This window comes from Micromonospora sp. NPDC003944, assembly GCF_053605225.1.
Map to the genome: position 1 here is coordinate 1 of NZ_JBSGIV010000036.1, position 57,061 is coordinate 57,061.

The 57,061-nt window shown below is 72.1% G+C and carries 55 protein-coding genes and 1 pseudogene (1 of these 56 cut by a window edge); 27 read left to right on the forward strand and 29 right to left on the reverse strand.

The genetic code is table 11. The features are described from left to right. Positions 1–180 (reverse strand): annotated as a pseudogene (locus ACWER9_RS18840) (hypothetical protein); the annotation flags it as partial. Between the two features lie 93 nt (positions 181–273). Between ACWER9_RS18840 and ACWER9_RS18845 the strand changes: the two are divergent. Both ACWER9_RS18845 and ACWER9_RS18850 read left to right on the forward strand, forming a co-directional pair. After that, a complete protein-coding gene (locus tag ACWER9_RS18845; protein ID WP_452303049.1) occupies positions 274–1,143 on the forward strand; it encodes a DUF4397 domain-containing protein in 870 nt (289 codons plus the stop codon). Next, positions 1,140–1,817, forward strand: a complete 678-nt coding sequence (locus ACWER9_RS18850) for a class F sortase (protein ID WP_452303050.1) — start codon at positions 1,140–1,142, stop codon at positions 1,815–1,817. The genes ACWER9_RS18845 and ACWER9_RS18850 overlap by 4 nt, the downstream gene beginning before the upstream one ends. Before the next feature lie 29 nt (positions 1,818–1,846). Here ACWER9_RS18850 and ACWER9_RS18855 read toward each other — a convergent pair whose 3' ends face one another. The 5 genes from ACWER9_RS18855 to ACWER9_RS18875 all read right to left on the reverse strand — a co-directional run bounded on the left by ACWER9_RS18855 (position 1,847) and on the right by ACWER9_RS18875 (position 5,428). Then, positions 1,847–2,197, reverse strand: a complete 351-nt coding sequence (locus tag ACWER9_RS18855; protein ID WP_452303051.1) for a DUF2203 family protein — start codon at positions 2,195–2,197, stop codon at positions 1,847–1,849. 69 nt (positions 2,198–2,266) lie between these two features. Continuing rightward, on the reverse strand, positions 2,267–3,085 hold the full coding sequence (proC, locus tag ACWER9_RS18860) for a pyrroline-5-carboxylate reductase (RefSeq protein ID WP_238661521.1): 819 nt from the start codon (positions 3,083–3,085) through the stop codon (positions 2,267–2,269). Positions 3,086–3,157: 72 nt separating this feature from the next. Further along, a complete protein-coding gene (locus ACWER9_RS18865) occupies positions 3,158–4,186 on the reverse strand; it encodes a 6-phosphofructokinase (RefSeq protein WP_145779688.1) in 1,029 nt (342 codons plus the stop codon). 162 nt (positions 4,187–4,348) lie between these two features. Next, the gene (locus tag ACWER9_RS18870; protein ID WP_452303052.1) at positions 4,349–4,852 is read right to left on the reverse strand and encodes a pyridoxamine 5'-phosphate oxidase family protein; all 504 of its coding nucleotides are present in this window, start codon (positions 4,850–4,852) and stop codon (positions 4,349–4,351) included. 78 nt (positions 4,853–4,930) lie between these two features. Beyond that, positions 4,931–5,428 carry a polyadenylate-specific 3'-exoribonuclease AS gene (locus tag ACWER9_RS18875; RefSeq protein ID WP_452303099.1) on the reverse strand — a complete coding sequence of 166 codons (498 nt, stop codon included), beginning with the start codon at positions 5,426–5,428 and terminating at the stop codon, positions 4,931–4,933. Positions 5,429–5,699: 271 nt separating this feature from the next. Between ACWER9_RS18875 and ACWER9_RS18880 the strand changes: the two genes are divergently transcribed. Beyond that, positions 5,700–6,392, forward strand: a complete 693-nt coding sequence (locus ACWER9_RS18880) for a Crp/Fnr family transcriptional regulator (protein ID WP_091407574.1) — start codon at positions 5,700–5,702, stop codon at positions 6,390–6,392. Between the two features lie 176 nt (positions 6,393–6,568). Here ACWER9_RS18880 and ACWER9_RS18885 read toward each other — a convergent pair whose 3' ends face one another. Beyond that, positions 6,569–6,826, reverse strand: a complete 258-nt coding sequence (locus ACWER9_RS18885; protein WP_452303053.1) for a hypothetical protein — start codon at positions 6,824–6,826, stop codon at positions 6,569–6,571. 131 nt (positions 6,827–6,957) lie between these two features. On the opposite strand from ACWER9_RS18885, the gene ACWER9_RS18890 reads away from it, so the two are divergent. Beyond that, the gene (locus ACWER9_RS18890; RefSeq protein ID WP_452303100.1) at positions 6,958–10,455 is read left to right on the forward strand and encodes an AAA family ATPase; all 3,498 of its coding nucleotides are present in this window, start codon (positions 6,958–6,960) and stop codon (positions 10,453–10,455) included. Positions 10,456–10,481: 26 nt separating this feature from the next. Here the strand turns inward: ACWER9_RS18890 and ACWER9_RS18895 are convergent, their stop codons facing one another. Then, positions 10,482–11,174, reverse strand: coding sequence for a lysophospholipid acyltransferase family protein (locus tag ACWER9_RS18895; RefSeq protein WP_452303054.1), 693 nt, complete (start codon positions 11,172–11,174; stop codon positions 10,482–10,484). A 393-nt stretch (positions 11,175–11,567) separates the two neighbouring features. On the opposite strand from ACWER9_RS18895, the gene ACWER9_RS18900 reads away from it, so the two are divergent. Continuing rightward, entirely contained in the window at positions 11,568–12,419 is an 852-nt protein-coding gene (locus ACWER9_RS18900; protein ID WP_452303055.1) for a DUF308 domain-containing protein, read from the forward strand. A 158-nt stretch (positions 12,420–12,577) separates the two neighbouring features. Next, positions 12,578–14,074, forward strand: coding sequence for an alpha,alpha-trehalose-phosphate synthase (UDP-forming) (locus ACWER9_RS18905; protein WP_452303056.1), 1,497 nt, complete (start codon positions 12,578–12,580; stop codon positions 14,072–14,074). 18 nt (positions 14,075–14,092) lie between these two features. Here ACWER9_RS18905 and ACWER9_RS18910 read toward each other — a convergent pair whose 3' ends face one another. From ACWER9_RS18910 to ACWER9_RS18935, 6 genes are all read right to left on the reverse strand, one after another. After that, a complete protein-coding gene (locus ACWER9_RS18910) occupies positions 14,093–14,887 on the reverse strand; it encodes an alpha/beta hydrolase (protein WP_452303101.1) in 795 nt (264 codons plus the stop codon). 49 nt (positions 14,888–14,936) lie between these two features. After that, complete coding sequence (locus tag ACWER9_RS18915; RefSeq protein WP_452303057.1) at positions 14,937–16,343, reverse strand: flavin-containing monooxygenase; 1,407 nt, start codon at positions 16,341–16,343, stop codon at positions 14,937–14,939. A 116-nt stretch (positions 16,344–16,459) separates the two neighbouring features. Then, positions 16,460–17,152 carry an endonuclease/exonuclease/phosphatase family protein gene (locus ACWER9_RS18920; protein WP_452303058.1) on the reverse strand — a complete coding sequence of 231 codons (693 nt, stop codon included), beginning with the start codon at positions 17,150–17,152 and terminating at the stop codon, positions 16,460–16,462. Positions 17,153–17,164: 12 nt separating this feature from the next. Continuing rightward, entirely contained in the window at positions 17,165–18,112 is a 948-nt protein-coding gene (locus ACWER9_RS18925; protein WP_452303059.1) for an ROK family glucokinase, read from the reverse strand. A gap of 77 nt (positions 18,113–18,189) precedes the next feature. After that, positions 18,190–18,894 carry a hypothetical protein gene (locus ACWER9_RS18930; protein WP_452303060.1) on the reverse strand — a complete coding sequence of 235 codons (705 nt, stop codon included), beginning with the start codon at positions 18,892–18,894 and terminating at the stop codon, positions 18,190–18,192. 31 nt (positions 18,895–18,925) lie between these two features. Then, positions 18,926–19,381 carry an SRPBCC family protein gene (locus tag ACWER9_RS18935; RefSeq protein ID WP_452303061.1) on the reverse strand — a complete coding sequence of 152 codons (456 nt, stop codon included), beginning with the start codon at positions 19,379–19,381 and terminating at the stop codon, positions 18,926–18,928. 119 nt (positions 19,382–19,500) lie between these two features. Here ACWER9_RS18935 and ACWER9_RS18940 point away from each other — a divergent pair, with 119 nt between their 5' ends. The 7 genes from ACWER9_RS18940 (at position 19,501) to ACWER9_RS18970 (ending at position 28,041) form a co-directional block, all read left to right on the forward strand. After that, positions 19,501–21,315: an AMP-dependent synthetase/ligase gene (locus ACWER9_RS18940; protein WP_452303062.1), complete on the forward strand. Its 1,815-nt coding sequence runs from the start codon at positions 19,501–19,503 to the stop codon at positions 21,313–21,315. A 14-nt stretch (positions 21,316–21,329) separates the two neighbouring features. Continuing rightward, complete coding sequence (locus tag ACWER9_RS18945) at positions 21,330–23,021, forward strand: sensor histidine kinase (protein WP_452303063.1); 1,692 nt, start codon at positions 21,330–21,332, stop codon at positions 23,019–23,021. 7 nt (positions 23,022–23,028) lie between these two features. Beyond that, positions 23,029–23,697 carry a response regulator transcription factor gene (locus ACWER9_RS18950; RefSeq protein ID WP_030337723.1) on the forward strand — a complete coding sequence of 223 codons (669 nt, stop codon included), beginning with the start codon at positions 23,029–23,031 and terminating at the stop codon, positions 23,695–23,697. A gap of 192 nt (positions 23,698–23,889) precedes the next feature. After that, the gene (locus tag ACWER9_RS18955) at positions 23,890–24,699 is read left to right on the forward strand and encodes an SAM-dependent methyltransferase (protein ID WP_452303064.1); all 810 of its coding nucleotides are present in this window, start codon (positions 23,890–23,892) and stop codon (positions 24,697–24,699) included. 79 nt (positions 24,700–24,778) lie between these two features. Then, on the forward strand, positions 24,779–26,437 hold the full coding sequence (locus tag ACWER9_RS18960; RefSeq protein WP_452303102.1) for a putative bifunctional diguanylate cyclase/phosphodiesterase: 1,659 nt from the start codon (positions 24,779–24,781) through the stop codon (positions 26,435–26,437). Between the two features lie 336 nt (positions 26,438–26,773). Then, entirely contained in the window at positions 26,774–27,358 is a 585-nt protein-coding gene (locus ACWER9_RS18965; protein ID WP_452303065.1) for a TetR/AcrR family transcriptional regulator, read from the forward strand. 20 nt (positions 27,359–27,378) lie between these two features. Next, entirely contained in the window at positions 27,379–28,041 is a 663-nt protein-coding gene (locus ACWER9_RS18970) for a lysophospholipid acyltransferase family protein (RefSeq protein WP_452303066.1), read from the forward strand. A gap of 13 nt (positions 28,042–28,054) precedes the next feature. Here the strand turns inward: ACWER9_RS18970 and ACWER9_RS18975 are convergent, their stop codons facing one another. From ACWER9_RS18975 to ACWER9_RS18985, 3 genes are all read right to left on the reverse strand, one after another. Continuing rightward, positions 28,055–29,179 (reverse strand): glycosyltransferase family 4 protein, encoded by a 1,125-nt coding sequence (locus tag ACWER9_RS18975; RefSeq protein WP_452303067.1) that lies wholly within the window; start codon positions 29,177–29,179, stop codon positions 28,055–28,057. Next, positions 29,176–30,435 carry a M48 family metalloprotease gene (locus ACWER9_RS18980; RefSeq protein WP_452303068.1) on the reverse strand — a complete coding sequence of 420 codons (1,260 nt, stop codon included), beginning with the start codon at positions 30,433–30,435 and terminating at the stop codon, positions 29,176–29,178. Before ACWER9_RS18980 ends, ACWER9_RS18975 begins: the two co-directional genes overlap by 4 nt. A gap of 102 nt (positions 30,436–30,537) precedes the next feature. Continuing rightward, positions 30,538–30,756, reverse strand: coding sequence for a hypothetical protein (locus ACWER9_RS18985; protein WP_357358307.1), 219 nt, complete (start codon positions 30,754–30,756; stop codon positions 30,538–30,540). A 316-nt stretch (positions 30,757–31,072) separates the two neighbouring features. On the opposite strand from ACWER9_RS18985, the gene ACWER9_RS18990 reads away from it, so the two are divergent. Then, the gene (locus ACWER9_RS18990; RefSeq protein WP_452303069.1) at positions 31,073–31,507 is read left to right on the forward strand and encodes a hypothetical protein; all 435 of its coding nucleotides are present in this window, start codon (positions 31,073–31,075) and stop codon (positions 31,505–31,507) included. A 75-nt stretch (positions 31,508–31,582) separates the two neighbouring features. Here ACWER9_RS18990 and ACWER9_RS18995 read toward each other — a convergent pair whose 3' ends face one another. Continuing rightward, positions 31,583–32,302, reverse strand: a complete 720-nt coding sequence (locus tag ACWER9_RS18995) for a DinB family protein (protein WP_452303070.1) — start codon at positions 32,300–32,302, stop codon at positions 31,583–31,585. A gap of 163 nt (positions 32,303–32,465) precedes the next feature. Further along, complete coding sequence (locus ACWER9_RS19000) at positions 32,466–33,917, reverse strand: NYN domain-containing protein (RefSeq protein ID WP_452303071.1); 1,452 nt, start codon at positions 33,915–33,917, stop codon at positions 32,466–32,468. 127 nt (positions 33,918–34,044) lie between these two features. Between ACWER9_RS19000 and ACWER9_RS19005 the strand changes: the two genes are divergently transcribed. The 5 genes from ACWER9_RS19005 to ACWER9_RS19025 all read left to right on the forward strand — a co-directional run bounded on the left by ACWER9_RS19005 (position 34,045) and on the right by ACWER9_RS19025 (position 39,549). Further along, positions 34,045–35,799, forward strand: coding sequence for a DEDD exonuclease domain-containing protein (locus tag ACWER9_RS19005; RefSeq protein WP_452303072.1), 1,755 nt, complete (start codon positions 34,045–34,047; stop codon positions 35,797–35,799). A 128-nt stretch (positions 35,800–35,927) separates the two neighbouring features. Beyond that, positions 35,928–37,721, forward strand: coding sequence for a RelA/SpoT family protein (locus ACWER9_RS19010; protein WP_452303103.1), 1,794 nt, complete (start codon positions 35,928–35,930; stop codon positions 37,719–37,721). Positions 37,722–37,773: 52 nt separating this feature from the next. Further along, a complete protein-coding gene (locus ACWER9_RS19015) occupies positions 37,774–38,316 on the forward strand; it encodes an NUDIX hydrolase (RefSeq protein ID WP_452303073.1) in 543 nt (180 codons plus the stop codon). Continuing rightward, positions 38,313–39,182, forward strand: coding sequence for a nucleotidyltransferase family protein (locus tag ACWER9_RS19020; protein ID WP_452303074.1), 870 nt, complete (start codon positions 38,313–38,315; stop codon positions 39,180–39,182). The genes ACWER9_RS19015 and ACWER9_RS19020 overlap by 4 nt, the downstream gene beginning before the upstream one ends. A 79-nt stretch (positions 39,183–39,261) precedes the next feature. After that, entirely contained in the window at positions 39,262–39,549 is a 288-nt protein-coding gene (locus ACWER9_RS19025; RefSeq protein ID WP_074313163.1) for an Lrp/AsnC family transcriptional regulator, read from the forward strand. A 93-nt stretch (positions 39,550–39,642) separates the two neighbouring features. On the opposite strand, the gene ACWER9_RS19030 is transcribed toward ACWER9_RS19025, so the two are convergent. From ACWER9_RS19030 to ctaE, 5 genes are all read right to left on the reverse strand, one after another. Then, positions 39,643–40,332, reverse strand: a complete 690-nt coding sequence (locus tag ACWER9_RS19030; RefSeq protein WP_452303075.1) for a DUF4142 domain-containing protein — start codon at positions 40,330–40,332, stop codon at positions 39,643–39,645. A 193-nt stretch (positions 40,333–40,525) separates the two neighbouring features. Continuing rightward, complete coding sequence (qcrB, locus tag ACWER9_RS19035; protein WP_452303076.1) at positions 40,526–42,157, reverse strand: cytochrome bc1 complex cytochrome b subunit; 1,632 nt, start codon at positions 42,155–42,157, stop codon at positions 40,526–40,528. Next, complete coding sequence (gene qcrA / locus ACWER9_RS19040) at positions 42,154–43,248, reverse strand: cytochrome bc1 complex Rieske iron-sulfur subunit (RefSeq protein ID WP_452303077.1); 1,095 nt, start codon at positions 43,246–43,248, stop codon at positions 42,154–42,156. The genes qcrB and qcrA overlap by 4 nt, the downstream gene beginning before the upstream one ends. A gap of 64 nt (positions 43,249–43,312) precedes the next feature. Continuing rightward, entirely contained in the window at positions 43,313–44,149 is an 837-nt protein-coding gene (gene qcrC / locus ACWER9_RS19045) for a cytochrome bc1 complex diheme cytochrome c subunit (protein WP_452303078.1), read from the reverse strand. 68 nt (positions 44,150–44,217) lie between these two features. Next, a complete protein-coding gene (gene ctaE / locus ACWER9_RS19050) occupies positions 44,218–44,817 on the reverse strand; it encodes an aa3-type cytochrome oxidase subunit III (protein ID WP_452303079.1) in 600 nt (199 codons plus the stop codon). A 108-nt stretch (positions 44,818–44,925) separates the two neighbouring features. On the opposite strand from ctaE, the gene ACWER9_RS19055 reads away from it, so the two are divergent. From ACWER9_RS19055 to ACWER9_RS19070, 4 genes are all read left to right on the forward strand, one after another. After that, a complete protein-coding gene (locus ACWER9_RS19055) occupies positions 44,926–45,846 on the forward strand; it encodes a cytochrome c oxidase assembly protein (protein ID WP_452303080.1) in 921 nt (306 codons plus the stop codon). Positions 45,847–46,033: 187 nt separating this feature from the next. Next, complete coding sequence (locus ACWER9_RS19060; protein WP_387176555.1) at positions 46,034–46,429, forward strand: helix-turn-helix domain-containing protein; 396 nt, start codon at positions 46,034–46,036, stop codon at positions 46,427–46,429. Positions 46,430–46,519: 90 nt separating this feature from the next. Then, complete coding sequence (gene trpD, locus ACWER9_RS19065) at positions 46,520–47,566, forward strand: anthranilate phosphoribosyltransferase (protein ID WP_452303081.1); 1,047 nt, start codon at positions 46,520–46,522, stop codon at positions 47,564–47,566. A gap of 293 nt (positions 47,567–47,859) precedes the next feature. Further along, positions 47,860–48,066, forward strand: a complete 207-nt coding sequence (locus ACWER9_RS19070; protein ID WP_452303082.1) for a hypothetical protein — start codon at positions 47,860–47,862, stop codon at positions 48,064–48,066. A gap of 92 nt (positions 48,067–48,158) precedes the next feature. Here the strand turns inward: ACWER9_RS19070 and ACWER9_RS19075 are convergent, their stop codons facing one another. Together ACWER9_RS19075 and ctaC are read right to left on the reverse strand one after the other, a co-directional pair. Continuing rightward, entirely contained in the window at positions 48,159–48,584 is a 426-nt protein-coding gene (locus ACWER9_RS19075; protein WP_196925324.1) for a cytochrome c oxidase subunit 4, read from the reverse strand. Positions 48,585–48,593: 9 nt separating this feature from the next. Further along, a complete protein-coding gene (gene ctaC / locus ACWER9_RS19080; protein WP_452303083.1) occupies positions 48,594–49,565 on the reverse strand; it encodes an aa3-type cytochrome oxidase subunit II in 972 nt (323 codons plus the stop codon). A 289-nt stretch (positions 49,566–49,854) separates the two neighbouring features. Here ctaC and ACWER9_RS19085 point away from each other — a divergent pair, with 289 nt between their 5' ends. Then, positions 49,855–51,006: a cysteine desulfurase family protein gene (locus ACWER9_RS19085; protein ID WP_452303084.1), complete on the forward strand. Its 1,152-nt coding sequence runs from the start codon at positions 49,855–49,857 to the stop codon at positions 51,004–51,006. After that, positions 51,003–51,236 (forward strand): sulfurtransferase TusA family protein, encoded by a 234-nt coding sequence (locus tag ACWER9_RS19090; RefSeq protein ID WP_452303085.1) that lies wholly within the window; start codon positions 51,003–51,005, stop codon positions 51,234–51,236. Before ACWER9_RS19085 ends, ACWER9_RS19090 begins: the two co-directional genes overlap by 4 nt. 166 nt (positions 51,237–51,402) lie before the next feature. On the opposite strand, the gene ACWER9_RS19095 is transcribed toward ACWER9_RS19090, so the two are convergent. The 3 genes from ACWER9_RS19095 to ACWER9_RS19105 form a co-directional block, all read right to left on the reverse strand. Then, the gene (locus tag ACWER9_RS19095; protein WP_452303086.1) at positions 51,403–52,383 is read right to left on the reverse strand and encodes a carbohydrate kinase family protein; all 981 of its coding nucleotides are present in this window, start codon (positions 52,381–52,383) and stop codon (positions 51,403–51,405) included. 184 nt (positions 52,384–52,567) lie between these two features. Then, the gene (gene erpA / locus ACWER9_RS19100) at positions 52,568–52,936 is read right to left on the reverse strand and encodes an iron-sulfur cluster insertion protein ErpA (RefSeq protein WP_007463211.1); all 369 of its coding nucleotides are present in this window, start codon (positions 52,934–52,936) and stop codon (positions 52,568–52,570) included. 169 nt (positions 52,937–53,105) lie between these two features. After that, positions 53,106–54,245, reverse strand: a complete 1,140-nt coding sequence (locus ACWER9_RS19105; RefSeq protein ID WP_452303087.1) for a glycerate kinase family protein — start codon at positions 54,243–54,245, stop codon at positions 53,106–53,108. Positions 54,246–54,313: 68 nt separating this feature from the next. On the opposite strand from ACWER9_RS19105, the gene nadA reads away from it, so the two are divergent. Both nadA and murA read left to right on the forward strand, forming a co-directional pair. Further along, positions 54,314–55,513: a quinolinate synthase NadA gene (gene nadA, locus ACWER9_RS19110; RefSeq protein WP_452303088.1), complete on the forward strand. Its 1,200-nt coding sequence runs from the start codon at positions 54,314–54,316 to the stop codon at positions 55,511–55,513. Between the two features lie 212 nt (positions 55,514–55,725). Continuing rightward, positions 55,726–57,061 carry the 5' portion of a UDP-N-acetylglucosamine 1-carboxyvinyltransferase gene (gene murA, locus ACWER9_RS19115; RefSeq protein WP_030337972.1) on the forward strand. Its footprint extends 20 nt past the window's final position, so only the first 1,336 of its 1,356 coding nucleotides appear in the window; the start codon lies at positions 55,726–55,728; its stop codon lies beyond the right edge, outside the window.

Here is a 57,061-nt window from a genome sequence, read left to right on the forward strand (position 1 = left end):
CAGAAGCGGCGGAGCAGGGTGGTTGCCCTTGGAGATGACCGCGGCCCGCTCGGGCAGGCCGGCCTTCTTCGTGGCGGCGATGATGGCCTTGACGTTGGCGGTCTGCTCGTCGGTGAGCGCGGGGGCGCGGGGGCGCAGGCCGGGCGCGGGGGCGCAGGGGTACGGCGGGGTGAGCGACAAAACATCGCCGTGGCAACTTGCGTCGTAGTCCTGTTCACGGGACCCTGTTCCCTGGGTTGCCGCCCGCTCACCGAACGTGCCCCCGGAGGCGACATGCACACGTTCCGTACCGTGCCCCGCCGGCTGTTGGCCGGCTCCGGCGCGCTCCTGCTCGGCACCGCCCTCGCCACCGCCGCCATTCCGATTCCGGCGAGCGCCGCGACCGGCGCGGACACCGTCGGATACGTCCGGCTCGCGCACCTCTCCCCGGACACGCCGGCGGTGGACGTCTACCTGGCCGCGCCGGGCACGGCGAAGCCGCAGGTCTTCCCCGGGGTCGGTTACGGCGTGGTCTCCGACTACCTCGAACTCGCGCCGGGCCGGTACGCGGTGGCCATGCGCGAGGCCGGCGCCCCCGCCAGCGACCCCCCGGTGCTGACCACCGAGGTCGCGGTGACCAGCGGCGACGCCTACACGGTGGCAGGCGTCGGCCGGCACGCCGACCTCGGTCTGCGGGTGCTCAACGACGATCTCAGCGCCCCCACCGACGGCCGCGCCAAGGTGCGGGTCGTGCAGGCTTCCGTGCGTACCCCGGTGCTCGACGTGGCCGCCGCCGACGGCCCGGTGATCGCCGACGGGGTGCAGTTCGCCACCACGACCGACTACCAGCAGGTCGAGCCGGGGAGTTGGCGGCTGAAGCTCACGGGTGCCGGCGGTCCGAGCGCCGACGCCGAGGTGCGGCTCACCGGCGGCGCGGTCTACTCACTGCTGGTGCTCGACGCGAGGCAGGGCGGGCTCACCGCCGAGCTGCGTCGCGACGCCGAGGGCGGCACCGTCGTCCCGGCCGGCGGGGTGGACACCGGCGCTGGTGGCACCGCCGGGGCGGGCCTCGACGCGTACCCCCTGGTGGCCGGCGGTCTGGCCGCGGCGGCCGGCGCGGTGGCCCTGCTGCTCTGGCGTCGGCGGCGGCGCACCACCTGGTGAGCGCCGGGCCGGATCTGTCGATCCGGCGGCACCGGGACCGCCGGGTGCCGCTGGCCGCGCTTGTCGCGGCCGGCGCGGCGGTCTGCCTGGCCGCCGGCACCGGGGTCGGGCTCGCCACCACCGGCCCACCGCCGCCGGGGGCGAGCTGGCACCCCGGCTGCGGCGACGACTGCCCGGCGGTGGCCGCCGCGCCCGCGCCACACGGTCCACCCACGCGGGTACGCGTAACGCGCATCGGCGTCGACTCACCGCTCACCGTGCTGGGTCTGGACCGCGCGGGTGCGCTTGTTCCGCCGACCGACTTCGACACCGCCGGCTGGTACGGCGGCGGTCCGGCCCCGGGCGACACCGGCCCGGCCGTCCTCGCCGGGCATCTGGACTCGCGACGCGGCCCGGCGGTCTTCGCCCGGCTCGGCGAGCTACGGCCCGGCGACCTCGTGGAGGTGTGGCGCGGCGGGCAGCGGTTGTCGTTCCGGGTGACCGGGTCGCTGCGGACCCGCAAGGCCCAGTTTCCGACGGCCGTGGTCTACGGGCCGACGCCCGGCGCGGAGCTGCGCCTGGTCACCTGCGGGGGCGACTTCGACCGGCGGCGGGGTCACTACGTCGACAACGTGGTGGTGTTCGCGGTGACCGCGACCCCCGGCCCGGTCCTGCCGTCGTCCGCAGCAGGCTGAGCCGCGCGCGGGGCGTGGGGGCGTGGGTGTCAGAGGGGGCGGCGGCCGGCGAAGCCGCACTCGGCCCGGTGGTACCAGCGCACGTCGGAGTCGCCCTCCAACCAGCACCAGAGCACGGCGCGGCCGGCCCGCTCGCCGGGGAAGTCCAGCAGCACCGGGGCGATGCCCTTGACCTGGATGTCGTGCTGGTGCAACTCGTCGACGACGGCGTGCAGCCGGGCCTCCAGCGCCTTGACCTCAGCCAGGCCGCCGAGCGCGCTCACGCCGTGGTCGGCCAGGTCGACGCGCAACTCGGCCAGGTCGGCCCGGACCCGGACCAACTCGTCGACGCGCGGCTGCAGAGTGGCCACCAGGTGCCGGGCCTGGGCGAGTGTGAACACCGGGCCAGTATGCGGCACGCTCGGCTCCGCGACGTGCCCGGACCGTTCCGGTGCGCTGCCCGCAAACGCTCAGTCGGCCTGTGCCGCCAGCTCGCGGGCGCGATCGCGGGCGGCCTCCAGCGCGGCGAGCAGCGCCGCGCGGACGCCGTGCTTCTCCAACTCACGGATCGCGGAGATGGTGGTGCCGGCCGGCGAGGTGACCGCCTCGCGCAGCTTGACCGGGTGCTCGCCGGAGTCGCGCAGCATCACCGCCGACCCGATCGCGGTCTGCACGATCAACTCGTGCGCCACCTGGCGGGGTAGCCCGAGCAGGATCCCCGCGTCGATCATGGCTTCGACCAGGAGGTAGAAGTAGGCCGGGCCGGAGCCGGAGAGCGCGGTGACCGCGTCCTGCTGCGACTCGGGCACCCGGATCGTCTGGCCGAGCGGCTTGAACATCTCCTCGGCCAAGGTCAGGTGCGCCCCGGTGGCGTACGCGCCGGCGGAGATCGCGGTCATCGCCTCGTCGACCAGGGCCGGGGTGTTTGTCATCACCCGCACCACCGGGGTGCCGTCGGGCAGCCGGCGGCTGAAGAAGCTTGTGGGCAGACCGGCGCAGAGCGAGATGACGAGCTTGTCGGCCGGCACCTTGGGGCCGATCTCGTCGAGCAGCGCGGCGGCGTCCTGCGGTTTCACCGAGACCGCGAGCACCGCCGCCTCGTCCACCGCGGTCAGGTTGTCGACCACCCGTACGCCGTAGCGGGCGGTCAGCTCCTCGGCGCGGGCGGGTCGGCGGGCGGTGGCCAGCAGCCGGTCGACCGGCCACCCTGAGCGCAGGAGCCCGGAGAGCATCAGCTCACCGATCTTGCCCGCGCCGATCACCGCGACCGTGTGCACTCCGGCGGACATGTCGGCCCGTACCCCCTCGCCTTGGGTCGCGACGCGGCGGACCCGCAGGCCCGCCGCGCCGCCGACGATCGATCAGCTGCCGAAGAAGACCTCGGCCTCGGCGTACCGCTCCAGCGGCACGGTCTTCAGCTCGCGGGTCGCGTCCGCGAGGGGCACCCGGACGATGTCGGTGCTCTGCATCGCGACCATCTTGCCCCAGTCACCGTCGTTGACGGCGTCGATGGCCTGCAGGCCCAGGCGGGTGGCGAGCACCCGGTCGAAGGCGGTCGGGGTGCCGCCGCGCTGGATGTGGCCCAGCACCACGGTGCGGGCCTCCTTGCCGGTCTTGGCCTCCAGCTGCTCGGCGAGCCACTGGCCGATGCCGCCAAGGCGGACGTGGCCGAACGAGTCGAGCTCCTGGTTGGCGAGGACCATCTGGCCGTCGAGCGGCTGGGCGCCCTCGGCGACCACGACGATCGGGGCGTACTGGTGCTGGAAGCGCTTCTCGACGTAGCCGGCCACCTGGTCGACGTCGAACTGACGCTCGGGCAGCAGGATCACGTTGGCGCCACCGGCGAGGCCGGCGTGCAGGGCGATCCAGCCGGCGTGCCGGCCCATCACCTCGACGACCAGGGTGCGGTGGTGGCTCTCCGCGGTGGTGTGGAGGCGGTCGATGGCCTCCATCGCGATGTTGACCGCGGTGTCGAAGCCGAAGGTGTAGTCGGTGGCGCCGAGGTCGTTGTCGATCGTCTTCGGCACGCCGACGACCTGCACGCCAAGCTCGTAGAGCTTGGTGGCCACGCCGAGGGTGTCCTCGCCGCCGATCGCGATCAGCGCGTCCACGCCCTGCTCGGCGAGGTTGTCCTTGATCCGCTCGACGCCGTTCTCGATCTTGAACGGGTTGGTCCGGGACGAGCCGAGGATGGTGCCGCCGCGGGGCAGGATGCCGCGGACGTCGGCGATCCCCAGGGGCCGGGACAGACCCTCGAGCGGGCCCTTCCAGCCGTCCCGGAAGCCCACGAACTCGTGACCGTAAGTGGCGACGCCCTTGCGGACCACCGCCCGGATGACCGCGTTGAGACCGGGGCAGTCCCCGCCGCCGGTGAGCACGCCGATACGCATGATCCGCTCATCCTCCTGGAGCATCAGGTAAAGCCCGATATGCCCCAGGATATGTGTCAGGTCAGACCATCGGCGCCGTTGCCGGCCCGGGGCGGGCCGTCACTGCGCACTGTAGTCGGCCCGCCGGTGCGGCGACAGCGCGCCCCGGGCACCCACCCCCGGTCAGTAGGTCACCTCGTGGTTCTCGCCGACGTTCGGTGGCCGGCCGGTGACCGCCGCCTTCGCGTAGCCGAGCAGGTTCACCACCGTGCTGCTCGGCGAGTCCCAGTACTCGGCGGAGCTGGTGTGCACCTTGATCAACGTGAGCCCCGGGGTGTCCAGCCCGTCGGGGAACCACGCCTTGAGCAACGGGCTCCACAACTCGTCGGCGCGGGCCCGGTCGAACCCCTCGGTGGCGGTGCCGGAGATCGACACCCAGGCATTGTGCTTCTGGTCCGAGAAGGCGACGTTGACCTCCGGGTTCACCCGGATCTGGCGGACCTTGGCCGAGTCGGCGGAGGCGAAGAACCAGAGGTCACCGTCGAACTCGGCCTCCTGGAGCCCCATCGGTCGACTCACCTGCCGCCCGTCCAGAGCGGTCGTGGTGAGCATGCAGATCCGCGCGGCCCGGGCCAGCTCGGTGACCCGGGCGCGCGCCTGCGCTGCGCTGGTCGGCTGGTGACTCATGGCAATCCCCCTCGGCTCGGCTGATCGAACCGTTGCCCGGGACAGAACCGGTCAAACCTACGATGGCGTGCCCGCCACTCAGCGGGCCGTCATCGCCCGCCAGCGGGCCAGGTTGTGCCGGGCGTCGACGAGCGCGTCGTGCCGGGCCGCGTCCGCGTCCGGCAGGGTCGGCCTACCACTGTCGTCCCAGAGCTGCCGCAGCTCCTTGGTGAAGCGGGGAATCTCCCGGGGCAGCGCCGGCATCGCACCCCAGAGCTGGGCGAGCACCACGTGGTCGTACGCGGCGAACCACGCCCACAGCTCCAACTGCTCCCCCGGCCGGTCCCGGATCGGCTCGACCAGGAAGTCGTACAGATCGTCGCGGATGCGCTCACGCGAGCGCCAGGACCGGTCCGCCGGCGAGGGCAGCTTGTCCAGCACGTTGCGCCGGACCCAGGGCACGGCGCGGGAGTCGTCGAACTCGGTGGAGACCGCGTAGAACTCGCGGCCGTACTCGTCGACGACACCGATCGAGACGAGGTCGACGGTCGTGCCGTCCTCGATGAACTCGCAGTCGTAGAAGTAGCGGTAGACCATTCCGGGCATCTTCGCCCACCGCCCTCCGGCGGCGCCCGGCGGGGCCCGATCGGAGGTGGGCCGAGCCGTGGCGACACCTCGTGAACGGCACATCGCAGCCCGTGACGGTCACGGAAGTGCTTCGAGGGGTGTACAGCAAGCGACCGGACCGTCATGATCTGATGTGTACCGCTACCGGACGCCGAATCGGTGTCAGTTCACCTTGTCGGGGCCCATCAGGTTCGCCCGGTGAGCGAGTTGTGTGGTCCATGACCGGGGGAGGGGTTGGGTCGTGGAGGTTCGCCTGCCAGAGCCGGGTGACGCGCTCACGGGTGTCGAGATGTTCGCTGGGCTGGAGCCCGAGGTGCGGCAGCGCGTCATCGCCGCCGCCGTTCCGCGTACCTACCGCAAGGGCCAACTGCTCTTCGTGGAGAACGACCCCGGCGAATCGCTGATCGTGCTGCGCCGTGGCGCGGTGGCCGTGTTCCGCACGGCACCCACCGGCGAGCGGGCCGTGCTGTCGGTTATCCGTCCACCGGACGTGCTCGGCGAGGTCTCCCTGCTCGACGCGTCCACGCGGTCCGCGTCGGCGGAGGCCATCGAGGACTGCGCGGCGCTGGCGCTCTCACGCGGCGCGTTCATGGAGTTGGTGCACTCCAACCCCCGCATCCTGGACGCGGTGATGCGCTCACTGGGCGGGCTGATCCGCCGGCTCACCGAGCAGAACGCCGACCACGTCTTCCTCGACCTGCCCGGCCGAGTGGCGAAGACGCTTGTGCGGTTGGCCGGCGAGAGCCAGGCACCGATGATCACGATCGAGCTCAACCAGAGCCAACTGGCCGAAATGGCCGGTGGTTCCCGGCAGAGCGTCAACCAGGCCATCGGCTCGTTCGCGAGCCGTGGCTGGCTGCGCACCGAGGGCCGCCGGATCGTGGTGACCGACGTGGCCGCGCTGCGCCGCCGCGCCGGCATGGCCGATCGCTGACCGACCGGCCGCCCCGTCGCCGACCGCTCTCCGGTGTGGACGCGCATCACCCTCGCCGGTATGCCGAGCCGTGCGCACGGCTGATGCCGGCTGCCACCGGCAACCGGCATCAACGAATGTGCGGACCGAACGGGTGCGGTCAGCGGACCGGGGGCCCGCCCACCGCACCCGGGCGATCAGTTCTTCGAACTGTCGGCCGGCGGCGCGCCCGGCCCCGGACCGATCTTCTTCGGGTCGGTCGGCTTACCAGCCGTGGACGTGCTCGACGAGGTGGTCGTGGTCTCCCCCGACCCGCCCGACTGACCCTCAGGCTCTTCCACCATGCCCTGCTCCTCCAGTTCGGCGAGAGTGACCGCATCGACATCAATCGTGTCGCCCGGAGCCCACAGCGTGCCCCCCGGATCGGTCCACGAGGCGGACAGTCGTACCTGCACGGCACTCTCCCTGACGTGAAACTTCCTGGTACGGAACACTAACCCCGACCGATCGATGGCGTTGCCCGTCCGCACGTCGGGTACCCGACTTGGCGGTCTGGACGCGATACTGACCTCTTTCGCCCACGGAGCTGAACATCGACCTCAAGTGTGGACACTGCGCACGCGCGGCCGGGCCGGACGACCGCTTCTGCGGCGGGTGTGGCCAGCCGCTCGGGGTCAACTGCGCGCACTGCGGGCACGCCAACAGCACCGAGGTCAACTTCTGCACCAGCTGCGGGCAACCGCTGCGGGACCACGTCGTCGTGGTGCAGGAGGACCGCCGTCAGGTGAGCGTGCTCTTCATCGACATCGTGGACTTCACCAGGTACGCGGAGCGGGCCGACCCGGAGCAGGCCCGCAGTCTGCAGCAGGCCTACTTCGCCACGGTGCGCCGGATCGTGCACCAGTACGGCGGGGTGGTCGAGAAGTACATCGGCGACGCGGCGATGGCGCTGTTCGGCGCGCCGGTGGCCACCGACAACGACGCGCTGCGGTGTGTCCGCGCCGGCCTGGAGCTGCAACGGAACCTGGCCCGTCAGCCCGCCGGCCCACAGCCGCCGCTCGGCTTCCGGGTCGGCATCGCGACCGGTGAAGCCCTGGTCGATCTTTCCGCCGCCCGTGACGGTGGGCAGGCCTTCGTCACCGGAGACGTCGTCAACACGGCCTCCCGCCTCCAGGCGTTCGCCCCGTCGGGCGGTGTCGTCGTCGACGAGAGCACCTGGTCGGCCACCCGACACGAGATGGAGTACGCCGACCAGCCACCTGTCACGCTGCGCGGCCGCTCCGCGGTGAGCCGGATCTGGCTGGCCATCCAGGTGCGACCCAACCGGGACCCGCGCGCCGCCGAGCTGACGCCGATGGTGGACCGCGAGCACGAGCGCGGCCTGCTTGTCAACGCGCTGCACCGGATGGTGACCGAGCGGACCTCCCAGTTGGTGACGGTGTTCGGCCCCGCCGGTGTGGGCAAGAGTCGGCTGCTGCGCGAGCTGGCCCGGCACGCCGGCAGCCTGCCCGGCCCGCCGATCACCTGGCTCGTCGGGCAGTGCCCGCCGTTCGGCGAGAACGTCACCTGGGCCGCGTTGTCGGACATCGTGAAGACCTGGGTGGGTGTGCCGGAGGTCGACGACCCGGTCGCGCTACGCGAACGGCTGCGGGCCCGCCTGGGGCAGCTGGCCGACCCGCACGCGACCCGGCTGGCCGAGGCGCTCGGGCCGCTGATCGGCGTACCCGGCGAACGACTCACCCCCGGTGAGACCGAGGCCGCCTGGCGGCGGTTCCTGCTCGCCCTGGCCGCCACCGGCCCGACCGTGCTGGTCTTCGAGGACATGCACTGGGCGGACCAGGCGATGCTCGCCTTCGTCGAGCAGTTGGGCGCGTCAGCGCGCGGCGTACCGCTGCTTGTCGTCGCGACCGCCCGGCCCGAGCTGCGGGAACGGAACCCGGCCTGGACCGGCACGATCAGTGGCGCGATGTCCATCTCGGTGCCGCCGATGCACGACACCGACATCGACACGCTCTACTCGCTGCTGCTCGGGCAGTCGACGCTGCCCTCCAGCTCGCGTACCCCGCTCATCGAGTTCGCCGACGGCAACCCGCTCTACGCCCAGGAGTACGCCCGGATGCTGCTTGACGGCGGCCTGCTCGACGCGGTCGGTACGGCCGTCCGCGCCGATCTCGACGGTGGCGCGGAGATGCCGCGCACCGTGCAGGCGGTCATCGCCAACCGGCTCGACCTGCTGGACTCGGCCGACCGGGCGGTGCTCCAGGCCGCCGCCGTGGTCGGCGTGGTGTTCTGGGCGGCCCCGGTCGCGATGGCGCTGGGGCGGCCGGTGGAGTGGGTGGAGCGGGCGCTGGACCGCCTGCAACGGCGCGACCTGGTGTACGAGCAGAGCACGTCGACGATGCCTGGTCAGTCCGAGTACCGGTTCCGGCACATCCTGGTGCGCGACGTCTGCTACCAACGGCTGCCCAGGGCCGAGCGGGTGCTGCGCCACCAACGCACCGCCGACTGGATGGCCCAGCTCACCGATGGCCGGCAGTACGACCTGGCCGAGGTGCTGGCGAACCACCGCTGGGCGGCGCACGAGATCGCCCGGACCGTCGGGTTGGACACCGCGCCCTACGCTCCGGCGGCGCGGGCCGCGCTGCACCGGGCGGCCCGCCGGGCGTACGAGCTGCACGCGCTGGACACCGCCGCCGCGCTTGTCGGCCGGGCACTGGCGATGGACGTCGGGCCGGACCCGGCGTTGGACCTCTTCGAGGCCGAGCTGGCGTTCTACCGGGACGGGGACGCGTTCCTGGTGGCCGGGGGCACGGACACCCTGACCCGGCTGGCCGAGCGGCTCTCCGCGAGCGGCGACCGGACGGGGGCGGCGCGCGCCTGGACGCTGCTCGCCACCGCCGCGTGGAGCCGGGCCGACCGTTCGGCGACGTTGCACTGCCTGGACCAGGCGATCGGCATCTACGGCGACCTACCGGACAGCCAGGAGAAGGCGGGTGCCCTGCTGGAGTTGGCCCGGGTGCACATGTTGAACGCGGAGACCGACCCGGCGTGCACCGCGGCGCGGGCGGCGGCGTCCCTCGCCGAGCGACTCCAGCTGCGCGAGGTCCAGGCCAACGCGCGGATCACCCTGGCCGTGGCGCGCTACCTGGCCGGCTCCGACTCGGCGTTCCCGGAGCTGGCGGAGGTGACCGAGCACTGCCGGGTGGAACGGTTGACCAGCCGACGCCGGGCGGTGCAGAACCTGGCCTGGGCCTTGCAGGAGGAGGGCGACCTGGCCGGCTCGGCCCGGTTGGTCGACGAGCAGCTCACCCTCGACCTGGGTGGCGAGCACAGCCTGGCCACCAGCTTCGCCGACAAGTGGGCACGGTCGTACTACGCGGGTGACTGGACGGCGGCGCTGGCGATGGCGGCGGAGTCGACCCAACGACCGACCGCGGAGTGGGACCTGCACATCGTGGCGGTCTCGGGCTGGATGCGCGGGCTGGCCGGAGCCGAGCCGCTCGCCACCACCGGGCGGGACGGCACCGCGGCGGCGGACACGACGGGTGCGGATCTGGTCGAGCAGGCGCTTGTCGCGGCGCGGCGCACCGGGTTCCACCGGGTGCTGCGCTCCACCCTGGCGCACGCCGCCCTGTGCCGGGCGGTGCAGGGCCGCCGCGACGAGGCGATGGCGCTGCTCACCGAGCTGGACGAGGACTGGCAACGGACCCGGATGATTCCGTTCGCGGAGTGGGTGCCGGCCGTCGGGCACGTCGCCGGGGTGCTCGGCGCGGATGCGGCCCGGCTGGTCCGCCAGATGCTCGATCGGGCGCCCCGGATGACCCCGTGGGCGCACGCCGCCGCCCAGGTCGCCGACGCCACGCTGGCTCGGCACGACGGGGATGCCGCGACAGCTGCGGGCCTGCTGCGCTCGTCGGCGGCGAGCTACGCCCGGATGACCGACGTGACCGACGAGGTGATCACACTGGCGCTTGCCGTCGGCCCCCTGGCCGGGACCGACCCGCCCGCCGCCGCGGCGACCCGCGCCCGCCTGCACGACTTCGCCACCCGCCACCACGCCCCCACCCTGCTCCACCTGCCCTGAGCCGGCCGACCGGCCCGGCCGGCGGGTCAGGCGGCAAGCGGCGTCGGCACGGGCTGCTTGAGCTTCTGGGCGTAGGTGTCGACGTACTCCCGACCGGAGAGCTCCATCAACTCGTACATGATCTCGTCGGTGACCGCGCGCTCCACGAACCGGTCGCCGGCCAGGCCGGCGTAGCGGGAGAAGTCCAGCGGCGCACCGAACCGGATCCGTACCCGGTCGACCTTGGGGATGAGCTTGCCCGGTGGCTGGATCTCGTCGGCGTTGAGCATCGCCACCGGCACCACCACCGCGCCGCTCTCCAGGGCGAGCCGGGCCACCCCGGTCTTGCCCCGGTAGAGCCGCCCGTCCGGCGAGCGGGTGCCCTCGGGGTAGATGCCTGCCACTCCCCCGGCGCGTAGCACCTGCAACTGGGTGTCCAGGGCCGCGCGCGCGGCCTGGCCGCCCGAGCGGTCCACCGGGATCGTGCCGGTGCCGACGAAGAACATCTTGGTCAGCCAGCCCTTGATCCCCTTGCCGGTGAAGTACTCGGCCTTGGCGACGAAGGTGACCTTCCGGGCGGTGATCAACGGTGTGAAGATCGAGTCGGAGAAGGAGAGGTGGTTGCTGGCCAGGATCACCGGGCCGGTCGCCGGCACGTGGTGCAGGCCCTCCACCTGCGGGCGGAAGATCAGCTTGAGCAGCGGACCGAGAATGACGTACTTCAGCAGCCAGTAGAGCACCGGCGTCCTTTCCCGTGGTGGGCCCGCGACAGCGCCCGCCGTCGTCGCCGACGAGCCTACGAAGCGAGCGCTCGCACCACAACGGACGAAGCCCTTGGCACCCATCGGCGGTCACCGCTGCCGCGCCATTCCGGGTCGCTGGCAGGTCAGCGGGGCGACGCTCGGCGTGTCGCGGCGCTCGACGTCAATGAGCGCCGAGATCGCACGTGTCGCGCAAGAACGGACAAAGGTGCCCGGTCGCGACCTGCGGGAGCAGCCGTGACTTTGGAAGACGCGACACAACGCACTCCCGGAACCATGCCCTGACGTGTCACGATTCAGAGCACGGCGTGCGGACGGGCGTCGAAGGGCAGAGGTGGCCGCGCCGGAAGGCGCGTTAAGGGGGATGTCCGGGTGTCAGCGGGTGGGGCCCGCCGGGGACGGCGGGACAACGGGCTCGACGCGAACGAGTACGCCGTCGTCGGCGACGTCGATCCGCGCGTCGGTGAGCACCTGCTCGACGTGCTGGCCGCCGGTGGGATAGCCGCCTACCTCCAGCCCTCCGCCGACCTCAACCCGGTCACCCGCACCACCACCGTGCCGGCCCGGCCGGTCGACCGGCTCTACGTCGACCGCTCACACCTGACCACCGCTCGGGACTACCTGGCCCAACTCGCCGACGAGGGCGCCCCGGAGCAGCCGCCGGCCCGCGACGAACCGGACATCGACGCCGAGTGGGCACGGATCGTTGCAGGCTTCCACACCACCTCCACCCCCGGTGACCACCCGTGGCCGGCTTCGGAGGACGTGGACGAACGAGACGTACGGGACGAGCCGACCGCTGGGCCGCTGGCCCGCTCCGGTGCCGACGAGCCCGGTCCGACCGCCACCGACGTCCGCCGGCTGCCGTCGGCCACGGACATCTCCGGGATCTCCGTGGGCCGGGGCACCCGACCGGACGAGCCCTCGCTGCTCGACGGGCTGGACACCTTCGGCGCCGACCTGCCCGACGATGAGGACGACGAGGGTTACCACCCACCGCCGCCGCCACCGCTGCCCCGGGTCAGCAAGTACGCGGTGATCGGCGTGCTCGGGGTGGTCGTCGGGTTCGCGCTGTTCCTCTTCCCGTGGCTGCTTCCGATCGACCGCTCGGCGGTCACGCTCTTCGGGTTCACCGGCATCCTGGCCGGTTTCGTCACGCTGATCTGGCGGCTACGCCCCGGCGACGAGGACGAGGACGACCCGGACAACGGCGCCGTCGTCTGAGGTCGGCCCGCATCCCGGGACAGCAGCGCCCCGCCGGTCGCGTAACAGTGGTGTAACTTACTGTCAGTAGGAATACCGCTGTACGTCACTTCCCCCGCTGACTGACCGGTTTTTCCTTGCTCGCGGCGGTCAGTCCTCTGCTGATCGGAATGCCCGAGATGCGACAGAGTTCTCTCGTGGTGGTGGCCAACCGCCTCCCCATCGACGACAACCAGGCCCCCGACGGTGCCTGCGAGTGGCGACGCAGCCCGGGTGGGCTGGTCAGCGCACTGCACCCGCTTCTGCGACACACCCCGGCGACCTGGGTCGGCTGGGCCGGTGGCACCGGGCCGGCACCCTTGCTGCCGGACGTGGACGGCGTGCGGATGCACACCGTCGCGCTCACCCCGGAAGACCTGCGCGACCACTACGAGGGGTTCGCCAACGCCACCCTCTGGCCGCTCTACCACGACGCGGTGGAGCAGCCGCAACACCACCGCCGCTGGTGGGAGGCGTACCAGCGGGTCAACCAGCGCTTCGCCGAGGCGACCGCCGAGGTGGCCGAGCCGGGTGGGGTGGTCTGGGTGCAGGATTACCACCTGCAACTGGTCCCCGGTCTGCTGCGCGCGCTCCGCCCGGACCTGCGCATCGGGTTCTTCCTGCACGTGCCGTTCCCGCCGCCGGAGCTCTTCATGCAACTGCCCCGCCGGGCCGAGTTGCTGCGCGGCATGCTCGGCGCCGATCTGGTCGGCTTCCAGCGGGTGCAGGCCGCGCACAACTTCGCCCAGCTGGTGACCCGGGTGCTGGAGCTGCCCGCCACCGACCGGCGGATCGGCATCGACGACCGGGTCGTCCGCATCGGCGCGTTCCCGGTCTCCATCGACACCGCCGAGATGGCCGCGCTCGCCGACCGCCCGGACGTGGCCGCGCGGGCCCACCGGCTCCGACAGGACCTCGGCGACCCCCGACAGGTCATCCTCAGTGTGGACCGGATGGATTACACCAAGGGCATCGAGCAGCGCCTCAAGGCGTACAGCGAGTTGCTCGCCAGCGGCGACGTCAAGGTCCGCGACACCGTGCTGGTGCAGGTCGCCATGCCGAGCCGGGAACGCGTCGGCCAGTACCAGATCCTGCGCGAGCGCATCGAGCGCGAGGTCGGCCGGATCAACGGCGAGTTCGGCCGGGTCGGCGAGCCGGCGATCCACTACCTCACCCAGCCCTTCGACCGGGCCGAGCTGGCCGCGCTCTACCGGGTCGCCGACGTGATGGCGGTGACCCCGTTGCGCGACGGGATGAACCTCGTCGCCAAGGAGTACGTGGCCGCGCGGGTCGACGACACGGGGGCGCTGCTGCTCAGCGAGTTCGCCGGCACCGCCGCCGAGCTGTCCCAGGCGTACCTGGTCAACCCGCACGACCTGGAAGGGCTCAAGCAGGGCCTGCGCGCCGCGCTGCGGGCCAGTCCGGCCGACACCACCACGCGGATGCAGGAAATGCGCGCCCACCTGCACCAGCACGACATCCGGGCCTGGGCCCGCTCCTACCTGCGCGCCCTGGATGAGGGTGGTGCCCTGGTCAGTCGCCTGACCAGCACCGACGCCGGCGCGGACGGCACCACTCGGGTGCCCCGGCCAGCCACCCCGACCGGCGACCCGGCCGTCCAGCAGGCCGGCGGCTGACCGCCGGCGGCCGGGCGTTCAGTGCGCTGCGGGCTCCTTCTCCAGCCAGTCCAGGATCGCGTCGATCGGCTCCGCCCACCGCGCGTCGAGCATCAGGTCGTGGCCCATCCCGGGGAAGAGCAGCGGCGCCGACCCGTACCGGCGGGCCACCCGGGTCAGTGTCGACGCCGGCACCACCCGGTCGTCGGGGCTGCCCAGCACCAGCACCGGGGGCGCGCCCACCGCCGGTTCGGCCTCCGGCTCACCGAGCAGCGCCCACTGCGCGCGCCGACCCGCCCGACCGAGGCGTCCCACGTACCGCCGGGCGTCCTCGTCGGGCAGCTCGCGGCTGAACAGCTGGCCCCGGTTGAGCCGCAGGGGGCCGCCGAACACCGCCGGCAGCGTGCCACCGGGGTTGCGGCGCAACGCCGCGCCCAGCACACCCCAACCGCCGAAGACCGGCGCCACCAGCACCGCGCCCCGCGCCGGGTAGCGGGCCAACGCGTGCGCCACCACCAGCGCCCCGGCGCCGTGCCCCACGAGCACCGCCTGCCGCGGCAGGCTCGCGGCCACCTGGACCACATCGTGGGCGTACGCCCGCAGTGTCGCCTCCGGCGCCGGCTCGCTGCCGCCGTGCCCCCGCAGGCTCACCGCGTACGCCGGGAACCCCCGCGACGCCGCGTGACCCAACCAGTGCTCGGCGAACGCCCAGGCGCCGTGCCCGAACCCGGGCACGAAGAGCAGTGGCGGACGCCCCTCCTCCAGCTGGGGGACCGCGCTGAGCACCTCCCGCCGGGCCGGCCGGACCGGGCGGGACCACTCCCGACCCCGCATGATCCGCAGCTCACTCACTGGTCTGCCTCTCGTTCGCGACGCCGGCGGCTCACTTGCCCTCCAACTCGACCAGGGCGCGCTGGATGGCGCGCAGGTAGTCGGCGTGCCCGACCTCGAACCAGTGTCGGCTGCTCTCCTTCACCGGCCCGGAGTACCGCTCCCCGGCCCGTTCGCGGACCCGAGACGCGAACGCCGTGGCCCGTTCCGGCCGGTCCCGACGGGCTCGCAGCAGTCGGGCGAAGAGCACCGTCTGCCAGTGCGACAGGGTGAACAGACCGGAGTCCGGTTGCAGCAGACCGGCGACCGCGAGCGTCGGGTGCCCCGGCGTGAACGCGTTGAGCCACAGGGTGGGCCGCCCGGCGCCCGCGCTGTCGGAGAACACCGACGCGTCGAGGAACTCGAAGCGCGGCAGGTAACCGGTGGCGAAGACGACCACCTCCGGGTCGATCTCCCGGCCGTCCGCCAGCTCCACGGCGTACGGGTGGAACCGGGCGATGTCCGGCACCGGGCCGATCCCGCCGTGGCCCACGTAGTAGACGAGCTGACTGTTCGCGATCGGGTGCGTCTCGTACACCCGGTGGTCGGGCTTGGGCAGGCCGAAGCGGGTGAGGTCGCCGACGGTCAGCCGCAGCGTCCAGTGGTAGAGCCACTGCCGCACCCGCAACGGCACCCGCAACGCCAACAGGGTGTCGTTGACCTGGTCGGCGGGGCGACCGAGCACGTACTTCGGCGCGTACCAGTACCCGCGCCGGGTGGAGTGCCAGCAGCGCGAGGCCTGCTGGGCGGCCTCGACGGCGATGTCGCAGCCGGTGTTGCCGGCGCCGACCACGAGCACCCGCTTGCCACGCAGCTGGGCCGGGTCCTTGTAGGACGAGGCGTGCATGATCTCGCCGCGGAACTCCTCCAGGCCCTCGTAGCGGGGCAGCTTCGGCGACCAGTTGTGGCCGTTGGCGATCACCACGGCGGCGTACCGGGCGGTGCGCTCGGGGCCGTACCCCCCGGTGGAGCGGGTGGTCACGTCCCACCGCTCCCCCGCGACGGGCTCGACCCGGATCACCTCGGTGCCGAACCAGATGTGCGAGCGCAGGTCGAAGTGGTCGGCGTACCGCTCGAAGTAGGACAGCAGCTGACCGTGGTGCGGGTAGTCCGGCCAGGAGTCCGGCATCGGAAAGTCGGGGAACTGGGTGAACGGCTTGGACGAGATCAGGTGGGTGCTGGCGTACACCGGGCTGCGGTCGTGCCGCCAGTTCCAGGCGCCGCCGACGCCCGTCTCCCGTTCGTAGCAGTCCACGCCGAACCCGTGCTCGCGCAGGTTCTTGATGGCCGTCAGGCCGCTGGCCCCGGCCCCGATGACGCAGACGGTGTCGCCCCGGTCGGAGACCGGGCGGCCGTCACTGCTCGCCGCGGGCGAGGTCGCCTCCGGGTCGGGCCGGCCGTGGTCGGTGGAGGTGGACACCGGGAAGATCTCCTTTGGTACGGCAGGCGTGCCGGTCGCCGCGAAATCCTCTCCACAACCGCGCCGGATGTCCAGTCCTGAGCCGGACGCGTCGACGGTCGAGCCGGAGTCGGGGGTCAGCCGGTGCGGGGCAGGAGCAGGTCGACAAGGACCGGGAAGTGGTCGCTGGCCCGGCGGGTCTGCGGGGTGTCCACCACGTCGTAGTCGACCACGGTGATCCGGGGGTCGACGAAGAGCGCGTCGATGCGCCGGCGCGGGTCGGCACACGAGTAGGTGAGCCGCTCGGCCCGGTCGGCCGCCACCGCGGCGTCGGTCAGCCCGCGCGACACGGTGGCCCAGGCGGGCCCGTCCGGGCCCTCGTTGAGGTCCGCCCCGGCAAGCACCGGGCCGGTCGCCGCGTCCAGCCCACGCTTGAACTCGGCGGCCTGGGAGGGCCGCTCGGCCGGGTCGGTGGAGAGGTGCGAGCCGGCGAGGGTGAACCGGGCGTCGCCGACCCGGCAGTCCGCGTACGCGGCACCGCGCAGGTGCCGGCCGGGGGTCAGCGGGAAGCGCTGGCAGCGGGTGCCGCTCACCCGCACCCGCAGGCTTGTCAGCAGCAGGTTGCCCAGGGCGGGCAGCCCACCGGCGGCCACCACCAGGCCGAACGACTCGGCCAACGTGGCGGACTTCTGCCGCCACCGGAACCGGCGCGGCCCCTCCTGCACGATCACCACGTCCGGCGTCACGGCCCGGACCACCGCCGCCAGCGCGGCGGTGTCGTCGCGCTGGCTGTGGATGTTGTACGACACCACGCGTAGCGGCACGCCCATCGGTGGACCGCCTCAGATCCGGCGGGCCAGGTCGGCGGCGCCGATCACCCCGGCGCTGTTGCCCAGCTCCGCCGGGAGCACCTCGGCGACCGGCAGGCGACCACGCTGGGCGAGCGCGTCGACGTACGAGCGGCGGGTGGGGCCGAGCAGCAGGTCGCCGGCGTCGATCACACCGCCGCCGACCACCAGGGTCTGCGGGTCGAGGATCTGCGCCATGTCGGCGAGGCTGGTGCCCAGCCAGCGGCCGATCTGGGCGAACGCTTCGGCGGAGACCGGGTCGCCGCCCTGCGCGGCGGCGGTCACCATCGGGCCGGTGATCGCCTCGGCCTCACCGCCGGCCAGCTTCAGCAGGGAGGTGGCCCGGTTCGGCTCCTGCCGGGCGCCGGCTCGGGCGAACCGGACCAGGGCGCTGCCGCTGGCGTACTGCTCGATGCAGCCCAGCCGACCGCAGCCGCACTGGTGCCCGTCCGGCACGGCCAGCATGTGGCCCAGCTCGGCGGCGATGCCGTGCGCGCCGCGCATCAGGTCGCCACCGAGGACGATGCCACCGCCCACCCCGGTGCCGATGGTGAACATGATCATGGAGTCGTCGGCGTCGCGGGCCGCGCCGTAGCGGAACTCGGCCCACGCGGCGACGTTCCCGTCGTTCTCCACGATCACGGGAAGACCGACGGCCTCGCTGACGTACTCGCGGAGCGGCTCGTCCCGCCAGGCCAGGTTGGGGGCGAAGAGCACAGTCGAACGGCTGGCGTCGATCCAACCGGCCGCGCCGATGCCGACTGCCTCGATGGTGCGCCCGGCAGCCAGCTCGCCGACCAACTCGATGATGACGTCGCGGGTCTTGGCGACGTCATCGGCGGGAGTGTCCCGTCGGGTCTGCACGAGGACCGTGCCGGTGTCGTCCACGACACCGCCGGCCACCTTCGTGCCACCGACGTCGACTCCGATGGTCAGCGTCACCGCTACCGCCCCCCTCTGCTGTGCTGTCCGCCCCAGATCCCCGGCCCAGTGCCGGTCCGGGTCGACGTGTCCCGCGCTCAGGCGCCGTCGCCCGATGCCTCCGCGTCGGCGTCGTCGGGCACCCGCGAGGCGGGCACCACGGGACGGGTGGTCGGTGCCGGTACGGTCGCCGTCCCGGCCTCGTCGACGGGTGGTACGGCGGCCGGGGCGAGTGGGTCCGCCGTCCGGGTGGCGACCGACCAGACATCCCGCTCCGGCGCCGGCTGAGAATCATGCCCGGTGCGGGTGGCATCGCGCCACACGTGGTCGTCGGCGGTAGCGGTGGACGGGGCGCTCGGGGGCGTCTCGGAAAGCACGTCGCCGGTGCTCGCGGTGGGTGCCGGCGACGGCGGGGCGCTCGGCTCGGCGGCCGGCGCGGTGGGGCTCGGCGCGGACGGTTCCGCCGGGGAGAACGCGCGGAGCAGGCTGGCGACCCCTGCGGCGAGGTCGCCGGCGCCGGTGGCGAGGCGTTCGGCGAATTCCGGACTCGGGTCCCGCAACGCGGCGATGCCCCGACAGACCGGGCAGACGCAGCATTCGGCCGATCCGGTGGCGAATGCGCCACCGGCACCGGAGCGGCCGTCCGGACCCGTGCTGTGACCGAGGACACCGGACAGCACCCCGCCCAGGGAGCCGAACGCTCCGCCCGTCGAGCCGGCGGAGGCCAGTCGCGCCCCTGCCAGCAGGGTGGCGACCAGCCGCTCTGCCTCTTCCCGGGCCGAACCCGGATCCGTTCCGCCCACCGTCGGCTCCTCTACCGTGCCACCGGATGCGTCACTGCGCCGCGCCGGTTGCTTCTACCCGGCGCTTGAGCTGCTTCAACGCGGTGTCCATGATCATCTTCTCGGCTTTGCGCCGAAACATTCCGAGCATGCCGACCGACAGGTCGACCTCAAGCGTGTAGGTCACCGTGGTGCTGCCGTCCGGGTTACCCACCAGGTCGTACGAACCACGCTGGGCCTTCTGCATCTTCGACGGGGAGACCAGGTGCCACTCGATCCGGGACAGGTCCTCGGCGTACTCGTACTCAAGCACGTACTCGTCGGCCATCACCCCGGCGTCGATGGTGAAACGCACCTGGCTGGCGTAGCCGTCCTCGTACTCCTCGACGATCTCCGCCCGACGCACCGCGTCGGTCCACTCCGGGTAGCGCGCGAAGTCGCAGATGACCGCCGTCACCCGATCCGGTGCGGCGCCGATGATGATCGACTGGGTGGAGGAGTCCGCCATGGGGGGAGGCTACCCGCCTCCTGCCTGTCTCACCCCGACCGCCCGCCGGGTAGGTTTCGACACATGCCGACGCCCACCGCGGCAGCCGGCCCCGCAAGTGCGAGCACGAAGGAGTGCAGGTGCGCGAGTTCTCCGTTCCGCCGATCGTCACCGTTGGCGACGCGGCCAACCTCACCGATCCGGTCTGGGACAACGCCGAAGTCGCGCCCGACACCGTCCAGTTCGCCCGCCCCACCGCGAGCGGCGACGGCACCGTCACCGCCTGGACCGACGTGACCTGCCTCCAGTTCCGCGACGAGGTGGCCGCCGTGGCCCGCGGGTTGATCGCCGCCGGCATCGAGCCCGGCGTCCGGGTCGGGCTGATGAGCCGCACCCGCTACGAGTGGACGCTGCTGGACTACGCCATCTGGGCCGTCGGCGCGGTGACCGTGCCGATCTACGAGACGTCGAGCGCCGAGCAGGCCGCGTGGATCCTCGAAGACTCCAACGCGGTCGCCGTCGTGGTGGAGACCGAGGCGCACGCCGCCCTCGTCGCCGGTGTCCGGCACCGGCTGCCCGAGCTGGGCCAGGTCTGGCAGATCGACAGCGGCGGGGTCGACGAGCTGGTCACGACCGGCGCCACCGTCGAGCTGGCCGAGGTCGACCGGCGGCGCAAGGCCGTCCGCGCCGGTGACCTGGCCACGATCATCTACACCAGCGGCACCACCGGCCGACCCAAGGGCTGCGTGCTCACCCACCGCAACATGTACGCCGACATCGCCAACGCGGTCCCGGTGCTGCCGAACCTGTTCAACGCCGGCGCGAGCACCCTGCTCTTCCTGCCGCTGGCGCACGCCTTCGCCCGGCTCATCCAGATCGGCGTCGTGCAGGCACGGGCCACCATGGCGCACTGCGCCGACACCAGGAACCTGGTCGCCGAGCTGCAGGCGTTCCGACCGACCTTCGTGCTCTCCGTACCCCGGGTGTTCGAGAAGGTCTACAACGCCGCCAAGCAGAAGGCCGAGGCGGACGGCAAGGGCGGCATCTTCGCCCGCGCCGAGCAGGTCGCCATCGCGTACAGCGAGGCCCTGGAGACCCCCGGCGGACCGGGGCTGGCGCTGCGCGCCCAGCACGTGGTCTTCGACCGGCTGGTCTACCGCAAGCTGCGGGCCGCGCTCGGCGGACGGTGCCGGGACGCGATCTCCGGCGGGGCGCCACTCGGCGCCCGGCTGGGTCACTTCTTCCGGGGCATCGGCGTGACGGTCCTGGAGGGCTACGGCCTCACCGAGACCTCGCCCGCCGCCGCGGCGAACCTGCCCACCGGCACCCGGATGGGCAGCGTCGGCCGTCCGCTGCCCGGCGTGACCGTGCGGATCGAGGACGACGGCGAGATCCTGATCTCCGGCGAGCTGGTCTTCCAGGGTTACTGGCGCAACGAGACCGCGACGGCCGAGACGATCAGCGCCGACGGCTGGTTCCGCACCGGCGACCTGGGCCAGCTCGACTCCGACGGCTACCTGAGCATCACCGGCCGCAAGAAGGAGCTGATCGTCACCGCCGGCGGCAAGAACGTCGCCCCGGCGGTGCTGGAGGACCTGGTTCGGGCGCACCCGTTGATCAGCCAGTGCGTCGTGGTCGGTGACGCCAAGCCGTTCATCGCGGCACTCGTCACCGTCGACGAGGAGGCCCTGCCGACCTGGCTGGAGAGCGCCGGGATGCCCCGGGACACCACCATCGAGCAGGTGCGCGAGCACGAGGGCCTGCGCCGGGAGATCCAGGCCGCGATCGACACCGCGAACCAGGCCGTGTCGAAGGCCGAGGCGATCAAGGTGTTCCGGGTCCTGCCCCACGACTTCACCGAGGCGACCGGCGAGCTGACCCCGTCGCTCAAGGTCAAGCGGCAGGTTGTCCACAAGACGTACGCGGCGGAGATCGCCGATATCTACCGAGGCTGACTACCATCCGTCACGTGCCCGCATCCACAGCCACCGCACCGCACCCGCATCCCCTCGCCGCGGCAGCCCGCCTGGTGATGCTGGCGCTGATCGCCATCCTGACCCTGTTCGCCACCCGGGACGTCGCCCAGCTGTGGTGGATCGCGTTGCTGGCGGTGGCCGGGCTGCCGTCGCTGCTGGCACCGCAGCACCGGCTTGTCGGCCCGCTGAGCCGGGTGGCCGAGGTGGTGGTGCTGGGGCTGGCCGCGAGCCACGTCGCCGCGGTCGCGGCCATCGGCGGTACCGTCGACGGCCTGGGTGCGTCGGCGGTACTGCCCTACCTGGCGGTTCCGGTGACCGTCACCGCGCTGCGTCGCCGCTTCCCCGAGGGCGCCGCGCTGCTCGTGGTCACCGGCGCCACCCTGCTGATCAGCGGGGCGCTGACCCGGGTCGACGGCGGGCTCCAGCTCAGCCAGCCGGGTTACCTCGCGGTCTGCGCGCAGTGGCTGATCCTGGCCGCGCTGGGCCTCTACGCCGCCGGCACGCTGCACCGGGTGATGGCGGTCCGCGGTGAGGGCAAACCCCAGCCGTACGCCGAGGCCACCCGGCTGCTGACCCAGCTGCGGACGGTGGCCCGGCAGCTACCCGGGGCGACCCTGGACCCGGGCGGTATCTCCGAGCACCTGCTGGAGGAACTGCGCACGGTGGCCCGCGCCGACCGGGGCGCGGTGCTGTCGGCGAGCGGCGGCGGTCGACTCGTGGTGCTCGCCCAAGCCGGCGTCGACCGGGTCGACTGGGAGACGACTCTCGACGCGGACTCGGCCATCGCGGACGCCTGGGCCACCCAGCAGGCCACCACTGCGGCCCGGTCGCAGTCCCGCTCGCACCGCGGCGGCGACGTGTCCGCGTTGATCATCCCGCTGGTCGCCGGGGTGCGCACGGTGGGACTGGTGGTGCTGGAGGCCGACGCCGCGCAGGCGTACCCGCCGGCGGTGGTGGCCCGGGTGACCGGGCTGACCCGCCCGGCCGCGCTGCGGCTGGAGGCGGCGCTGCTCTTCGACGAGGTCCGCTCGCTTGCCACGAACGAGGAGCGGCAGCGGCTGGCCCGGGAGATCCACGACGGGGTGGCACAGGAGTTGGTGATGGTCGGCTACGGCATCGACAACGCCATGGCCACCGTCTTCGACGACGCCGACGAGACCGCCGAGGCTCTGCGTACGCTGCGCGCCGAGGTGACCCGGGTGATCCAGGAGCTGCGCCTGAGCCTCTTCGAGCTGCGCAGCGAGGTGGACCGGCAGGGCGGGTTGGCCGCGGCGATCGCGGAGTACGCGCGCACCGTCGGCGCGTCCGGCGGGCTGCGGGTGCACCTCTCGCTTGACGAGTCCACCGCCCGGCTGCCGGCCGCCACCGAGGCAGAGTTGCTGCGCATCGCGCAGGAGGCGGTGACCAACGCGCGCAAGCACGCCGGGGCGTCGAATTTGTGGGTCACGTGTGAGGTCGACCCCCCGTACGCGCAAATAGAAGTGTCGGATGACGGTCAGGGGATGGCTGACCAGCGCCCGGACGGGCGGTACGGTCTTGCGATCATGGCCGAGAGGGCGGAACGTATCCGGGGCCGGTTGGAGATCAGGCCGCGGCAACCCAGCGGCACGACCGTGGCGGTGGTTCTCGGCACCTCGGCCCGGCGCGATAACGTGCGCGGCAGCGCAGCACCAGAAGGGGAGTAACCCGAGGATGACCACAAGTCCGATACCGGCCACCCGTACCAAGGTCCTCCTTGTCGACGATCATGACCTGATTCGCAAGGGTTTGCGGCACGCCTTCGAGCGCGACCGCCAGTTCGAGGTCGTCGGTGAGGCGGCCACGGCGGCGGAGGGGGTACGCCAGGCCGGCGCCTTGCAGCCGGACGTGGTGATCATGGATCTGCGGCTGCCCGACGGCAGCGGCCTGGAGGCCACCCGCGCCCTGCGCAAGTCCAGCGCGTCGATGGGCATCGTGGTGTTGACCATGTATGCCGGCGACGACCAGCTCTTCGGCGCACTGGAGGCCGGCGCGAGCGCCTTCGTACCGAAGACCGCCCCGGCCGACGAGGTGGTGGCCGCCGCCCGGCATGCCGCCTCCTCCCCCAGCGCGTTCACCGCCGCCGACCTGGCCGAGGCGATGAAGCGCCGGCTCGCCCCGTCCGGCCCGCAGTTGTCTCCCCGGGAGGGGCAGGTGCTGCGGCTGCTCGCCGACGGCATGAGCGTGGCGGGCATCGCCAAGCAGTTGTTCGTCAGCGAGTCCACGGCGAAGACGCACATCTCCAAGCTCTACGAGAAGCTCGGCGCGGCCAACCGGGCACAGGCCCTGATGACCGCGCTCCGGCTCGGCCTGCTCGAGGCACCGGACGCGCCGAAGTTCTGACCCGCCTCCCGCTCGTCGAGCGGGACGTCGCGACCGACGGTCCGCGCCAGCCTCCCCGGCGGGCGCGGACCGTCGCATATCGACCGACGTCGGCGGGCAACCTCCGGCACGCTATGGTCTGGCGTGCGTGGCGGGTGCACAATACCCGCGCGGGCGACGATGCTCGCTTCGCGGACTCGAGGGGTGAAACGCATGCAGCGGCCGGACTGGGCACCCGACACCATCGACATCGAGCGCCCGAGCGTCGCGCGGATGTACGACTACTACCTCGGTGGCTCGCACAACTTCGCCGCCGACCGGGCCGCCGCGCAGGCGATGGTCGCCGCGGTGCCCGAGGCCCCGTTGATGGCCCAGGCCAACCGGGCGTTCCTGCGCCGGGCCGTGCACCACCTCGCCGAGGCCGGTATCCGGCAGTTCCTGGACATCGGCTCGGGCATCCCGACCGTCGGCAACGTGCACGAGATCGCCCAGCAGCTCGATCCGCAGTCGCGAGTGGTCTATGTGGACGTCGACCCGGTGGCCGTGGCGCACAGCCGCGAGATCCTCGCCGGCAACGAGCAGGCCGCTGTGGTGCAGGAGGACCTGCGCAACCCGGAGGCGATCCTGGCCCATCCGGACGTCCGCAAACTGCTCGACCTGAGCCAACCGGTGGCCGTGATGGTCGTGGCCGTCCTGCACTTCGTACCGGACGACGACCGGCCGGCGGAGCTGCTGCGGACACTGCGGGACGCGCTGGCGCCCGGCAGCTATCTGGTGCTGTCACAGGCCAGCGACGACGGGCGCAGCGAGGACGAGCGCGCCGAGGCGGAACGGGTCTACCGGCGCACCGACAACCCGCTGTCGGTGCGCAGCCGCGCCGAGCTGACCGCGCTCTTCGACGGGTTCGAGCTGCTCGACCCCGGCGTGGTCTGGGTGCCCCAGTGGCGACCGGACACTCCGGAGAGCGCGGAGGACGCCGAGAACGCGGTCTTCATGGGCGGCGTCGGGCGCCTCGGTGGCTGAGTCGCCCGGAGTGGCCCCCTACCCGGGCACGTTCGCCCGGGCCTGGGCGAAGGCGGTCTCCGGCACCAGTTACCTACCGATGACCCAGGCCCAGTTGGAGTCCCTGCTGGACCGGCTCACCGGGCAACTGGCCGGCGCGTTGCTCACCGAACCGTTCGACCTGCGGGCCGGGCACCGGGTCGGCGCCGAGTTGGTCGCCGCGCACATCGCCTCCGCCGAAGGGCTGGGCCGTACCGTCGAGGTCATCCAGCTCCGCCTGGTGCGCGACCTGGGGCTGGTGGCCGAGGATGTCGAGGACCGGATGGCCCGGCTGCTGGCGGCCGTGGCGACCGGCTACGCCCGCGCGCTGCGCGACCGGACGCTCGACGAGCAGGAGTCGATCCGCCGGGCCGCGATGCGGGCCCGCACCCAGGCCGAGCGGGCGCTGCGGGCCAGCGAGGCCCGGTTCCGGCACCAGGCCACCCACGACCCGCTCACCGGCCTGCCCAACCGGACGCTGTTCACCGAACGGCTCACCGCCGCGCTCAACGAGCCGGGCCGGGGCGCGCAGCGGGTCGGGGTGTGCTTCCTGGACCTGGACCGCTTCAAGGTGGTCAACGACACCCTGGGGCACCAGATCGGTGACCTGCTGCTGGCCACGGTGGCCGAGCGGCTGCGCAAGGCCATGGGTGAGCACCTGGTCGCCCGGCTCGGCGGCGACGAGTTCGTCATCCTGGTGGAACGCACCACCGGCACCGACGACATGGTGGCGGTGGCCGAGACGGCGCTCGCCGCGGTACGCACACCGGCCCTCGTCGACGGGCACGAGCTGCAGATCTCGGCGAGCATCGGCATCGTCGAGCGCCAGGTGGCCGGGGCGAACCCCACGGACCTGATGCGGGCCGCCGACAGCACCCTGCACTGGGCGAAATCCGCCGGTGGAGCGCGCTGGGCGCTCTACGACGCCGAGCGCAACCAGCGTGAACTGGCCCGCTACGCGCTCTCCGCGGCCATCCCGGCGGCATTGGAGCGGGGCGAGTTCTACCTCGACTACCAGCCGCTCACCTCGTTGCGCGACGGCAGCCTGGTCGGCGTGGAGGCACTGGTCCGCTGGCGGCACCCCGAGCTGGGGGTGCTGCGACCGGACAGCTTCATCGGGTTGGCCGAGGAGACCGGCCTGATCGTCCAACTTGGCGGGTGGGTGCTGGCCGAGGCGTGCCGCGAGGCCGAGGCGTGGTCGGCCGGGGGTGCCCCCGCGCCGTTCGTCAGCGTCAACCTGGCGGTACGGCAGGTGCACCGGCCCGGGTTGGTGCAGGAGGTCCGCGCACTGCTGCGGCAGACCGGCCTACCACCGGAGCGACTCCAACTGGAGATCACCGAGAGCACGATGATGAGCACCGCCGAGGAGCCGGTCCGCGCCCTGCGGGTCCTCGCCGACCTCGGGGTACGCATCGCCATCGACGACTTCGGCACCGGCTACAGCAACCTGGCGTACCTGCGGGACCTGCCGGTGACCGAGCTGAAGGTGGCTGGGGAGTTCGTGGCCGGCCTGCGGTCGCCCTCCGTCGGCCGCACCGACGAGCGCATCCTCGCCTCGCTGGTCTCGCTGGCCCACGCGCTGGACCTGACCGTCACCGCCGAGGGGGTGGAGACCGCCGGGCAGGCCGAGCGGCTACGCGCGATCGGCTGCGACGCCGCCCAGGGCTGGCACTTCGGCCGACCGGCCCCCGCCGACCGCATCCTGGCCCGCATCCGCTGACCGTATCCCGACGCCGCCGGCCAGCTCCACTTCCCGGCGCGACCCGCCTTGCCGGCCCGCCTCACTTCCCGGCGCGTCCCGCCTTGCCGGCCCGCCTCGCTTCCCCGGGCCGCCTGACGCCGCCGGCGCGCAGGCAGCGCGACCATGATCCACTCGCCTTTCCTGATGTCGGGGCATCCCGGCACCAGGACACCCCGACTTCATGAAACCCGAGTAGATCACGCAAGCCAGCGTTCGCGATTAGCCTGTTTCGCCTAACTTAAATACAAAAGCGGTGAATGCCCCCACCACCATCCGGCGGTAGACAGCGTCTACGGCGGCTGGTAGACAGTGTCTATGAGCGCGGACGAGACGGGGCTGCGGGCACGGCTGGTGGCCGTCGGGGTGGACCTCGTGCTGCGCGAGGGCCAGTCGGCGGTGTCGCTGCGGGAGATCGCCCGCCGGGCCGGGGTCTCGCACGGGGCGCCGCGCCGCTACTTCCCCACCCACGTCGACCTGCTCTCCGCCATCGCGCGGGAGGGCTTCGCCGACCTCACCGCCCGCGTCGAGCGCACGTTGCGCGACGTCGACGCGGATCCGCGTACCCGATTGACCGCGCTGGCCCGGACGTACCTGGACTTCGCGGCTGCCCACCGCGGCATGTTCGAGCTGATGTTCCGCCACGACCTGCTCGACAGCGGCCGGCTGCGGCTGCGCGAGACGAGCCTGCCGCTCTTCGCCGTCCTGGCCGAGCTGGTGGCGCAGGCGCGCCGACCCACCGACGCGCCCCCGGCGGTGCTCGCCGGCGCCCTTTGGGCGAACCTGCACGGCATCGCTCAACTCTGGGCCTGGGGCAGCCTTCCGCTGGCCACCGGCGCCACCGACGACGACGCCCTGCTGCGTGCCGCGCTGGAGGCCCATCTCGGCCCCGCGCCGGCCTGAAACTGGACCCCGGAGGACACGTGCCCCTGCTGTACGACGTCACCAAGCTGACCGTCGGCGCCCTGCTGCGCTTCGGCTGGCAGCCCCGCGTGGAAGGGCTTGAGCATCTGCCCCGACACGGCGGCGCGATCCTCGCCGGCAACCACCTGTCCGTCGCCGACGAGTTGTTCCTCGTCACCTCGACGCCCCGACACGTCACCTTCTGGGCAAAGGTCGAATACTTCAACGGCCGGGGCCCGGGCGGCTGGCTCAACCGGCGGATCGTCGCCGGCATGGGCGCCATCCCGGTCGACCGCGCCGACGGTCGGGCCGCTCTACGCGCCCTCGACGCCGCCGTACCCGTGCTCCGGGCCGGCGGCCTGGTCGCCGTCTACCCGGAGGGCACCCGCTCCCCGGACGGGCGGCTCTACCGGGGCCGGGTCGGGATGACCCGGCTGGCACGCGACGCCGGGGTGCCCATCATCCCGGTCGGCGTGCTCGGCACCGCCGAGGTGCTGCCCGTCGACGCGCGGCTGCCCCGCCGACACCCGATCACGCTGCGGTTCGGCCCGCCGATCCCGGTCGCCGACCGGATCACCGGGCCACGCGACATCCGGATGGTCACCGACGAGGTGATGGCGGCGATCCAGAAGCTGACCGGCCAGGAGTACGTGCCGCACTACGCGCCAGCCCGCGAGAGCTGAACGCGGGCGGTGATCAGCCGGCGAGCAGCGCTGCCATGCGTTCCGCCTGCGCCTCCCAGCGCCACTCCCGTTCCACCCACGCCCGGCCGGCCGCGCCGAGCTGGCGGGCCAGATCACGGTCGGCGAGCAACCGGGAGACCCGCTCGGCGAGCTGGGCGACGTCCCGGCCGCGGACGACGTAGCCGGTCTCCCCCTCGCGGACCGCGTCCGGTGCGCCGCCGGAGTCACCTGCCACCACCGGCAGCCCGGTCGCGGATGCCTCCAGGTAGACGATGCCCAGCCCCTCGACGTCGAGACCACGGTTGCGGGTGCGGCACGGCATCGCGTAGACGTCGCCGGCCGCGTAGTGTGCCGGCAAATCGACCGACGGCACGCTGCCGGTGAACACCACGTCGCGTTCGACACCGGTCTGGCGGGCCAGCTTCTCCAGGGTCGCCCGGTACGGACCGCCGCCGACGATCAGCAGCGCCGCGCCGGGCACCCGGCGGCGGATCTCCGGCAGGGCCCGGATCAGGGTGTCCTGGCCCTTGCGCGGCACCAGCCGGGACACACAGACGACCACCGGCCGGTCGGTCAACCCGAGCCGGGCCCGGACCTGTTCGCCGTCCACGGTCGGGTGGTAGGTGTCCACGTCGACCCCGGGAGCGAGGCGGCGCAACTCGGTCACCTCGTCCAGTACCCGGGCCAACCGGGTACGGGTGTACTCGCCGAGATAGGTGGTCACGTCCACGCCTCGACCGATGCGGCGCAGTGCCGGCCGCGCGGCGGGCACCGCCGCCCAACCGACCTCGTGGCCGTGGGTCTGCGCCACCACCCGGCGGATGCCGGCCCGCCGCCGCAGGCCGGCCGCGAGCAGCCCCAACGGGGCCGCGGCGCCGAACCACACCGTGTCGCAGTCGTACGCGCGAGCCAACCGGGCCGCCCTGCGGGCGATCAACGGGGTGGGCAGCAGCACCCGGGTGCGCTCCCGGACCACCTCGAACGGCTGGTCGGCGTCGAACTTCGCGGCACCACGCCAGCTCGACGCGTAGACCACCACCGAGCCGGCCGGCTGACGGACCGCGAGGTTGTGCACGAAGGACTGGATCCCGCCCGGTCGGGGCGGAAAGTCGTTGGTGATCAGCAGGGTGCGACTCATCGTCCGGCCTCCCGGGCGTACGCGCGGGCGGCGGCCATCCGCTCCACGGTGGACGGGTGTGAGGCCGAATAGAGGTATTCCCAACGGGGCGGGTCGGGGTCGCCGAGGTTGACCGAGCCGAGTCGGCGCTGCATCGACTCGAAGGACTCCGGGTCGTTGGTGAGCGCGAGCGCATGCGCGTCGGCGCGCGCCTCCACCCGCCGGGACATCAGCGCCTGCACCGGAGCCGCGATCAGCCCGGCCACCGTGACCAGGGCGACCAGCAGCGGAAACGCCCTCGGTTGGGCTACCGAGTCGACACCGGCCAGTCGCAGCAGCGGCCCCCACGAGCCGAGCAGGTAGAGCGCCACCACGGCAGCCGCGGCACCCAACGCACCGGTGAGCGTGCCGGCGGCCACGTCGGAGTCCTTCGCGTGCCCCAGCTCGTGCGCCACGACGGCGGTCACCTCGGCCGGGGTCGCCTCGCGCAGCAACGTGTCGTAGACGACCACCCGCCGGGTCGGCCCGAGACCGGAGACGTACGCGTTGACCGCCCTGGTGCGGCGGGAGGCGTCGGCGACGAGCACGTCGCGCACCGGCACCCCGTCGCGGGCGGCCATGCTCATCAGCTCGGTGCGCAACGGGCCCTGCTCCATCGGGGTGAACCTGTTGAACACCGGCTCCACGAGCACCGGCAGCACGAACGACAGCAGCACCACAAGCACCGCGGCGCCGGCCGCGCCGAACGCCCACCACCAGCGCGGCGCGAGCCGGATGACCGCGTAGAAGCCGAACAGCGCCACCGCGCCGATCACGGCGCTGACCGCGTACGACTTGAGCAGGTCGACCGCCCAGCCGTTCCAGCCGTTGGTGCTCAACCCGTAGCGGGTGAGCACGCTCTGCCGCCAGGCGGCGAACGGGAGCGTCACCAGATCGGCGACGAGCACCACCGCCAGCCCGCCGAGCACCGCCTGCGCGGCCCAGTGCCCGCCGAACGGCCGGCCCACCAGCTCGACCAGGCGACCGCCCAGCGGGGTCAACCCGAGCGCGAGGGCGACGAGCAGCCCGACGGCGAGCGCGGCATAGCCACCGGGGCGCAGCGCCGCCCGGAACTCCCGGCCCTTGGCCACCTGCTCGGCCGGCAGGTCACGCAGCGCGGCGAGCTGGTCGGCCCGGGGTGCCGGCGGACGGTGCCACGGGACGAGCAGCGCGGCCAGCACGACAAGCGCGACGGTCAGCCCGGCCAGGGCCAGCAGCGCCCAGCCGCGCGGGGTCACCGCGTCACCGCCTGTCGTACCTCACTCATCGCGCCGCTCCTCCCGCCGTGACCGCTCATCCTATGGCCCGCAAGAAGCCTGCTTCCGGGCACGGTATGGCGCTCAGGCGACCCGGCGGGTGGCCCGGCGGCGAGCCGCCTCGGGGCGTGCGGGCGCGGCCAGCACCTCCACGTCGAAGCCGGCCCGGGCGAACACCTCGATGGCCTCGACCTCGGCGGCGACCAACCCGGCCACCGGGGACGTCTCGTCGAACAGGGCGGTCAGCGGGCAGCCGGAGCAGCCGTCGGCCCGCTTCGCGCACCCGTCGCAGTCGATGAGCATCGCTCCTCCTGATCGGCTCGCGGCGCGCGGGCGACTCCTGTTGTCGCCGACCGGGCACCGTCTGTGACATCGACACTAACCACCGGGTACGACAGGAACCCCGTCCGACCGCCCGTTTCAGGCCTAGATCCACTCCAGATCAGCGATATCGGGGTATCCCACCCGTTCGGAACGCGCGACATCACCAAACCCGTCTGGATCAAACGAGCGGCATCGTTTCATCGACCGACCACCCGGGCACTTGGCGACGGTGGCCGCCCTCGATGCTTCGTCCGGTCTGGACTTCCGGCACTCCCCGCGCCGACACCGCCTCGCCATGCTTCTCGCAGGGCTGGCCGCCGCGGCTCTCCTGGCCTTCTACACGGTGGTGTTCGACGAGGCGTGGTGGACGGTGCTGCTGCGCTTCGGCATGATCGGCGCCATCGTCGCGCTGACCACCAACTGGCAGCTGCGTCATCAGCCTCGCCTGCCGCTGCGGTTGACCGACGAAACGCTGCACCTGAGCGGACCGAACGGGACCAGGCTCAGCATCGACTGGGTCAACATGGCCAGCGCCCAGGTCCGAGGGCGCCTGGATCCGCGGCTGGTGGTCATGCCCCTCGACCCGCAGCAGACCCGTCCGCCCATGCGAGCCGGGCAGTGGTCGACCCCCGGACGCGGCCCCTACGAACTGGTCGTCCGGCTCGCCTGGATGAGGCCGGGCCCCGACGCGCTGCGTCGTGAGCTGGCCCGGCGACTACCGACCACCTGACTGGCCACAGCCCGAGCGCCAGCCCGACCGAACACCCAAGCAGCGCAGCCCAGCGCCGCCGGTCGGGGTGAGGTCTCAGCCCTGCGCGTCGAGGTCACGCAGGGCGAAGCGGAGGTGCTGCCACTCCTCGCCGAAGATCACGTGAAGGCAGTGCAGGACGGACACCTGCTTCTCGGGCCACCAGGCGGCCGGCCGGGTCTCGGCGAGCAGGTCCGGCGTGACGGCGGCGAGGAAGTCGCGCACCATCGCCTGCCGCTCGGCCCGCAGCTCCAGGGTTTCGGCGAACGTCGGCTGCTCGACGGCGAAGATCGACATGTCGAAGCCTTCGGTCTCGTACTCCGCATGTGGTTGCCCGAGCGGGTGGAACGGCTGCGGCAGTTGCCGGATCACCTTGCCAAGCCAGGTGTCGGCGGCGAACGCGAGGTGGCGCAGTGTCTGCGCGAACGACCACTCCCCGTCGATCGAGACGTCGACAGCACCCTCGGGCATGGACACGGCCCGGTCGACCGCCGCCGCCCAGGCTCGTTCGAGGGCCGCCCACGCCACGCGGAGGTCGTCCGGATTGTCGGCCTGCCGGAGGTCGCGCCCCGGGAATCGACGGTTGAGCTCGGCCTCGACCAGCGGCGCCACATCAACGCCGTTGACCAGGAACGTGCCCTCGGCCAGCCACGGCGCGTCGATGTCCAGAGCATCCACGTCGACGCCGCGCATCACCGCACCGGCAAGCGTCGACCTGTTGAACCGGGCACCCCGCAGATCCCGATCGACGAAGACCTCGACGTCGTCCGCTGTCATGGCGACTCCCTCCCGTCGGCGACAGCGGCGACGCTAGCCCCCGGGTACGACAGAGGCACAGCCCGAGAGGTCGTACCGGCGCACGATCGACTCCGGTTCACTGAAACTGGGCCATCCCACGCGGTCGGACACCCCGACATCCTGGAACTCGGGCCCGACGAGGTCAGGAGCGGGCGAGCCGCCGCAGCAGCGAGTCCGCGCCCAGCGGGTAGGCGCCGTGCCGGCGTACCCCGTCGGCGACCTCGCGGTCCGACGAGACCACGACCACCGGCCGGCCGGCCGGCTCGGCGCGGACCAGGCGCCGGATCAGCTCGTCGGCGGTCTCGCCCTTGCGGGAGAAGAGCACCCGTACGCCGCGCGGCGCGGGCGGCAGCCCGTGCATCCGCTCGGCGCCGTCGAAGACCACGGTGACCTCGTCGCCGGTCTGCGCGGCGATCCCGCCCAGCCCGGTGATGAGGCGTTTGCGCTGCTGCTCCAGGGACATCTCGCCGAAGCCCCGCTTGGTGACGTTGTAGCCGTCCACCACGAGGTGCGCCCGGGGCAGCGCGAGAAGTTGGTCGAGCCGGGCCGGGTCGTCGGTGTCGCGGGCGCGGGCGGCGGGGCCGGCCGGGGCGGTGCCCGGCTGCTCGGCGAACGCGTCGGCGACGAAGTCGGCGGGGAGTTTGTCCACCGGGTCGAGCGCCAGCTCCCGGCGCAGCCCCACGGCGGCCTGGCCGATGGTCTCCAGCAGCAGCCAGAGCCGGGCGTCGTCGACCGAACGAGCCTCCTTGGCGCTGGCCCGGGCCACGCCGGCGGCAGCCTCGGCCTCGGCCAGCCGGGCCCGGGCGCGACGCAGTTCGGCGTCCACGTCGGCGCTGGCGCGGGCGGCCCGGCCACGCTCGGTGGCCAGCAGCTCGGTGGCCTTCCGCTCGCGGGCCTGGGTCTCCCGCAGGGTGCGGGCCACCTGCCGGGACTCCTCGCGGAGCTGACCCAGCTCCTCGCGAACGCGGGCCAGCTCGTCGCGGAGCTTCTCGGCCTCGACCCGGGCCACCGCGCGGTCGTGCTCGGCCCGGGTGGCCCGCTGTTCGGCTTCGCGGACCAACTCGGCGACCACGGCGCTGTCCGCCTCGGCGCGCACGGCCGCGCCGCTGGCGTCGATCAGCTCCCGCCAGCCACGGGGCCGGGCCAGATAGGCGAGCGCGGCCACCTCGACCGGGTCGGCGGCGGCCGGCGCGGTGCCCTCGACCACTGCCGCGCCGAGGTCACCGGCGTCGGCCAGGACCCGCGCGGTGACCCGCTGCCGGAACAGCGGGTCGGCGGTGAGCTGGGCGGCGATGACCGGCGAGCCCAGCCGCGCGCGGCGGTTGGGGGCGAACTTCGCCACCCGGCGCAACGGCACCGGGACCTCGTCGGTGGGGAGGGTGGGCAGCACCGCCGCGGTCAGCGTCACGATCCGCTGCCGGACCGGCTCGGGCAGGGTCGGCTCCGGCTCGGCGCCGGGGCCCTCGCCGGATGTCGGGTCCGATGTCCCGGATGTGTCGGTGACTACGTTGTCGTCCGGGTTGCCCGCAGCACCGTGGAGCGCGACCGGATCCTCCTGCGGGAGGTGGTCGTCGTACGGCTCGGTGAGGGGCATGTGGCAAGTCTCCCACCGCGACCGGGCCCACCGCCCGGTGAGTGAGCCGATCTCTCATCCTAGCCCCATGGTGACGCGTGGGACGGCTGTGACGGGAGTGTCGGACCGGGGCGCTAGCGTGCCGCCGATGGCACAGGCGGAGTACGTCCAGGAGTCACTTGCCGGTCTCGACCCGGCGGTGGGCGGGGTGGACCCGGCGCTACCGCTCTACGCGACGACCTTCGTGGTGGTCGACCTGGAGACGACCGGCGGGGCGCCGGACGGCGGCGGCATCACCGAGATCGGCGCGGTCAAGGTGCGCGGTGGCGAGCAGTTGGGGGTGCTGGCGACCCTGGTCAACCCGGGTCAGCCGATTCCGCCCTTCATCACCGTGCTGACCGGCATCACCCAGGCCATGCTGCTGCCGGCACCGCCGGTCGAGCAGGTGCTGCCGAGTTTCCTGGAGTTCATCGACGACGCGGTGCTGGTGGCCCACAACGCCCCGTACGATGTGGGCTTCCTGAAGGCTGCCTGCGCGAAGCACGGCTACCGCTGGCCGAACCCCCGGGTGCTGGACACGGCGGCGCTGGCCCGCCGGGTGCTGACCCGCGACGAGGTGCCCAACCGCAAGCTCGGCACCCTGGCCGCCTACTTCCGCACCGCCACCCAGCCCACGCACCGGGCGCTCGACGACGCGAAGGCCACCGTCGACGTGCTGCACGGGCTGATCGGTCGGCTCGGCGGGCACCGGGTCGACACGGTCGGCGACGCCATCGAGTTCGCCCGCGCGGTCACCCCCACCCAGCGTCGCAAGCGGCACCTGGCCGAGGGGCTGCCCAAGGTTCCCGGGGTCTACATCTTCCGGGCCGCCGACGACCGGCCGCTCTACGTGGGCACCTCCGTCGACATCGCCACCCGGGTGCGCAGCTACTTCACCGCCGGCGAGAAGCGCGCCCGGATCTCCGAGATGTTGGGCGCGGCCGAGCGGGTCGAGGCGGTGGAGTGCGCCCACTCGCTGGAGGCGGAGGTCCGTGAGCTGCGGTTGATCGCCGCGCACGCCCCTCCGTACAACCGCCGGTCCAAGTACCCGGAGCGCATGGTCTGGCTCAAGCTGACCGACGGTCCGTACCCTCGGTTGTCGATCGTCCGCGACCTCTCCCCCACCGACACCGCCTACCTCGGGCCGTTCACCTCCCGGCGGGCCGCCGAGCTGGCCGCCGCCGGTTTCCACGACGCGGTGCCGCTGCGCCAGTGCACGCACCGGCTCTCGCTGCGCATCGTCACGCCGGCCTGCGCGCTGGCCGAGCTGGGTCGCTGCCCGGCCCCCTGCGAACACAAGATCACCCCCGAGGAGTACGACGACAGCGCCGCCGCGCCCTTCCGCACGGCGACGGCGAGCGACCCCCAGCCGGTGGTGGACGCGCTACTCGCGCGGATCGACGTGCTCGCGGCCGACCAGCGCTACGAGGAGGCCGCCGTGGTGCGGTCCCGGCTGGCCGCCGTGCTGCGGGCCACCGTGCGGATGCAGCGGCTGGCCGCGCTGACCGGGATCGTCGAGCTGGCCGCGGCCCGGCCGGCCGCCCGGGGCGGCTGGGAGTTGGCGCTGGTCCGGCACGGGCGGCTGGCCGGCGCCGGGGTGTCCCCGCCGGGCGTGCACCCGCGCCCCACGTTGACGGCGATCCGGGCCACCGCGGAGACGGTGTCGGGTGGGCACGGTCCGGTGCCGGCCGCCACCGCCGAGGAGTCCGAGCGGATCCTGTCCTGGTTGGAGCGACCGGAGACCCGACTCGTCGAGATGTCCTCCGGTTGGTCCTCTCCGGCGGGTGGCGCGGGGCGGTTCCGTGACCTGCTGGCGAAGGCCGAGGGCGGGGCGTCCCACCAACTCTCGACCGAACGCTCATGACCAACTGACCGATCGGACTACGTCGACTCGCTTAGGCTGTTAGAGAAGTGCAGTCCTGCCCGATTCGTGGGCCTGCTCCCCGCCGCCGGGTCGCGGCGATGCGGAGCCGGGGTGAGGAGGTGTCCCTCGTGGACGTCGACGCCGGACACGGCGCCGCCCTGGGGGGCGCCCTGCCGACACAGCCGGGTGAGCTGCCGCTCGCCCGCCGCCTACGGTCGCTGCTCAGCTGGCCGACCACCGACTCCGACCCGGTCACCCAACTGGTCCGCACCCACCGGGGCATCCACGCCGGCACCGACCCCGCGGTGCTGCGCCGTGCCTACACCATCGCGGAGAACATGCACCGCGGGCAGTTCCGCAAGAGCGGCGAGCCGTACATCACCCACCCCCTCGCGGTGGCGCAGATCTGCGCCGAGCTGGGGATGGACACCACCACCCTGGTCGCGGCGCTGCTGCACGACACCGTGGAGGACACCCGCTACACCCTCCAGGCTCTCTCCGAGGACTTCGGTGGTGAGGTGGCCCACCTGGTCGACGGGGTGACCAAGTTCGACAAGGCGTTCTACGGCAAGGCCGCCGAGGCGGAGACGGTCCGCAAGATGATCGTGGCGGCCGCCAAGGACGTCCGAGTGCTGATCATCAAGCTGGCCGACCGGCTGCACAACATGCGGACGCTCGGGGTGCGCTCGGCGTCGTCGCGGGAACGGATCGCCCGCAAGACCCAGGAGGTGCTGGTCCCGCTCTGTGACCGGCTGGGGATCCAGACCCTCAAGCGCGAGCTGGACGACGTGGTGCTGCTGCACCTCGAGCCCGACGAGCACGCCCGGCTGGCCCGGCACGTGCACGACCGGCCAGGCTGGGATTCCTACCTCGACTCGGTCGTCGCCCGCGCCCGGGTGGCGCTGCGCCGCAGCCGGGTCGACGCCGAGGTGAGCCCTCGTCCCCGGCACCTCTACTCGATCTGGAAGGACACCATCGCGGGCGACCACACCGCCCCGTACGACCTGCCCCGCATCGTGGTGGTGGTCGACGGCCCGGCCACCGACTGTTACGCCGCGCTTGGCGCGATCCACGGCACCTGGCGGCCGGTTCCCGGCCGTTTCAAGGACTTCATCGCCTCACCGAAGAACAACCTCTACCGGTCGCTGCACACGAGCGTCTGCGGCCCTCAGGACCGCACGGTGGAGGTGCTGATCCGCACCGAGGAGATGCACCGCTCGGCCGAGTACGGCATCGCCGCCGACTTCCGTTTCCCCCGCTCGGGCAGCGGCAGCGCCGCGGCCCGAGCCGAGCAGTTGGACTGGCTGCGTCGGGTGCTCGACTGGGAGCCGGACGCCGCCGACCCGGCACAGTTCTACGAGTCGCTGCGCTGCGACCTCGCCGAGGGGCAGATCCAGGTCTTCGCCGACGGGCGGCAGGTCGTGCTGCCGGCCGGTGCCACACCTGTCGACCTCGCGTACGAGCTGGGCAACGAGCGGGGCGACCACTGCCTCGCCGCACGCATCAACGGTCGGCTCGCCCCGCTCAGCTCGGAACTGGACGAGGGCGACGTGGTGGAGATCTTCACCGAGAGCGACGGCGACAACGGCTTCGAGGCCGGGGTGGCACCGCGCGGCCCCCGCCGGGAGTGGCTGAGCTTCGTCAAGTCGCCGCACGCGCAGATGCAGATCAACAGGTGGTTCGCCGAGCACACCGAGCCGGGCATCACGATCAGCGACAAGGTACGCCTCGGTCGGGCCACCATCGGGCTCGCGCTGCGCCAGCACAATCGGGGCCTCGCCAGTGACCTGCCGCTGCTGCGCCTCTCCGAGGAGTTGGGCTACCCCGACCTGGAGACCCTGCTGGTCGCGGTCTTCGACCGGGTGATCGAACCGGACACCGTGGTCCGCCAGCTCATCGACCTGGTCGACCATCGACAGTGACCCGGCTGGCCCAGCGCGTCCGAGGGACATTCGCGACCACTAGCCTGGAGCCATGATCCCCCGCTCCCGCGCCACCGGTAGGGCCCTCTTCTACCAGGCCTTCTACCGGCTGCCACTGCCGGTGCGTCGACGCCTGGTCCGGCTGGCCGTGCCCAAGTACATCGTCGGCGCGGTGACCCTGGTCCGTGACTCCGAGGCGACGGGCGCGGGGCGGTTGCTCATGCTGCGCCAACCGCCCGGCAAGGGCTGGTCACTCCCCGCCGGCCTACTCGACCGGGGTGAGGCCCCGGTGGTGGGCGCGGCCCGCGAGCTGTTCGAGGAGTCCGGCGTCCGGCTTCCACCGTCCCGGCTGCGCCCGGCGGTGCCGAACGCGATCGTGCACGCCAAGGGCTGGGTGGACGTGGTCTTCGAGACCGAGGTGCCAGCGTCCAGCACCGAGCTGACCGTCGACGGCGGGGAGGTCTTCGAGGCCGCCTGGCACCCCCTGGACGACCTGCCGAAGTTGACCTGGCCGACGGCCCGGCTGCTCGCCTACTACGACATCGGGCCGCTGGCCGGGCAGTTCCCGCCGCCGGTGCCCGACGACACGCCGTGACCGGCGCGGCGGGTGTCCCGGTGGACCTCTGCGCGGTGGTGCTGGCCGCCGGCGAGGGCACGAGGCTGCGCCCGCTCACCGAACAGGTTCCCAAGGCGCTCTGCCCGGTGGGCAACGTGCCGCTGCTGGAGCGGGCGCTGGAGCGGCTGGCCGGGCTGGGCCTGACCGGTCCCGGCCGGGTCGCGGTGAACGCCTGCTACCTCGGCGACCAGGTGGTGGCGTACGTCGGCGACCGCGCTCACCTGTCGGTGGAGCCGGGCGACCCGCTGGGCACCGCGGGTGGGGTGGCCAACCTGCGGGACTGGATCGACGGGCGGCCGGTGCTTGTCGGCAACGCCGACGCGTACCTCGCCAACCCGGCTGCTCCCCCGGGCCCGGACGTGGCCTCCCTGCTGGACGGCTGGGACGGGCAGACCGTACGCCTGCTCGGCCAGCCCGCCGCGGAGCCGACGGCGCCGGGCACCTTCGCCGGGCACTGCTTCACCGGCTTCTCCCTGCTGCCCTGGCGGCTGGTCCGCGACCTGCCGGTCGTCTTCTCGGATCTGGTCCGCGCGGTGTGGCGGCCGGCCGAGGCGGCGGACGCCCTGTCGGTGGTGCCCTACCCGGGCACCTTCTTCGACACCGGCACGCCCGCCGACTACCTGGCGGCCAACCTGCACGCCGCGGCCGGCGGCGCTCTCGTCGCCGAGTCCGCCACGGTGACCGGGCGCTGCGTGGAGTCGGTCGTCGGTGCCGGGGCACGGGTGGACGGCGACGTGTCCCGCACCGTGGTGTGGCCGGGCGCGACCGTACGCGCCGGTGAGCGGCTGCGGAACGTGATCCGGGCCGGAAGCGACCTGACCGTGCCCTGCCCTGCGCAGGGCTGAGCACCGACGGCTCCCGCCTCCGGTCTCGGGCCGGAACATCTAGCATGGGCGACGACGCCGACGAACGGAGAAATGCCCCGTGATCACCGCGATCGTGCTGATCGACTGCGCCACCGATGCGATCCCCGAGGTGGCGGAGAACCTGGCCAACCTCCCCGGTGTCAGCGAGGTCTACTCGGTGGCCGGGCACGTCGACCTCATCGCCATCGTCCGGGTCCGCGAGTTCGACCAGATCGCCCAGGTCATCGCGGGCAGCATCTCCAAGGTCCCGGGCGTGCTCAACACCGAGTCGCACATCGCCTTCCGGGCGTACTCCCAGCACGACCTGGAGGAGGCGTTCGCGATCGGTCTGGCCAGCGCCGACTGACGCCGCTCCGGCCACACGGCCACACGGCGACGCGGAGTACGCACGGCGGCCGGTCCACCGCTGCGGGTGGACCGGCCGTCTGGTGTGGCTACGTCAGCTCTCGCTGGGAGCCGGTACCTCGGTGGTGCCGCCGCCCGGAGCCGGGGACTCGGTGGTGCCACCCGGGGCCGGCGACTCGGTGCCGGTACCGCCCGGAGCCGGCGACTCGGTGCCGGTGCCGCCCGGGCTGGGCGTACCGCTGGCACTTGTCTGCGGAACCGGGATGCCCAGCTTGTTGGCGAGTGCCACCAACTCGTCGTAGTGCGTCTGCAGCGTCGGAAGCGCCGTCTGCGCCAACTGGACCACCGACTGCTCGGAGCCCTGCGAGATCTCCGTCTGGGTGGCCTGGATGGCCTGGACGTGGCCGGCCAGCTCACTTGTCACCCAGAGCCGGTCGAACTCCGCGCCGCTGGCGTTGTTGAGCTTGTCGATGACCGCCTGCTGATCGGCGGTGGGCTCGTTCGGCAGCTCCACCCCGAGCTGGGACGCGGTCTGCTGCACCGTCTGGTCCAGCTGGGTGTGGTCGGTCTTCAGCATCGCGCCCAGGTCCTTGACCCCCTGGTCCTGACCCTTCTGCTGGGCCAGGTCACCAGCGGTGATCTCAAACAGGTTGACCTGGTGTACCGCCTGCAGGTACTGGGTGTCCTGCGTCGACGGCTGTGCCGCGGCCTGCGCGGCCGCGGCCGGCGCGACACCGACCAGTACCAGCGCGGCCAACAGGCCGAGGCGTTTGATACCCAACATGCTTCCCCCCCTTGAGACGTTGGACCGCTCGGATACCCGGCTCACCGGGGTTATTCCTGCGATCCCCCGTCGCGCGGGGTCGACCCGTCGCACCGTGGCCGTCCGACTCCTGGTCGGATGGGCGGCGGGTGCCGATACGACGTGGCGCCCGCCGGAATCCGGCGGGCGCCACGTAACGGGACGAACGGGCGGGTCAGCGGCGGCTGTCGCCGCTGCCGACCTCCTCGCGCTCGGGTCGGGCCTCGACCGGCGGGTGCCCCGGCGAGACCGGCGCCTCGACCGGCTTCTCGATCGGGTAGAAGAAGCCCCGGATGGCCGGCCCGAGGGCCCCCAGCCGGTTCATCTTCTTCGGCACGACCCAGCCGACGTAGTCCAGCTGGCCGTGGCCGTCGGCGTGCCCGTTGGACGCGCTGAGCGGCTGGTGCACCTCGACGAAGCGGCCGTCCGGGAGGCGGCGGATGATGCCGGTCTCCACGCCGTGCGCGAGCACCTCCCGGTCGTGCTGCTGCAGACCGAGGCAGAGCCGGTAGGTGACGTAGTACGCCAGCGGCGGAAGCAATAGCAGGCCGACCCGGCCCGCCCAGGTCATCGCGTTCAGACTGATCTGGAACTTGTCCGCGATCACGTCGTTGGCGCCGGAGAGCGTCAGCACGACGTAGAACGTGACGGCCATGGCGCCGACGGCCGTCCGGGCCGGGACGTCACGAGGCCGCTGGAGCAGGTTGTGGCTCTTGCGGTCCTTGAGGTGCCGGGCTTCCAGGAACGGGTACATCATCGACAGACCCACCAGGATGCCGGGCAGCACGACGGTCGGCCAGAACAGCGGCGGGATGACGTACCCGTCGCCGATCGGGATCGGGATCTCCCAGGCCGGCATGAGTCGGGTCGACCCGTCGAGGAACATGACGTACCAGTCGGGCTGGCTGGCGGCCGAGACCACCCACGCCTCGTACGGGCCGAACAGCCAGATCGGGTTGATCTGGAACAGGCCGCCCATCAGCGCGATGACGCCGAAGACGACCATGAAGAAGCCGCCCTGCTTCAGCGCGTACCGCGGGAACATCCGCTCGCCGACCACGTTGTCGTTGGTCCGGCCGGGGCCGGGCCACTGCGTGTGCTTCTGCTTGAAGACCAGGCCCAGGTGGACGCTGATCAGCGCGACAAGCAGACCCGGGATGAGCAGCACGTGGGCGATGAAGAACCGGCTGACGATGATCGTGCCCGGGAACTCGCCACCGAAGATCGACGAGGTTACCCAGGAACCGATCACCGGGATGGACAGCATGATCGCCGAGGCGATCCGCAGGCCGGTGCCGGAGAGGCCGTCGTCCGGAAGCGAGTAGCCGGTGAAGCCGGCCAGGAAGCCGACCCAGAACAGCAGCGAGCCGATGATCCAGTTGGCCTCACGCGGCTTGCGGAAGGCGCCGGTGAAGAACACCCGCAGCATGTGCACGACGATCGCGGCCATGAACAGCAGCGCCGCCCAGTGGTGCATCTGCCGCATCACCAGACCACCGCGGACGTCGAACGAGATGTCCAGGCTGGAGGCGTACGCGGCGGACATCGGGGTGCCCTGCAACGGCGCGTAGCTGCCGTCGTAGACCACCTCGGTCATCGCCGGCTCGAAGAAGAAGGTGAGGAACACACCGGTCAGCAGCAGCACGACGAACGAGAACAGCGCGATCTCGCCGAGCAGGAAGGACCAGTGGTCCGGGAAGACCTTGTTCAGCAGCTTGCGCAGCGGGGTGGCCACCGCGAAGCGGTCGTCCACTCCCACCGCGGCCTTACCCGGCGTCGCCGCAAGGTCAAGCTTTCGACGCTTCATGGCCGCTCCCAGAAGTCAGGCCCAACGGTCTCAGTGTAGTCGGACTTCGCCACGAAGAAGCCCTCGGAATCCACCTCGATCGGCAGCTGCGGCAGCCGCCGGCTGGCGGGGCCGAAGATCGGCCGGGCGTTGTCGGTGATCAGGAACTGGGACTGGTGGCAGGGGCAGAGCAGCCGGTTGGTCTGCTGCTCGTACAGGCTGGCCGGGCAACCGGCGTGCGTGCAGATCTTGGAGAACGCCGCGTAGTTGCCCCACATGTAGTCACCGTGGCCGATTTCCGGCCGCGAGTTGGCTTCCCGGGACTTCTGGGCGTCCGAATCGCGCAGGTGGATCAGCAGCGTCGGCGAGTCGGCGTGCCTGTTGCTCACGCCGTGGTCGATGCCGGGGAACACGGTGAGCTGACCGCCGGCGCTGATGTCCGCCGGGCGGACCGGACGGCCGTCCTCACGGACCAGCCGGATCTTCTCGCCACCCTCGGGCTTGGCGAAGCCGGTGGTGAACATCTGGTTGTTCTTGTGCGGCTGCGAGATCAGCCCGCCGACAAGCGGCGCCGCCGCGACCGCGGCGACCGGCGCGAGACCGGCCAGCAGCGAGATGCCGAGCAGCGGACGACGCTTCACGCCCAGCTCGTCGGCCATGTAGAGCATCGTCTGGCCGGTGATGGTGCGGCCTTCGGAGTCCACCTGACCCTCGTGCCGGTCCTGGATCGAGACCTCCTTGGGCAGCAACTTCTTGCCCCAGGTCAGGATGCCGAAGCCGACAGCGAGCAGCGCCACGCCGAGGGTGAAGCCGAGCAGCGGGGTGTAGAACTTGTCGCCGCCCCGGCCCGCCTCGTACTGCCACGGCCACCAGATGTAGATGGCCAGGAAGGCGGTCGCGGCGAGTCCGGTGATCAGAAAGAAGCCGGCGACCACCCGGGTCAGCCGACGCTCCGCCTTGGTGCCGGGCAGCACCTGCGGCTCGTAGTGGACGATCTCGATGTCGTCCCGACGCGCGCCCTCACGGACGATGTCGAACCGGGTGAGCTTGGGGTCGTTCACGTCGAGCGGCTCCCGGCCCTGCGGGGCCTGGTGCTCGGGGTGGGTGCTCATGCCGTCACCTCGCTACGGGTGGCGCCGAGCGGCACCACAGCACGGAATCGGATGGCCTGCTCGATCACGACTTACCCGCAATCCACAGGCTGGCGAAGACGAGCGCCACGATGCCGACCAGGAAGATCGCCAAGCCCTCGGTGGAGGGGCCGTACCGCCCGAGGTTGAACCCGCCCGGGTCCTGGTCGTGCTTCAAGGTCTCCTGGATGTAGGCGATGATGTCGGCCTTCTGCTCGGGCCGGAGCTGGTTGTCGCCGAACACCGGCATGTTCTGCGGGCCGCTCAGCATCGCCGCGTAGATCTGACGGTCGGTCGCGGGGTGCAGGCTCGGGGCGAACTTGCCCGAGGAGAGGGCGCCGCCGCCACCACCGAACGCGTGGCACTGCGAGCAGTTGATCCGGAACAGCTCACCGCCGGCCGCGACGTTGCCGTCCTCGCGGAGGTCGTCGCCCTCGGGCACGACCGGGCCGCCACCCAGCTCCTGGATGTACTGGGCCAGCTGACGGGTCTGCTCGTCGGTGAAGACGGGGGGCTTGCGGTGCGCCTGGGCCTCCTGGCGGGCCAGCGGCATCCGCCCGGAGCTGACCTGGAACTCGACAGATGCCGCGCCGACGCCGACAAGGCTCGGCCCGCGACCCTCGACACCCTGGGCGTTGCGGCCGTGGCAGGTCACGCAGCTCACGTCGAACAGTGCCTTGCCCTCGGCGGCGGCGCCGGTCAGCTGCGGGTTGTCCTGCGCCTGGGCACCGGGGGCGAAGACGGTGTATGCGCCGCCGGCGAGCATCAGCGCGGCGATCAGCCGGACCGCGGCGCCCAGCCGGCGGCGGCCCCTGCTGCGCGCGGCGGGCCGCTCGCGCAACCGCGCGAGCAGACCGCGTCGGCGGTCGTTGTCAGAAGTCATGAGGTGTCCTTAACCGGTTGGACCTGTCTCAGGGGACGGAGCAGCAGCGCGGAGTGTGACGCGCAAGATCACTGGAGCCAGTAGATCATGGCGTACAGCCCGATCCACACGACGTCGACGAAGTGCCAGTAGTACGACACGACGATCGCCGACGTCGCCTGCGCCGGAGTGAACCGGCCCATGGTCGTACGGACCATGAGGATGATGAAGGCGATCAGACCACCTGTCACGTGCAGGCCGTGGAAGCCGGTGGTCAGGTAGAACACCGACCCGTACCCATCTTCGTTGATCTTGACGCCGTCGGCGACCAGGTGCCGGTACTCGTTCAGCTGACCGAGCACGAAGATCAGGCCCATCACGAAGGTGACGGTGAACCAGCGCCGCAGCGCGTGCACGTCACCCTTCTCCGCTGCGAAGACGCCGAGCTGGCACGTCACCGAGGACAGCACCAGGATCACCGTGAAGGTGGTCGCGTACGGGATGTTCAGCGCCTCGGTGTGCTTCTCCCACTGCTCCGGCGCAGCCGCGCGGATCGAGAAGTACATCGCGAACAGCGCCGCGAAGAACATGAGTTCGCTGGAGAGCCACACGATCGTCCCGACGCTGACCATGTTGGGTCGGGTCAGGGAGTGGATCCGGCTCTTGTCAATGGCTGGGGCCGCAGTCACGCCGTCATTATTGCCCCTGACCGGCACCGGCGATCAGCGGGGTGGCAAACCTGCGCCTTCCGTGGCCCGAGCGTCAGGGTCCGGTTCGCCTGGCCTAGCCTGAAAAGCGTGCTGCACGTCGATCCGATCTTCGCCGCCACCTCGGCCCCGCCGCCGTTCACCGTCGGCGCGGTGCTGAGCGAGACCCGGCTGGACAGTTGGCTGGCCCTGGGCCTGGTGCTCGCCGCCGGCCTGTACCTCTACGGGGTGTACCGGCTGCGCCTGCGGGGCGACCGCTGGCCGATCGCCCGTACCGTGTTCTTCCTCGGCCCCGGGCTGGGCGGCATCGCGCTCGTCACGGTCAGCGGGCTGCACGCGTACGACACCGCGCTGCTCTCCGTACACATGATCCAGCACATGGTGCTGTCCATGGTGGCGCCGATCTTCCTGGCCCTCGGCGCGCCGATGACCCTGGCCCTGCGGACCCTCCCGGTCCGGCCGCGCAAGCGCCTGCTCGCGATCGTGCACAGCCGCGTCGCCCGGGTCTACAGCTTCCCGCTGGTGGCGTTCGCCATCTTCGTGGTCAACCCGTTCGTGCTGTACTTCAGTGACCTGTACCGCTACACCCTCGAACACGCCTGGGCGCACGAGTTGGTACACGCCCACTTCATCATGACCGGCTGCGTGTTCTTCTGGCCGCTACTCGGCCTCGACCCGCTGCCCGGCCGCTGGCCGTACCCGGCTCGGGCGCTGCTGATGCTGCTCTCCGTGCCGTTCCACACCGTGCTCGGCCTCACCATCATGCAGAGCAGCACGCTCTTCGGCGGCGACTGGTACCCGTCGCTCAACCTCGGTTGGGTCGACCCCTGGCAGGACCAGGTGGTCGCCGGCGGCATCCTCTGGGCCGGTGGCGAGTTCGTCAGTGTGACCATGCTCGCGGTGCTGGTGGTGCAGTGGGTCAAGCAGTCCGAGCGGGAGGCCCGCCGGGTGGACCGCGAGCTGGACCGCCAGGAGGCGCGTGAGCGCGCCGCCGACGCCGCACCCGCCTGAGCTGCGACGACGGTACGACGAACGGGTGGCGCAGGCCACCGTGTCGGCTACGTCACGCCGACCGGTACGATCTGCGGGCAGCTACGAGGGGAAAGCGGAGTGCTGGCATGAGTGAGCGCAGCGAACGAATCATCGGGCTCAGCGCGGTGGTGTCTCATGACGGCACGGAGCGAAGCGGAGTGCTGGCATGAGCGATCGTCTTTGCACCGTCCTGCTCTACAGCGACGACCCGCAGGTCCGTGACCGGATGCGGATGGCCGTCGGCACCCGGCCCGCGCCCGGTCTGCAGATCGAGTTCGTCGAGGCGTCGACCTACGCGGAGACGATCCGGCTCGTCGACGACTACGAGATCGACCTGCTGCTGCTCGACGGTGAGGCGAGCCCGGGCGGCGGCATCGGCATCGCTCGGCAGATCAAGGACGACCGGGACGACGCTCCCCCGACCTGCCTGGTGATCGCCCGCGCCGCCGACCGATGGCTCGCCGCGTACGCCGAGGTCGACGCCACGCTTGTGCACCCGCTCGACCCGGTGACCACCGGCGGCACGGTGGCCGAGCTGCTGCGGACGCACGCACCCGCCTGACGTCCCACGCTCCTCCGGCACCCCACGGCGCCGGATCTCCTCGGCGCCGGTTCCAGCCCACCCGCACTTCGCATGCTCGGGAGGCCCGTCATGGGCGATCGGACCTGGCCGCACCTGCTCAACGCGCTGCTGCGCGGTGACGAACTCTCCACCGCCGACACCGCCTGGGCGATGGACGAGATCATGACCGGCTCGGCGAGCGCCGCGCAGATCGCCGCGTTCGCGGTGGCGCTGCGGGCCAAGGGGGAGACCCCGGCGGAGCTGGCCGGCCTGGTGGAGGCGATGCTGGACCGCGCGGTCCCGGTGACGCTCCCCGATGAGTTGCGCCGTACCGCCCTCGACGTGGTCGGCACCGGCGGTGACCTCGCCCACACGGTCAACATCTCCACCATGACGGCGTTCGTGGTCGCCGGTGCGGGCGTCCGCGTCGTCAAGCACGGCAACCGGGCCGCCTCCTCGCTGTGCGGCACCGCGGACCTGCTGGAGTTCCTCGGCATCCCACTTGACCTCGGCCCGGAGCAGGTCGCCCGCTGCGTCGAGGAGGCCGGCATCGGGTTCTGCTTCGCGGCCCGGTTCCACCCCGGGATGCGGCACGCCGGCCCGGTCCGGCGCGAGGTGGGCGTACCCACCTTCTTCAACTTCCTCGGCCCACTGACCAACCCGGCTCGCCCCCGGGCCGGCGCGGTCGGCTGCTTCGACCAGCGGATGGCCCCGGTGATGGCAAGCGTGTTCGCGGGCCGGGGCGACTCGGCGATCGTGATGCGCGGCGAGGACGGGCTGGACGAGTTCACCACCGCCGCACCGACCCGGATCTGGGCGGCCCAGGGCGGCACCGTACGCGAGGCGGTGCTGGACGCGACGGACCTGGGGGTACCCCGGTCCACCATCGCCGACCTGCGCGGCGGTGACGCCGCCTACAACGCGGGCGTGGCCCGTCGCCTGCTGGCCGGCGAGACCGGCCCGGTCCGGGACGCGGTGCTCGTCAACGCGGCGGCGGCGCTGGCCACCCAGGGCCCGCTCGACGGCGACCTCATCGAGGCGCTCCGCGCCGGCCTGACCCGCGCGGCCGAGTCGATCGACTCCGGGGCGGCCGCCGCGACCCTGGACCGCTGGATCGAGACCGCCACCACCGCCTGACCGACCCCGACAACGCGCACCCCGGCCGGCCGGCGGTGCGGCACCGCCGCGGGTGATCGACTCGGGATCCGTGAAACCGCCGTGTCCTCGCGCCAGGACACCGCGACGTCAACGAACCCGAGTGGATCATTCACCGTGAGCAGCGGCGGAACCCCCCGCCGACCCATGGCGGGACCTCCGAGCGGAGATTTGTCGGACCCGCGTGGAAAACTACAGCCGAGTGATTCTCCGCTCCGGTGCGTGCGTCGCTGTCGCATCCGGGGGCGGTTCGCCTGTAGCGAGAGGAGACGCCGGTGTCGCACCGGGAGCTCTACTGCGACGTCTGCGAGGGCGTGACACCGTTCGAGGCCCCGCCCTGCGTCGACGGCCACGGCACCGACTGCCCCGAGCTGATCTGCACCGGCTGCGGCGCCGCGGTGGTGATCGCCACGTTCGCCGTCCCGGTCGTCCGGCTGGCCGGACGCCGACACCGCCAGCCCGCCCGCCGCCACGCCGCCTGACCCACCCACGAGCACGGCACACGAGTACGACGAAGGCCCGCCCCCCACCTGGGGGAACGGGCCTTCGACAGAAACCTGTCCGGCTGGACCGGTCAGTGCTCGGCGGTACGCCGGGTGCCGCTGTAGTACTCGAACAGGAGCCCGCAGGCGGCGAAGACAACTGCCAGCAGGCCGGCGCCGATCAGCCAGAACTGCCAGAACACCATGCCGAGCGCGGCGATCGCGGCGGCCAGCGCCAGACCGAACGGCCAGTAGCTGCCCGGGCTGAAGAAGCCGACCTCACCAGCGCCGTCGGCGATCTCGGCATCCGGGCGGTCTTCCGGGCGCAGGTCGATGCGGCGGGAGACGAACCAGAAGAAGCCACCGCACATCGAGCACAACAGGAACGACAGCAGCAGGGCGACGGTGCCGACCCACTCGACGCCGCCCGACTCCCCGTGCGTCCAGGCGCCGTAGAGGATCGTGGCACCGAAGAGGAACCCGGCGATGATCAGGAAGATACGCCACTCGGTCTTCATTCCGCTGCCTCAGCTTCCGGTGCGGGCCGGAACTTTGTCCGGGTTGAAGTTGTCCTGCGTCCGCCGCGTGTCGAACGGCTCGGTGGTCTCCGCGTACGGCTCCTCACCGATCGCGGACAGCGCCTCCTGGGTGGACTTGCCGCTCTGCTTGGCCGCGAGGAACTGGTCGTACTTCTCCGGCGACACCACCCGCAGCTCGAAGTTCATGAACGCGTGGTAGCTGCCGCACAGTTCGGCGCAGCGCCCGACGTAGGCGCCCTCGGCGTCCAGGCTTGAAACCTCGAACACGTTGCGGATCTTGCCGGGCATGACGTCCCGCTTGAAGAGCAGTTCCGGCACCCAGAACGAGTGGATGACGTCGCGGCTGGTCTCCTCGAACCGGATGGACCGGTTGGTCGGCAGCACCAGCACCGGGATGACCTCGCTGGTGCCGAGCGTCGACGCGGTGGTGCGGGCGTCCGGGCCCTGACCGTCGCGGTAGTTGAACTGCCAGTTCCACTTGAACGCGACGACCTCGACCGTGACGTCCGGGTTCTTCGACAACTTGTCGACGTCGGTCTGCACGATCGCCGTGTAGTAGAAGAGCACGGAGACGATCAGGATCGGCGCGATGGTGTAGAGGAACTCCATCGGCATGTTGTAACGGGTCTGCACCGGCAGCGCGTTGCCACGCTTGCGGTAGCGCACGACACACCAGAAGATCAGGCCCCACACGAAGACGCCGACGGCGAGCGCGGCGATGCAGGAGGCGATCCACAGGTCGTACATCCGCTTGGACTCCGGCGAGATGCCGCCCTGCGGCCAGCCGAAGCCGTCAAAGGTCTGACCCACGTCACAGCCCGTGAGCAGGACCAGCAACGCGACGCCACCGAGACCGAGCCCGGCCAGGCGACCAGCACCACGCCCCCGGCGTCCACCAACCCCTGGGGAAGCGCTGTGCCGTACGGCCGACGGCCGTACCTCCGAACTCCTTGCGACCACCTGGTCCTGCCTCCCTAGCGCGCCGCGGTGCGTCTTTCCTCAGCACCGACGGCAAAGGCGTCACCGACGGTCGCAGATTACTCGACCATGACGGACTCGACCGTGGTGGGGTCGCTGTCCGCCCCCCATCGGGGGGATCCTGGGCATACCGCCGCGATAGCGTATTGATCTGTGAGCGCGAGGAGTGAGCCGGGGTTGCGAGCCCCACAGCCGCGAACAAAGGCGGTCCCGTGAGCGCGAGGAGTGAGCCGGGGTTGCGAGCCCCACAGCCGCGAACAAAGGCAGTCCCGTGAGCGCGCCCCCGGTCTACCTGGACGCGGCGACCGCCGCACCGATGCATCCGGTGGCGCGGCAGGCGCTGCTGGCCGCGCTCGACGACGGTTGGGCTGACCCGGGCAAGCTGTACACGCAGGCCCGGCGGGCCCGGCAACTGCTCGACGCCGCCCGCGAGGCCACCGCGCTGACGCTCGGCGTCCGCGCCGACGAGGTGTCCTTCACCCCCAGCGGTACGACCGCAGCTCACGGCGCGGTGCTCGGGGGCCTGGCGGGGCGGCGCCGGGTCGGGGCGACGTTCGTGCACTCGGCGATCGAGCACTCGGCGGTGCTGCACGCGGCGGAGCGGCATGTCAGCGCCGGCGGGAGCGTCACCGCGGTGCCGGTCGACCGGGTGGGCCGGCTGGACCTGGCCGCGTGGTCGACCGCCGTGCGGGCCCCCGGGGTCGCGCTCGCCGCGTTGATCACCGCCAGTCACGAGGTGGGGACCGTGCAGCCGGTCGCCGAGGCGGCGGCGGTGTGCGCCGACGCGGGTGTGCCGCTGTACGTGGACGCGGCGCAGTCGGTGGGCCGGGTACCCCTGCCGGCCGGTTGGTCGGTGCTCACGGCGAGCGCGCACAAGTGGGGCGGGCCACCCGGGGTGGGGGTGCTGGCGGTCCGTAAGGGCACTCGCTGGGAGTCACCCTGGCCGGCCGACGAGCGGGAGGGCGGTCGTACCCCCGGGGTGGTGAACCTGCCCGCGGTCGTGGCGGCGGCGGCGAGCCTGCGGGCGGCGGCGGCCGACGCGGCGGCCGAGGCGACCCGGCTGGCTCCGCTCGTGGACCGGGTCCGGGAGCGGGTCGCGGCGGAGGTGCCCGACGTGGAGGTGGTGGGTGACCCGGTGCTCCGGCTCCCCCACCTGGTCACGTTCTCGTGCCTGTACATCGACGGGGAGGCGCTGCTGCACGCCCTGGACCGGCGGGGCTTCGCCGTGTCGTCCGGCTCGTCCTGCACCTCGTCCACGTTGCGTCCGTCGCACGTGCTGGAGGCGATGGGGGTGCTGTCGCACGGCAACGTGCGGGTCAGCCTGCACCGGGAGACGACAGAGGCGGACGTGGAGCGGTTCCTGGTCGAGCTGCCGGGGATCGTCGCCGGGTTGCGTGCCGAGGCCGGGGTGGTGGGGCTGTGACGATGCCGGACGAGGTGATCGACTGCCGGGGGCAGCGCTGCCCGCTGCCCGTGATCGCGGCGGCGCGACGGATGCCCGAGGTGCCGGTCGGCACGGTGGTCCGGGTGCTGGCCGACGACCCGGCGGCGGCGGTCGACATTCCCGCCTGGTGCCGGATGCGCGGCCAGGAGTTCCTCGGCGCCGTCAACGGCCCCGAAGGCCCCGCCTACGACATCCGCCGAACCCACTAACCCCGCCCGCACCGCCGCCCTACCCCCCGCCCGCACCCCGCGCCCGCACCCCGCACCCCGCACCCCGCGTCGATCATGGAGTTGTGGTGCTGAACAAAAGCCACATAAGGCGACTATCCAGCCACCACAACTCCATGATCGACGCGGGCGGGGGGCGGGGTTTGGGTTAGGACGGGAGGAGGTGGGGGCGGACTTCTTCTGCTGCGGTGTCGCCGTAGGACTCGGCGAGGCGCTTGACGAACAGGTCGCGGCGGACGTCGTACTCCTGGGTGCCGACGGTCTCCAGGACCAGCGTGGCCAGCAGCGAGCCGACCTGGGCGGCACGTTCCAGGCCGAGGCCCCAGGAGAGCGCGGTGAAGAAGCCGGCCCGGAAGCCGTCGCCGACACCCGTCGGGTCGACTGCCCGGATCTCCCGCGCGATCGGTACGTGGATCGGGTCGATGCCGCGCCCGGCGATCTCCACCCCGTGCTTGCCAAGCGTGGTGACCCGTACCTTGACCAGGTCGAGCAGCTGCTCGTCGCTCAGTTGCGCCTTGCTCTGCAGCAGCGACTTCTCGTAGTCGTTCGTCATCAGGTACTCGGCGCCTTCGATAAGCGCCACCACGTCCTCGCCGCCCATCCGGGCGAGCTGCTGGGACGGGTCGGCGGCGAAGGCGTAGCCGCGGGAGCGGCACTCGGCCGAGTGGCGCAGCATCGCCTCGGGGTCGTTGGCGCCGACAAGCACCAGGTCCAGACCGCCGAGCCGGTCGGCGACCGGGGCCAGCTCGATGTTGCGGGCCTCGCTCATCGCACCGGCGTAGAACGACGCGATCTGGCACATGTCGGTGTCGGTGGTGCAGACGAAGCGGGCGGTGTGTGCCACCTCGCTGATGTGCACCGAGTCGCAGTCCACGCCGTGGCGCTCCAGCCAGGAGCGGTAGTCGGCGAAGTCGGCGCCGACCGCGCCGAGCAGCACCGGGCGCAGGCCGAGCTGACCCATCCCGAAGGAGATGTTCGCCGCCACGCCGCCGCGGCGGAGCACCAGGTCGTCCACCAGGAAGGAGAGGGATACCTTGTGCAGCTGATCGGCGATGAGCTGGTCGGCGAAGCGGCCGGGGAAGCTCATCAGGTGATCGGTGGCGATCGAGCCGGTGACGGCGATCTTCATGTCAACCCTCAGGGTCGGGAGCAGGGCGCGGTCAGCCTACCGGCACGGCAACCCGATGGTCGCCGCTCGGTCGGACAACGGCAACCGGCTCGCCACCGCCGGCATCCGGGACCGCTCCCAGACCGGGTACGACGATGGGGCCGCCCCGGAGGACGGCCCCATCGTCGCTGGTGTGTGGTGTGACTCAGTTGAAGGAGTCACCGCAGGCGCAGGAGTTGCCCGCGTTGGGGTTGTCGATGGTGAAGCCCTGGGCGTCGATCCGGTCGGCGAAGTCGATCGTCGCACCGGAGAGGTACGGGGCGCTCATCCGGTCGACGACGACCTCGACGCCACCGAAGTCGGTCACGACGTCACCGTCGAGCGAACGCTCGTCGAAGAAGAGCTGGTACCGCAGGCCGGAGCAGCCGCCCGGCTGCACGGCGACGCGGAGCCGCAGGTCGTCGCGGCCCTCCTGCTCGATCAGGGCCTTGACCTTCTGCGCCGCGACGTCGGTGAGGACGACGGAAGTAGGGGCCTGGGCCTCGGTCGACTCGGTCTGCGCTGGCGTGGTCACGTGGAAGTCTCCCTGCGCGGTTTGGGTCCGGACGCACTGGCCAACGCCGCGCGCCGTCCAGTGATTCCCGGTTGTGGTCCTCAGCTGATCGTACGCCGCCTCGGCCGGGTGCACCCGCGTGGCGTGACCGCCACCGCAGGTCGGCCCGGCGATAGGGCGGCCGGGACGGTCAGCGGCTCCACTGCCGGGCCAGTCGGGCGCCCAGGTCGCGCAGCCCCTCGGCGGGCCTGCTCAGCGCGGCGTCGAGCCCACCGGCCTCCTCGCCGCCGAAGTGCTCGACCAGGCTGTACGCGTCGGTCACCCCGGCCGAGGCGGCCTCCCGCCGACCGGTGCTGACCTGCCCGGCGACCACCACGCAGGGGACTCCCCGGTCGCGGGCGGCGCCGGCCACCCCGGCGACCACCTTGCCGCGCAGTGACTGGTGGTCGAACGACCCCTCGCCGGTGATCACCAGATCGGCGGTGTCGAGTGCGGCGTCGAGTCGGGTGGCCCGGGTGACCAGGCCGATCCCCGACTCGCAGTCGCCGCCCAGCGCGAGCAGTGCGGCGCCGATACCGCCGGCGGCCCCACCCCCGGGCAGTGCGCCGAGCCCCGCCGGGCAGCCGGCCAGGTCCCGTTCCAGCACCGCCGCGAAACGCTCCAGGGCGGCGTCGAGCAGCAGCACGTCGGCCCGGTCGGCGCCCTTCTGCGGGCCGAACACGTTGCTCGCGCCGTGCAGCCCGAGCAGGGGGTTGTCCACGTCGGTGGCCGCGACCAGCCGGACGCCGCGCAGCCGGGGCGCGCCGTCCAGGGCGTCGACCGCGGCGAGCGCCGCCCCGCCGTACGCCAGTGCGGCGCCGCCCTGGTCGAGCGGGGTCACGCCCAGCGCGGCGAGCATTCCGGCGCCGCCGTCGTTGGTGCCCGAGCCGCCCAGCCCGATCACCACCGTGCGGGCACCGCTCTCCACCGCGGCGGCCACCAGCAGGCCCAGCCCGTACGAGGTCGTGGTCTTCGGGTCGCGCTCGGCGGCGGAGAGCAGGTGCAGGCCGCACGCCTGCGCGCTCTCCAGATAGGCGGTCGTGCCGTCGGCGGTGAGCAGGATCTCACCGGCCGCCGGCCGGCCCAACGGGTCGACCGTCGACACCGGCACCCGGCGGCCACCGACGGCTTCGGCGAGCACCTCGACGAAGCCCGGCCCACCGTCGGCGAGGGGCCGGATCAGCAGATCGTCTCCGTCGGTGACGGAACGCCAACCGGCGGCGACCGCGGCGGCCACCTCCGGTGCGGGCAGGGTGCCGGCGAACTTGTCCGGGCAGAGCAGCACGCGCATGCCGAGCAGTGTGGCAGCCCACACCGAGCGGAGCTGCGGCGCGCTCGTGCTGTGGGACCATGGGCTACGTGACTTCGACCTGGGTGGAACCCTCCAACACGGCGACGGCTCTGCTGCTGCTCGGCCGGGGCAGCGACCCCGACACCGAGCGCGGCGTCGAGTGTCCGGGCGACCTGCCGGCGCCCAGCGACCCGGATCTGGTGGCCCGTGCCACCGCCGCGAAGGCGAAGCTGGGCAGCAAGGTCTTCGTGCTGGGGCACCACTACCAGCGCGACGAGGTGATCCAGTTCGCCGACGTGACAGGCGACTCGTTCAAGTTGGCCCGGGAGGCCGCGGCCCGCCCGGACGCGGAGTACATCGTCTTCTGCGGTGTGCACTTCATGGCCGAGAGCGCCGACATCCTCACCACCGACACCCAGCGGGTGATCCTGCCCGACCTCGCGGCGGGTTGCTCGATGGCGGACATGGCCGTCCTGGGCCAGGTCGAGGCCGCCTGGGACACGCTGACCGAGCTGGGCATCGCCGGTGACACGGTGCCGGTGACGTACATGAACTCCTCGGCCGACATCAAGGGCTTCGTGGGCCGCAACGGCGGCGTGGTCTGCACCTCGTCCAACGCCAAGCGCGCCCTGGACTGGGCCTTCGAGCAGGGTTCGAAGGTGCTCTTCCTGCCGGATCAGCACCTGGGCCGTAACACCGCGGTGCTGGAGATGGGCCTGTCGCTCGACGACTGCGTGCTCTACGACCCGCACAAGCCCGGTGGTGGGCTCACCCCCGAGCAGCTGCGCGACGCCACGATGATCCTGTGGCGGGGGCACTGCTCGGTGCACGGCCGGTTCACGCTCGACAGCGTCAACGACGTTCGGGAGCGGGTGCCCGGGGTGAACGTCCTGGTCCACCCGGAGTGCCGGCACGAGGTCGTCACCGCCGCCGACTACGTGGGCTCGACCGAATACATCATCAAGACCATCGAGGCGGCTCCGGCCGGCTCGGCGTGGGCGCTCGGCACCGAGCTGAACCTGGTCCGCCGGCTCGCGCTGGCTCACCCGGACAAGCAGATCATGTTCCTGGACAAGGCCGTCTGCTACTGCTCGACGATGAACCGGATCGACCTGCCGCACCTGGTCTGGGCGCTTGAAGAGCTGGTCGCGGGCCGGGTCGTCAACCAGATCACGGTGGACGCGGACACGGCGCACCACGCCCGGGTGGCACTGGACCAGATGCTCGCCCTGCCCGGTTCGGACACTCCGCCACCGGCCGCGGCCTGATCACGATCCGTAGCGCTCTTGGTACGCAAAAGTGCCGGATCACCGATTAATGCCACACACGCCGATGTGACCGAGTCCTTTTTCGTCACCGAGGGCTATGCTGCCCAAGCGACGACACACGCGAGCCGTTTCGATGTGGCCGCATCCGGGGTAGCGACAACGTTCAGGCTCCCCACCATCAACACAGCAGCACCGACGCGCTGGAGGTTGCGTTGACCGACGACGTCCTGGTTGTGCACGGAGGCACTCCGCTCGAAGGGCGGATCCGCGTGCGCGGCGCGAAGAACCTGGTATCGAAGGCGATGGTCGCCGCGCTCCTCGGCGACAGCCCGAGCCGATTGTTCGACGTGCCGAAGATCCGCGACGTCGAGGTGGTGCGAGGTCTGCTCGGCCTGCACGGCGTCAAGGTCACCGACGGCACCGAGGACGGCGAGCTCGTCTTCGACCCGGCGAACGTGGAGAGCGCCAGCACCGACCAGATCAACGTGCACGCCGGTTCCAGCCGGATCCCGATCCTGTTCTGCGGGCCGCTGCTGCACCGCCTCGGGCACGCGTTCATCCCGGACCTGGGCGGCTGCCACATCGGCCCGCGCCCGATCGACTTCCACCTGCAGGCGCTGCGGGAGTTCGGCGCCACCGTCGACAAGCGGCCCGAGGGGCTGCACCTGTCCGCGCCCAACGGGCTGCACGGCACCAAGTTCGCCCTGCCGTACCCGAGCGTCGGCGCCACCGAGCAGGTGCTGCTGACCGCGGTGATGGCCGAGGGCGTCACCGAGCTGCGCAACGCCGCGGTGGAGCCGGAGATCATCGACCTGATCTGCATCCTGCAGAAGATGGGCGCGATCATCAAGGTCCACACCGACCGGGTGATCGAGATCCAGGGCGTGCCGAAGCTGCACGGCTACACCCACCGGCCCATTCCGGACCGGATCGAGGCGGCGAGCTGGGCGGCCGCCGCCCTGGCGACCCGTGGTCACGTCGAGGTGCTCGGCGCACAGCAGGCCGACATGATGACCTTCCTGAACATCTTCCGCTCGGTCGGCGGCGAGTACGAGGTCACCGACGCCCGCGCACCGAAGCTGGGCGACCCCGGCCAGGAGGGCGGCATCCGCTTCTGGCACCCCGGTGGCGAGCTGAACGCGGTGGCACTGGAGACCGACGTGCACCCCGGCTTCATGACCGACTGGCAGCAGCCGCTGGTCGTGGCGCTGACCCAGGCCCGTGGCCTGTCGATCGTCCACGAGACGGTCTACGAGCAGCGGCTGGGCTACACCGAGGCGCTCAACTCGATGGGCGCCAACATCCAGGTCTACCGGGACTGCCTCGGCGGCACGCCGTGCCGCTTCGGCCGGCGTAACTTCAAGCACTCCGCGGTGATCGCCGGGCCGAGCAAGCTGCACGCCGCCGACCTGGTCATCCCGGACCTGCGGGCCGGGTTCAGCCACCTGATCGCGGCGCTCGCCGCCGAGGGCACCTCCCGGGTGTACGGCGTGGACCTGATCAACCGGGGCTACGAGGACTTCGAGGCGAAGCTCGCCGACCTGGGCG

Coding starts and splice junctions, on each gene's coding strand:
- ACWER9_RS18990 (WP_452303069.1), top strand. CDS start 31,073: ATGCTTCTCGCAGGGCTGGCCGCCGCGGCTCTCCTGGCCTTCTACACG.
- ACWER9_RS19105 (WP_452303087.1), bottom strand. CDS start 54,245: ATGCGCGTGCTGCTCTGCCCGGACAAGTTCGCCGGCACCCTGCCCGCA.
- ACWER9_RS19075 (WP_196925324.1), bottom strand. CDS start 48,584: ATGAAGACCGAGTGGCGTATCTTCCTGATCATCGCCGGGTTCCTCTTC.
- qcrA (WP_452303077.1), bottom strand. CDS start 43,248: ATGAGCACCCACCCCGAGCACCAGGCCCCGCAGGGCCGGGAGCCGCTC.
- ACWER9_RS18875 (WP_452303099.1), bottom strand. CDS start 5,428: ATGGTCTACCGCTACTTCTACGACTGCGAGTTCATCGAGGACGGCACG.
- ACWER9_RS19030 (WP_452303075.1), bottom strand. CDS start 40,332: ATGTTGGGTATCAAACGCCTCGGCCTGTTGGCCGCGCTGGTACTGGTC.
- ACWER9_RS18870 (WP_452303052.1), bottom strand. CDS start 4,852: ATGAGTCACCAGCCGACCAGCGCAGCGCAGGCGCGCGCCCGGGTCACC.
- qcrB (WP_452303076.1), bottom strand. CDS start 42,157: ATGAAGCGTCGAAAGCTTGACCTTGCGGCGACGCCGGGTAAGGCCGCG.
- ACWER9_RS18950 (WP_030337723.1), top strand. CDS start 23,029: ATGACCACAAGTCCGATACCGGCCACCCGTACCAAGGTCCTCCTTGTC.
- ACWER9_RS18935 (WP_452303061.1), bottom strand. CDS start 19,381: ATGGCGGACTCCTCCACCCAGTCGATCATCATCGGCGCCGCACCGGAT.
- ACWER9_RS18905 (WP_452303056.1), top strand. CDS start 12,578: ATGCGACAGAGTTCTCTCGTGGTGGTGGCCAACCGCCTCCCCATCGAC.
- ACWER9_RS18865 (WP_145779688.1), bottom strand. CDS start 4,186: ATGCGTATCGGCGTGCTCACCGGCGGCGGGGACTGCCCCGGTCTCAAC.
- ACWER9_RS18910 (WP_452303101.1), bottom strand. CDS start 14,887: ATGCGGGGTCGGGAGTGGTCCCGCCCGGTCCGGCCGGCCCGGCGGGAG.
- ACWER9_RS18975 (WP_452303067.1), bottom strand. CDS start 29,179: ATGAGTCGCACCCTGCTGATCACCAACGACTTTCCGCCCCGACCGGGC.
- ACWER9_RS19060 (WP_387176555.1), top strand. CDS start 46,034: ATGAGCGATCGTCTTTGCACCGTCCTGCTCTACAGCGACGACCCGCAG.
- qcrC (WP_452303078.1), bottom strand. CDS start 44,149: ATGACTTCTGACAACGACCGCCGACGCGGTCTGCTCGCGCGGTTGCGC.
- ACWER9_RS19005 (WP_452303072.1), top strand. CDS start 34,045: ATGGCACAGGCGGAGTACGTCCAGGAGTCACTTGCCGGTCTCGACCCG.
- ACWER9_RS18965 (WP_452303065.1), top strand. CDS start 26,774: ATGAGCGCGGACGAGACGGGGCTGCGGGCACGGCTGGTGGCCGTCGGG.
- proC (WP_238661521.1), bottom strand. CDS start 3,085: ATGTCCGCCGGAGTGCACACGGTCGCGGTGATCGGCGCGGGCAAGATC.
- ACWER9_RS18995 (WP_452303070.1), bottom strand. CDS start 32,302: ATGACAGCGGACGACGTCGAGGTCTTCGTCGATCGGGATCTGCGGGGT.
- ACWER9_RS18845 (WP_452303049.1), top strand. CDS start 274: ATGCACACGTTCCGTACCGTGCCCCGCCGGCTGTTGGCCGGCTCCGGC.
- ACWER9_RS19000 (WP_452303071.1), bottom strand. CDS start 33,917: ATGCCCCTCACCGAGCCGTACGACGACCACCTCCCGCAGGAGGATCCG.
- ACWER9_RS19015 (WP_452303073.1), top strand. CDS start 37,774: ATGATCCCCCGCTCCCGCGCCACCGGTAGGGCCCTCTTCTACCAGGCC.
- ACWER9_RS19095 (WP_452303086.1), bottom strand. CDS start 52,383: ATGAAGATCGCCGTCACCGGCTCGATCGCCACCGATCACCTGATGAGC.
- ACWER9_RS18985 (WP_357358307.1), bottom strand. CDS start 30,756: ATGCTCATCGACTGCGACGGGTGCGCGAAGCGGGCCGACGGCTGCTCC.
- ACWER9_RS18920 (WP_452303058.1), bottom strand. CDS start 17,152: ATGGGCGTGCCGCTACGCGTGGTGTCGTACAACATCCACAGCCAGCGC.
- ACWER9_RS18960 (WP_452303102.1), top strand. CDS start 24,779: ATGACCCAGGCCCAGTTGGAGTCCCTGCTGGACCGGCTCACCGGGCAA.
- trpD (WP_452303081.1), top strand. CDS start 46,520: ATGGGCGATCGGACCTGGCCGCACCTGCTCAACGCGCTGCTGCGCGGT.
- ACWER9_RS18955 (WP_452303064.1), top strand. CDS start 23,890: ATGCAGCGGCCGGACTGGGCACCCGACACCATCGACATCGAGCGCCCG.